This window comes from Micromonospora sp. NPDC049282 (assembly GCF_043197045.1).
In the GTDB taxonomy this organism is placed as follows: Bacteria; Actinomycetota; Actinomycetes; order Mycobacteriales; family Micromonosporaceae; genus Micromonospora.
Genome location: NZ_JBICSL010000024.1, coordinates 1 through 54684, shown reverse-complemented (window position 1 = coordinate 54684; position 54684 = coordinate 1). Strand labels below are relative to the sequence as shown.

The following is a 54684-nucleotide window of genomic DNA, read 5'->3' as shown; positions in this document are numbered from 1 at the left end:
ACCCCGGTGACCTGGTCGGCCGTGGCGGCGACGACACGCTGTTCGCGCTGTCCGCCGGTTCGGTGCAGTTCGGCACCAAGCGCGGTCGCAAGACCGTCAGCATCGTGCCGCAGCAGTAGTTCGAAGGCGAAGCGGGCCGCGGACCTCGGGTCCCGGCCCGCTTCGCCTTTCCACGTGCGGGGCGGAACCCCGCTGGAAGGATTGGCGTCGTGACGACGTTCGTTGACCGGGTCGTCCTGCACATGCAGGCCGGCGACGGCGGGCACGGCTGTGTCTCGATCCACCGGGAGAAGTTCAAGCCCTTCGGTGGCCCGGACGGCGGCAACGGCGGCCACGGCGGAAGCGTGTCGCTGGTGGTCGACGCACAGGTCACCACGCTGCTCGACTTCCACTTCCGGCCGCACCTGAAGGCCGAGAACGGCAAGGGCGGGGCCGGCTCGAACCGGGACGGCGGCAACGGCCGCGACCTGGTGATCAAGGTGCCGAACGGCACCGTGGTGCAGAGCCTCGACGGTGAGGTGCTGGCCGACCTGGTCGGGGTGGGCACCACGTTCGAGGCGGCCCGGGGCGGCCGGGGTGGGCGGGGCAACGCCTCGCTGGCCAACGCCCGCCGCAAGGCGCCGGGCTTCGCCGAGCTGGGTGAGCCGGGCGACAAGCTCGACGTGGTGCTGGAGCTGAAGAGCGTCGCCGACGTCGGCCTGGTCGGCTTCCCGTCCGCCGGCAAGTCCTCGCTGATCTCGGTGATCTCCGCGGCCAAGCCGAAGATCGCCGACTATCCGTTCACCACGCTGGTGCCGAACCTGGGCGTGGTCCGGATGGACAACCACACCTTCACCGTGGCCGACGTGCCGGGCCTGATCCCGGGCGCCGCCACCGGCAAGGGGCTGGGGCTGGAGTTCCTCCGCCACGTCGAGCGCTGCGCCGTGCTGGTGCACGTGGTCGACACCGCGACGCTGGAGCCGGGCCGCGACCCGCTGGCCGACATCGACGCCATCGAGTCGGAGCTGACCCAGTACGGCGGCCTGGCCGACCGGCCCCGGCTGGTCGCGCTCAACAAGGTCGACGTGCCGGACGGGAAGGACCTGGCCGACATCGTCCGCCCCGACCTGGAGGCCCGCGGCTTCCGCGTCTTCGACGTATCCAGCGCCACCCGGGAGGGCCTGCGCGAGCTGACGTTCGCGATGGCCCAGCTGGTCGACGAGGGCCGTCGCGCCGCACCGCCGGCCGAGCCGACCCGGATCGTGATCCGCCCGAAGGCGGTCGACGACGCCGGCTTCACCATCGAGGCCGAGGAGGACGGCTCCTACACGGTGCGCGGCAGCCGGCCGGAACGCTGGGTGAAGCAGACCAACTTCGACAACGACGAGGCGGTGGGCTACCTGGCCGACCGGCTGGCCCGCCTCGGCGTCGAGGAGAAGCTGGCGAAGGCCGGCGCGCAGGCCGGCGACCTGGTGCGGATCGGCGAGCGGGAGTTCGACTGGCAGCCCACGCTCTACGCGGGCGTCGACTTCGTCCCTGGCAACCGGGGCACGGACCTGCGGCTGGAGGACAAGTCGACGCGTCCCCGGGCCGTCGACCGGTTGGAGGCCCGCAAGGCCCGCCGGCGTCGCCCGGAGGACGAGGTCGAGGGCGCGCCGGAGACCCCGGCGGACGACCTGGACGACCTGGACGACGATTAGTTCGGCCCCGTCCGTGCGGGGGACGTCGGCCGGAAACCTCGGCGAAATCCGGCCGACCTAGCGTGGTCGGATGCTGATCGAATCCCGGCCCGCCACCGACCCGGAGATCGCCACGCTCGTCGTCGCCCAGCAGCGTGAGCTGCGGGACGCCGACGGCGGCCTGGACGGGCAGGTCACCGTCGTGCACGCCGACATCCACTACCTGGCGGCCGTGCTCGGCGGCCGGGCGGTCGGCTGTGGCGGCCTCCAGGCGCTCGACGCCGACACCGGCGAGCTGAAGCGGATGTACGTCCGGCCGGCGTTCCGGGGTCGGGGCGTGGCCCGGCAGTTGCTGGTCGCGCTGGAGGAGTTGGCCTTCCGGCGCGGGCACCGCACGGTGTGCCTGGAGACCGGCACCTACCTGTCGGCCGCGATCGGGCTCTACCGGTCCGCCGGCTACCAGCCCGTCCCGGTCTTCGGCGAGTACGTCGACAACCCGTACAGCGTCTGCTTCGCCAAGCGGCTGCCGGTCGCGGCCTGATCCCCTCCTTACACCTCAGGCGCTCGTCTGCGTGTGCGGGGCGGTCACCGGCTTCGACTCGGGACTGGCGTGCTGGCGCAGCACGATGCTGAGCAGGATCAGCACGCCCACCGCCAGGAACTCGCTCTGCCAGTTCTGCATCGACTGGAACCAGAAGTCGCTGGTGTCGAGGAACTGCCAGGCGGTGATCGGGGCGGCGCCGCTCTCCAACGCCTGCTCCTGGTTGTAGGCGTTCACGCCGCCGAGGAGGTGGCCCAGGAACGACCCGGCGAAGATCATCAGCAACGCGACGGAGAGGCTGTTCCGGTAGACGACCAGGGGCAGGCCGCCGACGCGTACCGGCCACGGGGCGTCCGGGCCCGCGTGGTCGCGGTTGTCGTCGGGCCGGTCCTTCTCGCCCTCCGGCTTCGACTCGGCCGAGCCCTTCTGCACGAGGTACGCGGTGAGCAGCACGTAGCCGCCCATCTGGAGGAACTCCGACTCCCAGTTCTCGAACACCGCCTCGGCGAAGTGCCCGGTGCCCAGGTAGGCCCACCAGCCCAGCGGCTCGACGCCGTACCGGCTCAGCTCCTCGTTGTGCACCTGCCAGCCGAAGACGCTCTGCAACAGCAGGAAGACCAGGAACGCGCCGAACATCGCGACCGAGAGCGTGTTGTTCCGCAACCACCGCGGCATCGCCGGACCTCCTCGTTGCGTCGGGTTGACCGCCCGTGCCCGGCCTCCTGCCCCCAGCCTCGGCCGGGCAAACGCCGGCTCGGCGTGTCGTCCCTGGTCAGGGGCGGTCGATCGGGGTGTCCGGGCGGCTGCCGGTGCCCACCTCGTTACTCAGCAGCAGGCCGGTGGCGAGCATGCCGAAGCCGAGGGCGAGGTGCAGCCAGTTGTCGGCGTCGTTGATCGGCACGAAGTTGGCCGCGCTCTCCTGGTCGATGGCGAAGCCGTAGAGCCAGAGCACCAGATAGAGCGCGCCGCCGCCGGCCAGGAACACCCGCGCGCCGGCCAGCCGGCGGGCCGCCACCAGCCCGACCAGCCCGAAGAGCAGGTGCACCAGGTTGTGCAGCACCGACACCTGGAACAGCCCGAGCAGCTTCGCCCCGGAGTGGTGCCCGGCGAACGTCATCTGGCCGTAGTGCGCGGTGACGCCGGGGATGAAGCCGAGCACGCCGACCAGGACGAAGAGGGCCGCCGCCGCGAGGGCGACCTTCTGCACGGCCGGCCGGGCCGGCGCGTCTGCCTGCGCGTGACGCGCCATCGCGGTCACCCCCCGTGAACTCACCGCCACCCGGACGGGCAGCACCCCATTCTGTGACCGGCCCGGGTCGGTTCCGCAGAGAATTGACGAATCAGGCATGGACCCGGCGACCGGGGGTAGGGCAGTTGTCACGCGGAAAGCACTCGCGTGACCCCCCGTAACGCAAACCGCTGGAACGCACGAGCGGAAGGGACATCATGACTCAGGATCTTTCCTCCACGTCCGCGACGTACGAGTCGACGAACGGCGGCGGCGTACGCGACCAGGCCCGCCAGGTCGGCTCCGACGCCGCAAGCGCCGGTGGCGCGGTGGCGCAGACCGCCAAGGAGCAGGGCCAGGAGGTGGTGGGCGAGGCCAAGCGGCAGGCCCGCGACCTCTACGGCGAGGCCCGCAACCAGGTCACCAGCCAGGCCGGTCAGCAGCAGCAGCGGGCCGCCGGCGGCCTGCGGTCGCTGGCCGACGAGATGCGGTCGATGGCGCAGCAGGGTGGCGGCTCCGGGCCGGTCACCGAGCTGGCCCACCAGGCGGCCGAGCGGGTGCACGGCGTGGCCGGCTGGCTGGAGCAGCGGGAGCCGGGTGACCTGCTCAACGAGGTGAAGGGCTACGCCCGCCGCAACCCCGGCACGTTCCTGGTCGGCGCCGCCCTGCTGGGCGTGGTCGCCGGCCGGCTCACCCGGAACATCGCCGCGGTGGGCAACGACGGCGGCGCCGGGCAGTCCTACGACCCGGATCGGACCGCCGTCATCCCGACCGCGCCGGTGGTGCCGGCCCAGACCCCGCCGGGCGGCTACCTCGACCCGACCCCGGGCAGCTACGCCGAGCCGGACCCGGGCTACTCCGCGCCGGGCGCGACCTACCCGGGCGGCGGCGCCCCGAACACCTGGGCCGACCCGGCGGGCGGCACCGGCCAGCCGCTGCCCCCGCCGAGCCAGACCGACCCGCTGCCGGGCGTCCCGTCGACCGGCGCTCCGCGTCCGTGAACCGCCCGACCGGCAGAAGGGAGACCACGGCATGACCGTGCCGACGCAGGACCCGGGCTACCACGCGGCGGGCGCCCCGCACCAGGCCGACGAGGTGCGGGCCAGCTCGATCGGTGAGCTGATGAGCCAGGTCACCGGCGACCTCTCCACGCTGATGCGCCAGGAGGTCGAGCTGGCCAAGGCCGAGATCCGCCAGGAGGGCAAGAAGGCGGGCAAGGCCGCCGGCTTCTACGGCGGCGCCGGCTTCGGCGGCTACATGGTGGCGCTCTTCGTCTCCATCGCGGTGTGGCAGTTCCTCGACAACGTCATGGACTCCGGGCTGGCCGCGCTCATCGTGGCCGTGGTGTGGGCCGTGATCGCCGCCGTCCTCTACTCGAAGGCGAAGAAGAACGCCGAGCAGATCCGTGGCCTGAAGCAGACCAACGACAGCGTGCAGCGCATTCCCGACGCGCTCAAGCCGCACCCGGAGGGAGTCACCCGATGAGCACCGATCCCGACCAGATCCGCCGGGAGATCGAAGCCACCCGCAACAACCTCAGCTCGGACGTGGACGCCCTGGCGTACAAGGTCAGCCCGGGCCGCATCGTCGACGACCGCAAGCAGCGCGTCCGTAGCGCGCTGACGAACGTGAAGGACAAGGTGATGGGAACCGCTTCCGACCTCGGCAACAGCACCGGCCACGCCGCCCACTCGGTGGGTGACCACGCCTCCTCGGCGGCCTCCACCGTGAGCGACAAGGCGCACTCCGCCGCCTCCACCGTGAGTGAGGCCGCCCAGCGGGCGCCGCAGGTGGTGCGGCAGAAGTCCGAGGGCAACCCGATCGCGGCGGGCGTGATCGCCTTCGGCGTCGGCATGCTGGTCTCCTCGCTGATCCCGGCCACCCGCCGCGAGCAGCAGCTCGCCGCGCAGGTCAAGGAGAAGGCGACCGAGCACAGCGGCGTGGTCAAGGAGAAGCTCGGCGAGGTCGCCGGCGAGCTGAAGGACGAGCTGCGCGAGCCGGCCCAGCACGCCGCCGAGTCGGTGCGGTCCACCGCGCAGGAGGCCGCGCACGCGGTCAAGGACGACAGCCGCAGCGCCGCGCAGGACGTCCGGGAGAGCGCGCAGCAGGCACGCCACTGACCGCGTTCCCCCCGTTAGGCGGGGCCCCTTCTTGACGCCAGGCGTCAAGAAGGGGCCCCGCCTTCGCACGTCTCCACCCAGCCGGCCGTCTCGTCGGGGCGCCGCCGCGCCAGTCGCCTGCGCAACGCGCGGGTGGAGTGCGCCGCCACCCGCAGCCGGCTGCCCGCGTAGGGCACCCCGCCGCGCAGCCGCCGGCCCACCGCCAGCCAGGCGCACACCCCGCGTTCCAGCAACCACACCGGCGCGGCGAGCGTGGTGTGCGCCGGGAAGACCGCCGCCCCACCGGCCCGCCGCCGGCCCAGCTCCGCCACCGCGACCGTGACCAGCCCGGCCCGCAGCAGCAGCCCCGGGCGGCGGGCGGCGAGCGCGACCGCCGTGGCCGGCAGCACCGCCAGCGCGGCCAGCAGCCCCGCCGGCCGGGCCGTCTCGTCGTACGCCTGGCGGACCCGCTGCCCGAGGAAGTGCCCGGCGGTGGGCGGGAGCCGCCGCACGTACAGCCAGGCCGGGGTCGCCGTGCAGCCGCCGTACGCGCGGACGGTCCGGTGCAGCTCCAGGTTCTCGAAGAGCACGTCCGGGTCGTAGCCGCCCATGGTCAGGAACGTGCCCCGGCGCACCGCCAGCGTGCCCGGCCAGTCCCCGCCGAACACCCGGGCGAGCAGCGTCCGGCCGGTGTCCCACCAGGCGTGCCAGGGCAGCGGGTCGAAGTGGTTCTGCGGCCGGACCAGGTCCACCCGGTCGAGCAGCTCGTGCACGGCGCGCAGCGCCGGCGGGTCGTACCGGACGTCGTCGTCGGCGATCACCACGTGCTCGTGCCGGGCCAGCGCCACCCCGGTGAGCACCCCGAGCACCTTGCCGTTGCGCCCGCGCAACGCGGGATCCGGTGGGACGTGCCGGACCAGCCCTCGCCAGGCGGCCGCGTGCCGGGCGTACCGCTCCGGCGGCGAGCCGTCGACCACCACCACGTCGACCCACCGGCACAGCTCGCGCAGATACCCGGTCAGCTCGTCGAGGTCGTGGTCGTCGGCGGCGCGTAGCGGTAGGACGTACGCCATCGGGAGCCGGACCGGCGCGGACCCGGCGGCGGTCCGGCCGGGACGCGGTCGGGCTGGAACGGTCGTGCGGGTCACGTCGCCTCCCGTCGGGTCGGATCCCGCGAGTTGCCCGGAATACGACCGCTGAAACCGTTTCGGGCTCCTCGCGCCGGGTAGCGCAGTCACCCGGACGGTCTGCGTCGTCCGGGCTGGAGGAGACGTGATGAGCAGCAACGGAACGAGGTGGGCGCTGGTCGGCGCCGCCGCGGCGACCGCGCTCGGCATCACCCGTACGGTGGCCCGGCGCCGGCGCCGGCACCAACCGGACCGGGAGGACGGCTGGTACGTGGTGCACCGGGGGATCACCGTCGACCGGCCGGTCGACGCGGTGGTCGGCTTCTGGACCGACCGGGAGCGGCTCGATCGGGGGCTGGCCGAGTGGGCCACCCTGGAGCAGCTCGACGAGAACCGGTGGCGCTGCGTGGCGGCCGACCCGGCCGGCGGCGGCACCCAGTGGCGAGCCGAGATCACCGTCGAGGGCCCGGGCCGGTTGAGCTGGCGGACCACCGACGGGCCGGTGGCGCAGCGGGGCCGGGTCGAGCTGGTCGCCGCGCCGCAGGACCGGGGCACCGAGATCCGCGCCGAGCTGCGCTGGCGTTGCGGCCCGCTGCGCCGGGCGGTGGGCCTGGCCGGTGGCGGCGACCCGGACCTGGCACTGCGCACCGCGTTGCGCCGGATCAAGTCGCTGATCGAGACCGGCCAGGTGCTGGACACCCGGCACGACCCGTCGGGACGCAGCCCGCGGCAGGAACGGGCCACCGACAAGGTACGCGAGAAGCTGATCGTGGGAGGACGGCCGTGAGGGCGCTGTGCTGGGAAGGCGTCGGCAAGCTCGCCGTGCGCGACGTGCCGGAGCCGGTCATCAGGTCGGCCGGCGACATCATCGTCAAGGTCCGGGCGAGCAGCGTCTGCGGCTCCGACCTGCACCTGATCAACGGCTACCTGCCGGCGATGCGGGAGGGGGACGTGCTCGGCCACGAGTTCATGGGCGAGGTGGTCGAGACCGGCCCGGACGTCACCCGGATCAAGGTGGGTGACCGGGTCGTGGTCGGCTCGGTGGTGGCCTGCGGGAGCTGCTGGTACTGCCGCACCGAGCAGTACTCGCTCTGCGACAACTCCAACCCGCAGCCGGTCTTCACCGAGAAGCTGTGGGGACACTCGCCGGCCGGCATCCTCGGCTACTCGCACGCCGCCGGCGGCTACTCCGGCAGCCACGCCGAGTACATCCGGGTGCCGTTCGGCGACGTCGGCGCGTTCACCGTGCCGGACGGGGTGCCGGACGACTCGGTGGTGTTCGCCTCCGACGCCATGCCGACCGGGTGGATGGCGGCCGACTTCTGCGGCCTGAAGGGCGGTGAGGTGGTCGCGGTCTGGGGCGCCGGCGGCGTCGGGCAGATGGCCGCCCGGTCCGCGCAGATCCTCGGCGCCGAGCGGGTCGTGGTCATCGACCGGCTGCCGGAGCGGCTCGACACCGCGTCCCGGCGCCTCGGCGTGGAGACGATCAACTACGCGGAGACCGACGTGCTGGAGGCGCTGCGCGAGCTGACCGCCGGGCGTGGGCCGGACGCCTGCATCGAGGCGGTCGGCATGGAGTCGCACGACGTCGGGCCGGCCTACGCGTACGACAAGGCGAAGCAGACGGTACGGCTGCAGAGCGACCGGCCCACCTCGGTCCGGCAGGCGATCATGGCGTGCCGCAAGGGCGGCACGGTCAGCATCGTCGGGGTGTACGGCGGCCTGGTGGACAAGTTCCCGCTCGGCGCGGCGATGAACAAGGCGCTGGTGCTGCGGATGGGACAGATGCACGCGCAGCGCTACATCCCGATGCTGCTGGACCGGGTCGTGGCCGGCGAGATCGACCCCGGCTACCTGGCGACCCACCCGATGTCGCTGGAGGAGGGCGCCCGCGGCTACGAGATCTTCGAGAAGAAGGAGGACGGCTGTCTGCGTACGGTGCTGCACCCGCAGGCGGCCTGACCAGGGCGGGTGCGGTCGCCGCTAGGCGGCCGGCCGCACGCCGTCGACGATCAGCCCGCTGGGCGGCAGCGCCGGCATCCGGCTGAGGTCGAGCGAGAGGTCCTGCGGCGGGACGCGGTAGCTCATCGCGCCGGTGAGCGCGGCCACCGCCCGCTTCATCAGCTCGATCGTGATCCACTCGCCGGCACAGCGGTGACCGGTGTCGTGGTCGCCGCCGCCCTGCGGGATCAGGCCGAACGGGTCGTCCCGCCGGCCGGCGAAGCGTTCCGGGCGGAATCGCTCCGGCTCCGGCCAGAGCCGCGGGTGGTGGTTCGTCCCGTACAGGTCGAGCAGCACGCGGCGGCCCTGCGGGAACGCGTGCCCCCGCCACTCGAACGAGCGGCGCACCCGGGCTGCGGCGACCGGGAAGAACGGGTAGTAGCGGCGTACCTCCTGTACGAACCGCTCGGTCGCGTCGTCGTCGCCGCGTACCCGGTCCCGCCAGTGCGGGTGGTCGTGCAGCGCCAGCGCGGCGAAGACCACGTACCGGTCCACCGCGACCGTGGGGCGGAGCACGTTGAGCAGCTCCACCGCGGCGATCCGGCGGGGCAGCGGCGTGCCCCGCTCGTCCCGGTGCTCGGCGATCACCCGCAACGCGCTGCCCTCGGGCGCGGGCAGCGCGTCGGCGCGTACCCGTTCGACGAGCGCGCCGGCCCAGCGTTCGGCCCGGCGGCGGCCGAGCAGGCCGCGCCAGTGCTTCGGGCCCAGCACGGCCGGAGCCTCGATCATGGCGTGCATCTCGGCGGTGCGGCGGCGCACGTCGGCCTCGGCCAGCGGCACCCCGGCCCAACCCCAGACCGCTCGGGTCAGCATCCGGCCCACCTCGTCGTAGAGCACCACCGGGCCGTTCTCCGCCCAGGTCGGGATCCGGGCCCGCCACTCGTCGTCGAAGAGTTGCCCGAGGCGCCGGACCGCGGCCGGCGTCATGATCGACATGAACATCGCCTTGCGGGCGCGGTGCGCCGCCCCGTCGAGGCCCTGGACCCCGCCGACCCCGGTCAGCGTGCGCTGCCCGCGCATCGACATGGCGCCGCGCCGGACGAACCGCTCCTCGTCGTAGAACAGTTCGGCGCCGTCCCGCCCGCGCAGGCAGATCGTCGGCTCCAGGAGCAGCCGGGTCTGCACGACGTCGCTGCCGAGCCGGTCGCAGCGGGCGCCCACGAAGCGGTAGCCCTCGCGGAGGAACGCCAGCGTGCTGTCCGGGCTCCGGTCGCTCGGCATGGTGCTCATCTCGACTGCTCCAGACGCGGGTCGGCCGCACTGCACGACGTTGCCCGCAACCTACCCGGGGCGACCCGACCGAATCCTCCATCTTCGCAGCTCAGCCCGGGTCGAGGGCGGGGCCGGATAACCGAACCCGCGCTGGCCCCTCCCCGGGGGCGGAAAAGCTGGTTGGCTCGACGCACGGATCGGCGGCGGCCGGTCCGGCCCCGCCGGCGCGAGGTCCGGCGGGTCACCGGAGACGGGGGAGGGCACGGATGCGCGACGACCGGGCGGCACGGCGGCGGCACCGCGACGCGGTGGCCGGGCTGCGGGGCGGCGGCCGGGAGGAACCGCTGATCGGCGGGCCCCGGCGTGCCGGGACCCGCCCACCGCGGTTCTTCACCGTGCACCTCGGCTTCGCGGCCGCCGACCCCGCCGTCGCGCGGGAGCTGGCGGTCGCGTACGCCGAAGCGCTCGGCCTGCTCCGCCCGGAGCTGGCGCTCGGCGCGGCGGCGTTGTCCCCGGCCGACGCCTGGCACCGCGCCGAGCGGCTGTTCTGCGGGGCGGTCGGGCCCGACGGCGAGCGGTGCGCCGACGTGACCGGCCATCCCGGTTTCCACCACGCGCCCGGCCCGGGTGGGCTCGGCTGGGGCGACGGTGACTGACCCGGTGGAGTCAGTCCAGGTCGAACTCGCCGTCCTGGGCGCCCGCGACGAAGGCGTCCCACTCGGCCTGGGTGAAGACCAGCACCGGGCCGTCCGGCTCGGCCGAGTTGCGCATTCCGATCAGGTCGTCGACGAAGGCCACCTCGACCGCGCCCTCGGACGTGTCGCCCTCCGCTCGCTGCCAGACCGCCCGAGAAAGGTCGAAATCGCCCTTGGGGTGCTGACCCATCGTTGTTCCTCCATCGCCACGCGTCACGGGGAGGCCCGTGCGGACCTCATCGGGCAGGATAAGCGGATGCCGAGCCTGACCCGTGCAGAGGCAACCGCGCGTGGCGCGTCGATCACTGTCGAGTCCTACCAGGTGGACCTCGACCTGACCGTTGACGCCGAGCGGTTCCGCTCCACCACCACCATCCGGTTCCGGGCCACCCCCGGCGCCGAGACCTTCGTCGACGTCAAGCCCCGCCGACTCCTGCGGGCCCGCCTCAACGACCGTGACCTCGACCCGGAGCTGCTGGCCGACGAGCGGCTGCCGCTCACCGGGCTGGCCGCGACCAACACGCTCACGGTCGAGGCCGAGATGGCCTACTCCAACACCGGCGAGGGGCTGCACCGCTTCGTCGACCCGGCCGACGGCGAGACCTACCTCTACGCGATGTCCTTCCTGGACGACGGTCCGCGCGTCTTCGCCGCGTTCGACCAGCCGGACCTGAAGGCCCCGGTGTCGCTGGCGGTCACCGCGCCGCCGGAGTGGACGGTGGCGGCCAACGGTCAGCTCGCCGATCGGCCGGCGCCCGGGCGCTGGGAGTTCGCCCCGACCGCGCCGCTGGCCACCTACTTCGTCTCGCTTGTCGCCGGGCCCTGGCACGTGCTGCGGTCCGAGCACGACGGCATCCCGCTCGGCCTCTACTGCCGGCGTTCGCTCGCCGCGCACCTCGACGCCGACGCGGACGAGATCTTCACCGTCACCCGGCAGTGTCTCGACCGGTTCCACCAGCTCTTCGCCGAGCGCTACCCGTTCGGCAAGTACGACCAGGCGTTCGTGCCCGAGTTCAACGCCGGCGCGATGGAGAATCCGGGCCTGGTGACGCTGCGCGACGACTACGTCTTCCGCTCCGCGGTCACCGACACCCAGCGCGAGCAGCGGGCCACCGTCATCGCCCACGAGATGGCGCACATGTGGTTCGGTGACCTGGTCACCATGCGCTGGTGGGACGACCTGTGGCTGAACGAGTCGTTCGCGGAGTACCTGGGCACCCGGGTCACCGCCGAGGCCACCCGGTTCGACCAGGCGTGGACCACGTTCGCGTTGCGCCGCAAGGCGTGGGGATACGCGGCCGACCAGCGCCCGTCCACCCACCCGGTGGCCCCGGAGGAGGTCGCCGACGCCGCGGCGGGCCTGCTCAACTTCGACGGCATCTCCTACGCCAAGGGCGCCGGCGTGCTGCGCCAGCTCGTCGCCTGGCTCGGCGACGACGCGTTCCTCGCCGGCCTGAACGCGCACTTCGCGAAGCACCGGTTCGGCAACGCCACCCTCGCCGACCTGCTCGACAGCCTGGCTTCGGCCGGCGGCCGCGACATGGCCGACTGGGCCGAACGGTGGCTGCGCCGGCCGCAGGTCAACACGCTGCGGATCCAGGCCGCGGTGGACGCCGACGGGCGCTGGTCCGAGGTGGGCGTGGTGCAGACCGCGCCGGAAAGCCACCCGGTGCTGCGGCCGCACCGCATCGGGGTGGCCCACCACACCACCGACGGCCCGGTGCGCCGGGTCGAGGTCGACCTCGACCCGGACGCCGACGGCGGCCGCACCCCGCTGCCCGAGCTGGTCGGTCAGCCCGCCACCGGCCTGCTGCTGCCCAACGCCGGCGACCTCACGTTCGCCAAGATCCGGCTCGACCCGGCCTCCGCCGACGCGGTGCCGATGCTGCTCCCCGGCCTCGACGACCCGCTGGCCCGGGCGCTGCTCTGGGGTGAGGCGCTGGACGCCGCCACCGACGGCGAGCGGCCGGTCGCCGAGCTGGTCACCCTGATCGCCGCCGCGTTGCCGGCCGAGACCGAGGTGATCATCGCCGAGGACGTGCTCACGCTCAGCCGCAACCTTGTCGACCGCTACCTGGAGCCGCTGGCCCGGGACGCGGCGCTGCTGCGGATCGCCGGGGCGTGCCAGAAGCTCCTGGCGGGCGCGCCGGCGGGCGGTTCGCTGCAACTCGCCGCGGCCCGTGGCCTGATCGGCGCCACCACGGACACCGCCCTGCTCACCGCCTGGCTGGCCGGCGAGGGCGTCCCGGAAGGGCTGGCGGTCGACGCCGACCTGCGCTGGGAGCTGCTGCACCGGCTGGTGGTGCTGGGCGGCGCCGGCGAGCCGGAGATCGCCGCCGAGTCGGCCGCCGACCGCAGCGCCACCGGCGCCGAGCGGGCGGCCGGCTGCCGGGCCGCGCTGCCCGACGCCGACGCCAAGCGGGCCGCCTGGGAGATCGTCACCAGCAACACCGAGTTGTCGAACCGGCTGGTGGAGGCCACCGCCGAGGGGTTCTGGCAGCCGGAGCAGGCGGAGCTGACCGCCGGCTACGTCGAGCGGTTCTTCGCCGACATGCCGGCGAGCGCGCGACTGCGTACCGCCTGGGTGGCGGACCGGGTCGCCGCGCTGGCCTTCCCGCGCTACGCCGTGGCGCAACCCACCCGGGAGCTGGCCGCGGCGCTGCTGGCGCGCGACGACCTCACGCCGGGGCTGCGCCGGCGGGTCGTCGATCTCGACGACGACCTGCGCCGGGCGCTGGTGGTCCGGACGGCGGTGGCCGCCGCGGGCGCCTGACCGGCGACGCGCCGGGCGGGTCGGGCACCCGTCCGGCGCGAGCCCGGTGGCCCGGGCCGGCCGGCGCCGGCGCGCGGCCTAGGATCGCGGGGTGGAGGAAGACATCCGGCGGATCGGCATCATGGGCGGCACGTTCGACCCGATCCACCACGGTCACCTGGTGGCGGCGAGCGAGGTGGCCGACCGGTTCGGTCTGGACGAGGTGGTCTTCGTGCCCACCGGTCAGCCGTGGCAGAAGGCGGACGAACCGGTCAGCCCGGCCGAGGACCGCTACCTCATGACGGTGATCGCCACCGCCTCCAACCCGCGCTTCCAGGTGAGCCGCGTCGACATCGACCGTGGTGGTCCCACCTACACCGTCGACACGCTGCGCGACCTGCACGCCGAGTACGGCCCGAAGGCGCAGCTGTTCTTCATCACCGGCGCGGACGCGTTGGAGCGGATCCTCTCCTGGAAGGATCTGGACGAGGTGCTCGAGTTGGCCCACTTCATCGGCGTGACCCGGCCCGGCTTCGAGCTGTCCGACCAGCACCTCCCGGCGGACTCGGTCAGCCTGGTGCAGGTGCCCGCCATGGCGATCTCCTCGACCGACTGCCGCGCCCGGGTGGGTCGAGGTGAGCCGGTCTGGTATCTGGTGCCGGACGGTGTGGTGCAGTACATCGCCAAACGGCGGCTCTACCAGCGCTGATCCTGCCCGTTACGCCCCCGTTCATGCCGGAAACCGACCAGAACTGGCAAGTCGCCGCACCGCCGGGTGTGAGAGGCTTGGAGCGGTCGCACGGTTGATCGAAGGAGAACGGTGACAATTCCCGAACGCGCTTACGAGCTGGCGATGGCCGCCGCCCAGGCCGCGGCGGACAAGAAGGCAGAGGACATCGTCGTCATCGACGTCGGTGACCAGCTCGCGATCACCGACGCGTTCCTGGTGGCCTCGGCACCGAACGAGCGTCAGGTGCACGCCATCGTCGACGCCATCGAGGAGCGCCTGCTGGAGCTGCCGGCGAAGGCCAAGCCGATCCGCCGCGAGGGCGAGCGGGGTGGCCGCTGGGTGCTGCTCGACTACGTCGACATCGTGGTGCACGTGCAGCACACCGAGGAGCGCGAGTTCTACGCGCTCGACCGGCTCTGGAAGGACTGCCCGCAGATCCCGTTCGTGGATCGCGACCTGGCCGACTCGGCCGCCGGCACCGCCACCGCCGAATGACCCGCCTGATCATCTGGCGGCACGGCAACACCGACTGGAACGCCGCGAGCCGGGTCCAGGGCCAGACCGACGTGCCGCTCAACGACCTCGGCCGGGAGCAGGCCCGCGCCGCCGCGCCCGTGCTGGCCGCGCTGCGACCCGACGCCATCGTCGCCAGCGACCTGCGCCGGGCCGCCGACACCGCCGCCGCGCTGGCGGCGCTGACCGGGCTGCCGGTCCGCACCGACGCCCGGCTGCGCGAGCGGTACTTCGGCCAGTGGCAGGGCCTGGCCCTCACCGAGGTCGCCGAGCGGTTCGAAGACGAGTACGCCCGCTGGCGGGCGGGCGACCCCGACCCCGGCGCCGGCATCGAGAACCTCGACGACCTCGGCAAGCGGCTCGGTGCCGCGTTCCGCGACGCGGCCGACCTGGCCGCCGGCGGCACCGTGGTGGTGACCACCCACGGCGGCGGTGCCCGGCAGGGCGTCGGTCACCTGCTCGGCTGGGACCACGCCGTGCTGCGCAGCGTCGGCTCGCTGGCCAACTGCCACTGGACCGAGCTGCGCCACGACGACGTCCGGGGTTGGCACCTGCGGGCGCACAATGTCGGTCTGATCACCCAGCCGGCGCTCACCGACGCGGTCTGATCCCCTCGGCCCCGGCGCGCCGCCGCGACATCGGCTAGCGTGCCGGTCATGCCCGTCGCGGTCGTCACCGACTCCACCGCCTACCTGCCCCCCGAACTGGTCCGCGCGCACCGGCTCACCGTCGTCCCGCTGACCGTCGTGCTCAACGGCGCCGAAGGGCTGGAGGGCATCGAGACCTCCCCGGCGGACGCCACCCGCGCGTTGAGTGCCCGCCGCGTCTCGGTGAGCACGTCCCGCCCCGCGCCGGAGCAGTTCGCGCAGGTCTACCGTGCGCTGCTCGCCGACGGCGCCGACGGCGTGGTCTCGGTCCATCTCTCCGCCGAACTGTCCGGCACCGTCGAGGCGGCCCGGCTGGCCGCCGCCGAGGTCGGCGACGACCGGGTCACCGTGGTGGACAGCCGATCCACCGGCATGGGCCTCGGCTTCCCGGCGCTCGCCGCCGCCGCGGCCGCCGCCGGGGGCGCCGATCTGGCCGGGGTACGCGCGGCGGCGCTGGACGCGGTCGAGCGGACCACCACCTTCTTCTACGTCGACACGCTGGAGTTCCTGCGTCGGGGCGGCCGGATCAACGCGGCCGAGGCGCTGCTCGGCACCGCCCTCTCGGTCAAGCCGATCATGCACATGCCGGACGGCGCGATCGTGGTGAAGGACAAGGTCCGCACCGCCAGCCGGGGCGTGGCGCGCCTGGTCGACCTGGCCGTCGAGGCGGCCGGCGACGCCGACGTCGACCTCGGGGTGCACCACCTCGCCGCCCCGCAACGCGCCGAGGCGTTGCGGGCCGCGCTGACCGAGCGGCTGGGTGACCGGCTGCACGACACGTACGTCACCGAGGCCGGCGCGGTGGTCGCCGCGCACGCCGGCCCCGGACTGGCCTGCGTGGTCGTCCACCGCCGCCGATGACCGCCCGGTCGGGCGGTGCGCGCGCGGCTCTCGCCAGTTCGGTGAAGTGGGGGTATCAAGGGCCGATGGATGTGACCATTTCCCCGAGCTGGTGTGGATCTTGCCGGGCCGCCCGGTGACCGGGCGGTCGTACGTCGTCACCGGCGGGGGGCGAGGGGTCGGGCGGGCGATCGTGGAGCGGCTGGCCGCCGACGGTGGGGTGGTGGTGGTCGTCGAGCGGGACGCGAGCGCGACGGACTGGCTGGCCGGGCATCCGGCCGCCGAACGGCTGCACGCCGTCACCGGGGACGCCGCCGACGAGGCGGTCACCGCCCGGGCCGCCGACCGCGCCGAGACGCTCGGCCCGTTGGCCGGCTGGGTGAACAACGCCGCCGTCTTCCGTGACGCCGCCCTGCACCGCGAGTCCGCGACCGAGGTGTTCGACCTGATCGCGGTCAACCTGCGCCCCGCCGTGGTCGGCGCCGGCACCGCCGTACGCCGGTTCCTGGCCGCCGGCACCGGCGGCGCGATCGTCAACGTCTCCTCCCACCAGGCCCGCCGGGCGGTGCCGGGCGCCCTGCCGTACGCGACCGCGAAGGCCGCCGTGGAGGGGCTGACCCGGGCGCTGGCGGTGGACTACGGCCCGCGCGGGATCCGCACCAACGCGGTCGCGCTCGGCTCGATCCACACCGAGCGGCACGCCGCCTTCCTCGCCGGGCTGGACCCGGCCGGGGTGGACCATGTCGAATCGGAGCTGGCCCGACTGCATCCGGTGGGACGGATGGGACGCGCCGAAGAGGTGGCCGACGCGGTCGCGTACCTGCTGTCGGCGGCGGCCTCGTTCGTCAACGGGGTGACGCTGCCGGTCGACGGGGGCCGGGCCGCGCTCGGGCTGGACCCGGAGGCGCGCTGACCGCCGCGCGGGACAGGACCTGCGCGGGCGCCGAAGCACCCGTACGGACGAGGCGTGACCGTGGATGGTCGGGAGCCTGTAGGTCGCAGCACTGCCTACAAACTTGATGACGTGAACGAGTCGCTCCCTGAGTCGTCCCCCCCCCCGACCTCAAGTTCGTAGCCTCCCGAGGTGGCCACTCGCGATCGGCATCGGCGCGCGGCATCACCTGGGACATCGCCGGCCAGCACATCGGCGGCATGATCGGGTGGTTGTCCACAACCGCCTGTTGTCCACAGGCGAGGGGTCCGTGGGCCGGCCCTGGGCCCGCCGTCGTCGCTAACGTCCCGAGCCGTGTCAGACGACGAGGAGACGACGGTTCGGCGGAGGCTCGCCCGGCTGTTCACGCCAGCAGCGGGTAGGACCGCCGTCCCGGCTGTCGCCGGCGGCGCGCCGCATGCCGTCCGAGCGGCGACGCCCGAGCTGTCACCGGCGTACCCGTTCGTCGAGCCGGACCGCCCCGGACCGCCACGCGGCCACCCGGAGCCCGATCACGGGCTCACGCGGCCGTTCGGGCCGGGTCCGACGTTCGTCGAGGACGATCCCGACGGACCGGAGGAGAGCCCACCCGGGGAGCCCGCGCGAGGGCTGGCGTCCCGGCTGCCCGGGCCGGGCGCGTTCGACCCGGGCCGGCGCGGTGTCCGGGCCCTCGCCGCCGTGGCCACGCTCGTCGTGCTGGTGGCCGCCGTCTGGGCGTGGCGCTCCCGCCCGACCGCCGAGCCGATCCGTCCGATGGCGCCGGCCGGCGAGGCCCCGGCCGGGGAGGCGACGCGGGCGGCGGCCGGCGCGGTGACCGGGGTGGCCGCGCCGGCCGGCTCGTCCGGGCAGGTGGTCGTCGCGGTGGCCGGCAAGGTCCGCCGGCCGGGGCTGGTGCGGCTGCCGGCCGGCGCCCGGTTGGCCGACGCCGTGGAGGCGGCCGGCGGCGCGCTGCCCGGCGTCGACGTGGCGCTGCTCAACCCGGCCCGCAAGGTCACCGACGGCGAGCTGATCCTGGTCGGCGTCACCGCCCCGCCGGGGCAGGCCGCCCCCGGGCCGGCGGCCGGTCCGGCGGCGGGCGGCGGGGCGGCGCCGGCCGGGCCGGTCAACCTGAACACCGCCACGCTCGCCCAGCTCGACACGCTGCCCGGCGTCGGCCCGGTGCTCGCCCAGCGGATCCTCGACCACCGGGAGCAGCACGGCGCCTTCCGGTCCGTCTCCGACCTGCGGCAGGTCGAGGGCATCGGCGACGCCCGCTACGAGCAGCTCAAGGAACTGGTGACGGTGTGAGCGCCGACGGTGGGGATGCCGGGCCGGACCTGCGGCTGGCCGGGTTCGCGGTGGCCGCCTGGCTCGCCGCGCTGGCCGGGCTTCACCTCTCCGTCCGGGCGACCGCCTGGCTGGCCGCCGCCGCTGCCGCGCTCGCCCTGGTCGCGGGCCTGCGCCTGCGCCGCGAGCGCCCCGCGCCGATCCGCCGCTACCGCTGGGTCGCCGTGGCCGTCCTGCTCGGCGTGCTGTGCGGGGCGGCGGCGACCGGGGCCCGGCTCGCGGCCCGCGACGCCGCCCCGATCCGCGCGCTCGTCACCGAGCACGCGCTGGTCACCGCCGATCTGGTGGTGCGGGACGACCCCCGCCGGGTACGCGGCTCACCCGGCCGCCCGGCGCCGCTGCTGATCCGGGTCGATCTGGTACGCCTCACCGGCCCCGACGGCGGTCAGGTCACCGGCCCGGTGCGCGGCCTGGTGCTCGCCACCGACCCGGGCTGGCAGGAGATGCTGCCGGGGCAGCGGGTCACCACCCGCGGCCGGCTCGCCGAGCCGCGCGGCGGCGACCTCACGGCGGCGGTGCTCTCGGCCACCGGGTCACCCACCCGGCACGGCGCCCCGTCCCGGGCGCAGCGAGCGGCCGGCGCGCTGCGGGCCGGGCTGCAACGGGCCTGCGCACCGCTGCCCGACGCCCCGGGCGGGTTGCTGCCCGGACTGGTGGTGGGGGACACGAGCCGGCTGCTGCCCGAGGTGGAGGAGGACTTCCGGGCCACCGGGATGACGCACCTCAACGCGGTGTCCGGGTCCAACGTGGCGATCATCGTGGGCGCGGTGCTGCTGCTGGCCCGCTGGGCGCGTGCCGGTCCGCGTACCGCGGTTGCGCTCTGCGGCCTCGCCCTGGTCGGCTTCGTCATCCTGGTGCGGCCCTCGCCGAGTGTGGTGCGGGCCGCGGCGATGGGCGCGATCGGGCTCGCCGCGCTGGCCGCCGGGCGGTCCCGGGCCGCGCTGCCCGCGCTGGCCGCCGCGGTCGCCGGGCTGGTGCTGCTGGACCCGGACCTGGCCGGGGACCCGGGCTTCGCGCTGTCGGTCTGCGCCACCGGCGGTCTGCTGCTGCTCGCGCCCGGGTGGCGGGACGCGTTGCGTCGTCGGGGCGTACCGCCGGGGTTGGCGGAGGCGCTGGCGGTGCCGGCCGCCGCGCAGCTCGCGTGCGGCCCGGTGATCGCCGGGCTGTCCGCGACGGTCAGCCTGGTGGCGGTGCCGGCGAACCTGTTGGTCGTGCCCGCCGTCGCGCCGGCCACGGTGCTGGGCGTGCTCGCCGCGGTGCTGTCTCCGGTGTGGCCGGCCGGCGCCGAGTTCCTCGCCTGGTTGGCGAGCTGGCCGGCGCGTTGGCTGGTGGCGGTGGCGTCGCACGGGGCGGGGCTGCCGGCCGGGAACGTGCCGTGGGTGGGTGGGGTGGCCGGCGCCCTGCTGCTGGCCGCCGTGAGCGTGGCGCTGCTGCTCGCCGCCCGGCGGCGTCGGGCCCGGCGGCTGGTCGCGGTCGTCGTGGTGGCCGTGATGCTGGGTGCGGTGCCGATCCGGTTGCTGGCCTCTGGTTGGCCGCCGCGCGGTTGGGTGGTGGTGGCGTGCGCGGTGGGGCAGGGCGACGCGGTGGTGCTGCCGGTCGCCGCCGGGCGGGCCGTGGTGGTCGACGCCGGTCCGGAGCCGTCCGGGGTGGACGGCTGCCTGCGGCGGCTCCGCGTACGCGAGGTGCCGTTGCTGGTGGTCAGCCACTTCCACGCCGACCACGTGGGCGGGGTCGCCGGGGTGTTCCGGGGGCGGCGGGTCGGTGCGGTGGTCGCTCCGCCCTGGTCCGAGCCGCCCTACGGGGTCGCCCAGGTGCGTGCGGCGGCCGGCCGCGGTGGCGCCCGTCTCGGCGCGGCGCAGGCGGGCTGGCGCTGGCGGGCCGGTGCGGTGGAGCTGGCCGCGGTCGGGCCGCCGTACCCGCTGCGCGGGAGCCGCTCCGACCCGAACAACAACTCGCTGGTGCTGACCGCCACCGTGGCCGGGGTGCGGATCCTGCTGGCCGGGGACGCCGAGACCGAGGAGCAGCGGGCGCTGGTGGAGACGGTGCCGACCGCCGCGATCCGGGCGGACGTGCTGAAGGTGGCGCACCACGGGTCGGCGTACCAGGCCCCGGAGTTCCTCGCCGCGGTCCGGCCGGCGGTCGCATTGGTCTGCGTCGGCGTCGACAACGACTACGGGCATCCCAACGCCGGCCTGCTGGGCCGGTTGAGCCGGGGCGGCGCGCGGGTGATGCGGACCGACACCGACGGGGACGTGGCCGCCGTCCGGGCCGGTGCCGGCCTGGCGGTGGTGGCGCGCGGCACCGAGCCGGGGCGGTCGCGCTGAAGCTCTGCCCGCCACACTGCCACTGTCGCTGGCAGACCCGGCCGGTAGACGTTCGACGCGATCCCCGCAACCTTGCTGACGACCAGGCGGCCAACGGCGACCAGGCGGGGCAAACGCCCTGGTCAGAGGATATCGCCGTGAGCAAAACCTGATGAATACCGATAGATTTGTCTTATCTGGAATTTAGCTGGTCATCTATGGATTCCATCCCGCGAGGTGGGCCAACCTGGGGCCACCGTACGGGTGACCATGTCTCGACAAGCGATGGGAATTCCAGCCATGAAGAACAAGAAGCTGATCCTCGCCGGCGCGGGGGCGGCACTGGCCGGCGGCCTCCTGCTGGCCGTACCCCTGACGGCCGCCGCCGACCCCGGCTCGACCACGGCCACCAAGTCGGGGGTGGCGATGGCTCCGCTGTCGCAGCGGACCGGCACCGCGGTGTCGGTGGCGCCGGGGGCCAACGGGGTCGCCACCGTCACCTGCCCGTCCGGCACGATCGTGACCGGTGGTGGCGGCCAGACATCCGCCTTCGACATCTTCATCACCGACTCCTTCGCCTCCGGCAACGGCTGGGTGGTGCGCGGCAGCAACCGGGGCACGACGGTCCAGACCATCAGGGCCGTCGCCATCTGCATCGGCTAGTCGTGGCGACCATCGGCCTCGTCGATGGCGTGACGGCCTGAGACCAGGCGGAACCTCCGGCGAGGCGTGCGGTGTCGACGCCCCACGACCGGACCGGAGGTCTCCTGGTCGCAGAGGGTCACGCGTGGCCGTCGGTCGCCACGATCGCCACGTACAGCGGCGTTTCCCCCGCACCGTCGCCCGCGTGATCCAGTCGTCGGTCATGGCCGGCTACCTCCGGTCCAAGCCCCGGTGTCAGCGTTGGCGCGCCGCCTGGGGCTGTTTTGTCGGTACCCGCCGCGCTCATGCGTCGGCGTACCAGGATCCGGAGTTCCTCGCCGCGGTCCGCCCGGCGGTCGCGCTGGTCTGCGTCGGCGTCGACAACGACTACGGGCATCCCAACCCGGGCCTGCTGGGCCGGTTGACCAGGGAAGGGGCGCGGGTGACGCGGACCGACACCGGCGGCGACGTGGCCACGGTCCGGGCCGGTGCCGGGCCGGCGGTGGTCGCGCGGGGCGTCGAACCGGGACGGTCGCGGTGACCGTGCCGAACCGAACCGGGGATCTTGTCGGCATAGCTGGTGAATCAAGGCAAATGTCTGGATTTGCGTTGAGTGCGGGCTGCGCCGTCACAGTCCCCGATGAGCAGGCACGAAGCGATCGGAGTGCGTGCGAGTATGGGCGACGTGACCCCCGCCAGCCTGCCTCCCATTCTGCTCGTCCTTGGCGACGAGGAGCTGCTCGCCACGCGCGCGGTCGCCGAAGCCGTTGCCCGGGCCCGCGCGGTGGACCCCGAGGTGGACGTGCGGGAATACCAGGCCGGCTCGGTGGCGGTCGGCGAGATCGACGAGATGCTGAGCCCGTCGCTGTTCGGCGGTCGCCGGGTGCTGGTGCTCCGCTCCGGGCAGGACACCCGCAAGGACCTGTCCGCCGCGCTGCTGGCGTACGCGAAGAATCCCGACCCGGACGTGCAGCTCGTGGTGCTGCACCTGGGTGGTGGGAAGGGCAAGGCGTTCGCCGACGGGCTGCGGTCGGCGGGCGCGACCGTGGTGCCGGCGGCGAAGCTGAAGGGGCATCGCGAGCGGGTCGCCTTCGTCCGGGACGAGATCCGCCGCAACGGCGGAAAGTGCACCGACGACGCGGCCGAGGCCCTGATCGCGGCGGTCGGCAACGACCTGCGCGAGCTGGCCGCCGCCTGCTCCCAGCTCGTCGCCGACACCGACGGGCGGATCGCCGCCGAGACGGTCTCCCGCTACTACCGGGGCCGGGTGGAGGTCACCGGCTTCACGGTGGCCGACGCGACGATGGTCGGCGACGTGCCCGGCGCCCTGGAGGCGTTGCGCTGGGCGCTGCACGTCGGGGTGGACCCGGTGCCCATCGCCGACGCGCTCGCCGACGGCGTGCGGACCGTGGCCCGCGTCGCCTCGGCCGGGCGGGGCAACGCCTACCAGCTCGCCAGCAGCCTGGGCATGCCCGCGTGGAAGATCGAGCGGGCCCAGCGTCAGGGCCGCGGCTGGACGCCGGAGGGCCTGGTCGAGGCGATGCGGGCGGCAGCCGAGTGCAACGCGGCGGTCAAGGGCGGCGCCGACGACCGGGCCTACGCCCTGGAGCGGGCCGTCTTCTCGGTGGCGGCGGCCCGGCAGGGCGGCGCCCGGTGACCCGAGCGTGGTCGACCGTGCCGACGGACGAGGAGCGGTACCGCCCCCTCTACGCCCGGGTGCTCGGACTGCGCTTCGTCAACCCGGGCGGAGTGCTCTGCTTCCTCTTCTTCGAGGGCGCCGCGGCGCTGGCCGTGCTGCTCGCGCTCGCCGAGCTGGTCAACTGGTGGGCGGTGCTGGTGTTGCCGACCGCCGTGGCCGCGATGGTCAAGCTGAACGACGTGGTGGCCGAGATGGTGATCCGCACCGCGGCGCAGGTGCCCGAGCAGGAGCGGGACCGCTTCCGCCGGCAGGTGGAGCCGGTCGTCGGGCGGGCGCGGGTGCCGACCGGGGCCCGGGCGCTGCCCGGTGGCCTGAGCCTGGCCGCCGACCCGAGGGCGACCGGCCCGGCCGTTCCCTACCACCAGCCGGGCCGCTCCGTGCTGCCGTTCGACCGGGCCGGCGAGGGCGAGCGCCGGACCGGGTCCGGGGTCGCCTGGCCCGATTCCCTCCGCTGACCGGAAGCTTGATTGGATAGGAATCTGTCAATAGATTGAGGGTGGGCACCGCCGAGGTCCGGACGACCGGGCCGCCGGCGGCGTACAGGTCCACCCCGAGCCGGGCATTTCGGTCGTACGCGCCGACCAGTCGCTGTGGCGCATCGTCGCGCCGTACCCAGGGCACGTTGTCGCGCCGCGTCCGTCCAGGACACGCGTCGCCGCGTCGCCTCCGCCCAGCTCGATGCCGAAGGACCCTTCATGACGATTCTCCGCGCCCGCACCGCCCCCACCCTGGCGGTCGTCGCCGCGCTGGCCGCCACCGTGGCCGCGACCGGAACGGCCCTGCTCGCCGGCCCGGCCGCAGCCGCCCAGGGCTGCCGGGTCGACTACACGCCCAACCAGTGGCCCGGCGGGTTCACCGCCGCCGTCAAGGTCTCACCCGGTGACACCGCCGTCTCCAGTTGGACCGTCACCTGGACGTACGCCGGCGACCAGCGCGTCACGAACGGCTGGAACGCCACGGTCAGCCAGTCCGGAACGACGGTGACCGCCCGCAACGTGTCGTACAACGGCAGCATTCCGGCCGGCGGCGCCACCGAGTTCGGCGTGCAGGGCACGTTCGCCACCGGCGGCGGCGCGCCCACCGGGTTCACCCTGAACGGGGTGCCGTGCAACGGCGCCGGGCCGACCCCGACCGGCGGGCCCACCACGATGAACCCGACCACCGCGCCGCCGACCACGGCCCCGCCCACCAGCGCCCCGCCCACCACGCTCCCGCCGACCACGGCCCCGCCGACCAGTCCGCCGCCGACCACCAACCCGCCGGCCGGGTGTGCCGGGGCCGTGCTCTGCGACGGCTTCGAGAACCAGACCGGCTCGACGCCGTCCGGCGACTGGACCGTGGTGAATCCGGACTGTGCGGGCGCCGGCACGGCCATCATCGACACGGCCACCACCCACAGCGGTAGCCGGGCGGTCCGGATCAACGGCGCGGCCGGATACTGTAACCACGTCTTCATCAGGTCGACGAAGAACCTCGGCAGCGTGGGCAGTGTCCGGTACGGCCGGATCTGGGTGCGGCACACCACCGCCCAGCCCACCGACCACACCACGATGATCGCGATGGCCGACGCCGCCGACGGCAACAAGGACCTGCGGATGGGCGGTCAGAACGGCGCCATGCAGTGGAACCGTGCCTCCGACGACGCGACGCTGCCCGAGCAGAGCCCGGCCGGGGTGGCGCAGAGCGTGCCGCTGCCCACCAACCGGTGGGCCTGCCTGGAGTTCATGGTCGACGGCTCGGCCGGGCAGCTCCGCACCTGGCTGGACGGGGCCGCCGTCGCCGGACTCACCGCCGACGGCGTGCCGACGCACGACATCGACGGCCAGTGGTACAACCGCACCTGGCGTCCGCAGCTCACCGACCTGAAGCTGGGCTGGGAGAGCTACGGCGGCGGCGCCGACACCCTCTGGTACGACGACATCGCGGTGGGGTCCAGCCGGATCGGCTGCTGACCCGCACGGTCCCGCCACGGCGGGCCCGGGTCCGGAAAGCGGACAGCCGGAAGCCCCGGGACGGTGTCCCGGGGCTTCCGGTCGGGTCTACGGTCTTGTCAGGCCGAGAACGAGGCGACGCGCTTGGCGATCGCCGACTTCCGGTTGGCCGCCTGGTTGGCGTGGATGACACCCTTGCTGGCGGCCTTGTCCAGCTTGCGGGTGGCCTCCTGCATGAGGACGGTCGCCTTCTCGGCGTCGCCGGCCTCAGCAGCCTCGTGGAACTTGCGGATGGCGGTCTTCAGCGACGACTTGACCGACTTGTTCCGCAGCCGGCGCTTCTCGTTCTGCCGGTTGCGCTTGATCTGGGACTTGATGTTCGCCACGCGACAGCCTCGTCTTGATAGCTCGGGTTGGTCAGCTTCCGCGCACGACGAGCAGCCGTCATCGCCGCGCGAGTAGCCAGGCTACCAGTCCCTCCCCGGCGAGCCAAAACCAGGGTAAGGAGGGGCCCCTCTTTAACACCTCTGGTCAAGAGGGCCCCTCCTCTACCGGAAGCGTTGAGAGGGGGCCCCTCCTTGCTGGGAGGTAGGCGGCGGGTCAGGTCCAGCCCTGGCGGGTGGCCAGCCAGGCGAGCGCCTGCTCCCCGCTCCACCGCTGGTGGGACCGCAGGTGCGGGGAGGCGGTCGACGGCCCGGCGGCGGCGCCGGTGAGGAAGTAGCCGGCCAGTGCGGCGAGGCTCACGTCCAGCGAGTCGGCGGGTGCCCCGGCGGTCGCCGGGTGGGCGGCGAAGGCGGCGTCCGCGTCGAGGCCGGTGGCGTACCCGGTGATCAGCAGGCCGGCCAGGTCGAACCAGGCCGGCCCGTGGCAGAGCCAGGTCCAGTCGCAGAGCCAGGCGCGGCCTCCGGCGTCCAGCAGGACGTTGTCCACCCGCAGGTCGCCGTGGGCCAGCCCGGGGGCGGCGTCGGCGTACCGGGGGAGGCGGGACTCCAGCGCCACCAGCTCCGCCAGCGGCGCCCGGGTCGCCGGCTCGGGCAGCGGCTCGCGGCCGGCGGCCACCTCGCCCCACCACAGGATGTCGTCCCGGGCCAGGTCGGCGAGGCGGGGCAGGCCGAGCGCGGCGAGCTGCGCGGGCGGGTCGGCGAGCGCGGCGGCCACCTCGGCGTACGTGGTGAGGGTCGCCGCCAGCTCGGCCGGGTCCCAGGGCAGCCGGGGGGTGTGCCCGTCGATGGCGTCCAGCGCGAGGGCGTACCAGCCGGAGTGGGTCAGCGCCCAGCGTGGCCGGGGCACCGGCAGGCCGGCGGGGAGCCGGGCCAGGATCGTGGCCTCGTGGGCGTACCAGTCGACCAGGTGCCGCTGTCCGTCAAGCGCGGCCGCCTTGACGAACACCCGCCCGCCGCTCGGGCCGGTCAGCACGGCGGCGAAGCCGCGGGTGAAGCCGCCGCCGGCCACCTCGACCGCCGCCGGCGGGCCGCCGAGCCGGGCCGCCAGCGCGTCGCGCAGCCCGGCCGGCAAGTCGGTCCAGCCGGGCCGGACGGCCGTCGCCCCGTACGGAACGGGCGGTAGCGAGATCGCGCGCACCGCACCATGCTGCCGCACCGGCGCCTGGTCGGGTGCGGGCGGCGCGTCGGTGGGCTCTGCCAGACTGCCGACCATGAGGACCGAGGAGTTCTGGCAGTTGATCGACCAGGCCCGGGCCGGTGCCGGGGGAGAGGCCGACGCGGTCGCCGCCCGGGCGGTCGCGCTGCTGGCCGAGCGCGACCCCGAGGAGATCGTCGGATACGCACACCACCAGCGGCGGGTGGTGGCCGCCTCCTACCGGGTCGACCTGTGGGGCGCGGCCTACCTGATCAACGGCGGCGCCTCGGACGACGGCTTCGAATACTTCCGGGGCTGGCTCATGACGCAGGGCCGGGCCGTCTTCGCGCGGGCGGTCGGCGAGCCGGACTCGCTGGCCGAGCTGCCCCGGGTGCGGGCCGCCGCGCTCAGCGGCGAGGAGTTCGAGTGCGAGCGGATGCTGTCGGTGCCCTGGGAGGCGTACCGGAAGGCCACGGCGGCCGAGCTGCCCGCCGAGCGTGATCCGGTGCCGGTGCCCGACCTGAACGACTTCTGGGACTTCGACGACGAGGAGGAGGCCCGCCGCCGACTGCCGAGGCTCGCCGCGCTCTTCGTCGAGCCGCCGGCGGAGTGACGGGGGAGCCCGGGCGCGCCTCGGACGACGTGGGAGCATAGAGGCAGCCGGCGCCACGCCGGCCCGCTCCCGTCAGCCGATCAGAACGGACCGCTGTGCCACCGACGCTCGATCCCGGCGTGAACGCTCCCGGTGCCACCGACCCGGCGCGCATCCGGAACTTCTGCATCATCGCCCACATCGACCACGGGAAGTCGACCCTGGCCGACCGGATGCTGCAGCTCACCGGCGTGGTCGACCCCCGGCAGATGCGCGCGCAATACCTGGACCGGATGGACATCGAGCGCGAGCGCGGCATCACCATCAAGAGCCAGGCCGTCCGGATGCCGTGGACCATCCGGGAGGGTGACCGGACCGGCGAGACCGCCGTGCTCAACATGATCGACACCCCGGGCCACGTCGACTTCACCTACGAGGTGTCCCGCTCGCTGGCCGCCTGTGAGGGCGCGATCCTGCTGGTTGACGCCGCGCAGGGCATCGAGGCGCAGACGCTTGCCAACCTCTACCTGGCGCTCGAGAACGACCTGCACATCATCCCGGTGCTCAACAAGATCGACCTGCCGGCGGCCCAGCCGGAGAAGTACGCCGAGGAGCTGGCCCACCTGATCGGTGGCGACCCGGCGGACTGCATCCGGGTCTCCGGCAAGACCGGTGCGGGTGTGCCGTACCTGCTCGACGAGATCGTCCGGCAGTTCGTGCCGCCGGTCGGCGCGGCCGACGACCCGGCCCGCGCGATGATCTTCGACTCGGTGTACGACGTCTACCGCGGCGTGGTGACCTACGTCCGGGTGATCGACGGCCGGATCTCGGCCCGGGACCGGATCAAGATGATGTCCACCGGCGCGGTCCACGAGCTGCTGGAGATCGGTGTCATCTCGCCGGAGATGGTGAAGGCCGACGCGCTCGGCGTCGGCGAGGTGGGCTACCTGATCACCGGCGTGAAGGACGTGCGCCAGTCCCGGGTCGGCGACACGGTCACCATCAACGGCAACCAGGCCAAGGAGGCGCTCGGGGGCTACAAGGACCCGAAGCCGATGGTCTACTCGGGCCTCTATCCGATCGACGGCTCGGACTACCCCAACCTGCGTGAGGCGCTCGACAAGCTCAAACTCAACGACGCCGCGTTGGTCTACGAGCCGGAGACCTCCGGCGCGCTGGGCTTCGGTTTCCGCTGCGGCTTCCTCGGCCTGCTGCACCTGGAGATCATCCGGGAGCGGCTGGAGCGGGAGTTCAACCTCGATCTCATCTCCACCGCGCCCAACGTGGTCTACCGCGCCATCACGGAGGACGGCGAGGAGATCGTGGTCACCAACCCGAGCGAGTACCCGACCGGCAAGATCGCCGAGGTGTACGAGCCGACGGTGCGGGCCACCGTGCTCACCCCGAACGACTACGTGGGCGCCGTGATGGAGCTGTGCCAGGGTCGCCGGGGCACCCTGCTCGGCATGGACTACCTCTCCGCCGACCGGGTGGAGCTGCGCTACACGCTGCCGCTGGCCGAGATCATCTTCGACTTCTTCGACCAGCTCAAGAGCCGTACCAAGGGTTACGCCTCGCTGGACTACGAGACCTCCGGCGAACAGGCGTCCGACCTGGTGAAGGTCGACATCCTGCTGCACGGCGAGCCGGTGGACGCGTTCAGCGCCATCGTGCACAAGGACAAGGCCTACAACTACGGCACGACGATCGCGGCGAAGCTGCGCTCGCTGATCCCGCGCCAGCAGTTCGAGGTGCCGATCCAGGCGGCCATCGGCAACCGGGTGATCGCCCGCGAGACGATCCGCGCGATCCGCAAGGACGTGCTCGCCAAGTGCTACGGCGGTGACATCAGCCGTAAGCGCAAGCTGCTGGAGAAGCAGAAGGAGGGCAAGAAGCGGATGAAGATGGTGGGCCGGGTGGAGGTCCCGCAGGAGGCCTTCATCGCCGCGCTCTCCTCCGACTCCGGCGACGGCAAGACCGCCGGCAAGAAGTAGCCCACCAGGCCTCAGGAACCGGCCGGCGCCCCCTCCCGGGGTGCCGGCCGGTTCGCGTACTCAGGAAATTTTCAGCTAACGGCAGCGCTCCCACCTGCGGATTCGCGCCGTCAGGCCGGTTGGGGGCGACTCACCGAGGTCCCGGCCGGTTTGGATTTTTTGCCGGTCGGGCACTTAGCGGTCACGACAGCAACCGCACAGAACGTGCGAAACCGCTTATTTGGAGGACCGATCGTGGAGTTCACCGTCTGGGGCATCATCACCGCGCTGATCGTCGGCCTGATCGTCGGCGCGCTGGCCCGGCTGGTCGTGCCGGGCCGTCAGAACATGCCGATCTGGCTGCACATGCTGATCGGCGTCGGCGCCGCGCTGCTGGGCACGATCGTCGCCCGGGCCTCCGGCTTCGCCGACACCGCCGGGATCGACTGGCGTGAGCTGCTGCTGCAGGTCCTCTTCGCCGCCATCGCCGTGGCCCTGGTGGCCGGCGTCGGCCGTCGGCGCGGCGTCACCCACCACTGATCGCGCATCACGCGCCTCGACGGGCGCCCGGCCGACCGGCCGGGCGCCCGTCGGCGTTTTCCGCATTGACCCCCGTCGGTCCGACTTGCGCAGGCGGGCCACGGTGGCCGAGCGTGGGACTTGAGCAAGAAATCCCAGCTCAGGGCCGGTTTGAACAATTCGTGATCGGAGCCGGTTTGGGATTTCGACCGGTCGGGAACTTAACGGTCACGACAGAAACCACACGGAATCGTGTGAACGGATCTGAAGGAGGAGGGCGACCATGGAGCTCACCGTCTGGGGAATCATCACGGCGCTGGTCGTTGGTCTGATCGTCGGCGCGCTGGGCCGGCTGGTCGTGCCGGGCCGGCAGAACATGCCGATGTGGCTGCACATGCTGATCGGCGTCGGCGCCGCGCTGCTGGGTACGATCGTCGCCCGGGCCTCCGGCTTCGCCGAGACCGCCGGGATCGACTGGCGTGAGCTGCTGCTGCAGGTGCTCTTCGCCGCCATCGCGGTGGCCCTGGTGGCCGGCGTCGGCCGTCGGCGCAGCGTCTCGCGCTACTGACCCCCGCACCTCGAGCCTCGACGGGCGCCCGGCCACCGGCCGGGCGCCCGTCCGCGTACCCCCGCTCTGACCTGCCCGGACGGCACCCCTGCCGGCCGGGCCTTCGGCTGCGATACCGTCGCCTCGGCCGCCCGCCGCGAACTCCCCCTGTTGTAAAGGAAATTTTCCTACTAAGGTGCGGCGGGGAAGGTTAGTGCCAAACGGCCCTGAGGGAGATATGGCGTGAACAGGTGGAAGCGGCTCGCTCCGGTCACCGCCATCGTGGCGTCGGCCGCGCTGGTGCTGACCGGATGCGGTGGCTCCGGCGACGACGACAAGGCCGCCGACAACAGCAAGCTGACGGTCTGGATGATGGGCGAGGGCGGCGACGCCCAGACCGCGTTCCTCGACACGGTCGAGGCGGAGTTCAAGAAGAAGCACCCCGAGACCGACGTCGTGGTGCAGTACATTCCCTGGCTCGAGGCGCCGAAGAAGTTCCAGGCCGCACTGGCCGGCGGGGAAGGCCCGGACGTCACCGAGCTGGGCAACACCGAGACCCAGGGCTGGGCGGCGCAGGAGGCCCTCGCCGACGTCACGGACAAGTTCAACGGCTGGTCCGAGGGCAAGGACATCCTGCCCGACCTGGTCAAGAACGCCCAGCTCGACGGCAAGCAGTACGGCGTGCCGTGGTACGCCGGCGTGCGCGCCGTCTACTACCGCACCGACTGGTTCGCCGAGGCCGGCGTGAAGCCGCCGACGAACTGGGACGAGATGGTCGCCGCCGCCAAGGCCGTCCAGGCCAAGAAACCCGGCACCTACGGCATCGCCCTGCCCGGCAACTCCGAGCTGCCGTTCTACTCCTTCCTCTGGGGCGCCGGCGGCGAGATCGCCACCAAGGACGGCGACAGCTGGAAGTCCGGCTACAACACGCCCGAGGCGCAGAAGGCGGTCAAGTTCTGGACCGACCTGGTGACCGTGCACAAGGTCGCCCCGCCCGCCGCGGCCGGCTGGAACGAGGTCGACGCCCGCACCCAGTTCGCCACCGGCAAGGCCGCCATGGCGTTCGCCGGCAGCTGGCAGGGCGGTGCGATGAAGAAGGACAACCCCGACATCGAGAAGGTCTGGGGCACGTTCCCGATCCCCGGTCCGGACGGCAAGCCCGCCCCGGCGTTCGCCGGTGGCTCCGACATCGCGGTCTGGAAGGACAGCGAGCGGCAGTCCCTGGCCTGGGACTACACGACCGTGCTGCTGAGCAAGCAGAAGGACCAGGAGTTCGCCTCCAGCCTCGGCTTCTTCCCGGTCTACAAGGACCTGGTCAGCAGCGGCAACTACGCCGACGACAAGGTGATGGCCGCGTTCGCCACCGCCATCCAGAACACCAAGCTGACCCCGCTCACCCCCAAGTGGGTCGAGGTCAGCCGCACCAAGACGGTGACCCAGGCGATGAACAGCTCGGTCATCAAGGGCCAGAAGACGGTCGAGAAGGCAACCGCCGACGCGGCCACCGAGATGGAAAGCATCCTCAACGCCACGTGAGCGTGCTGACGAAGAGCCCTGACGAGGCCGCCGCGCGGGAAACCCCCGCGCGGCGGCGCCGCAAGGTGGACCGCCTCCCGTACCTGCTGCTCCTGCCCTGCCTGGCGATAATCGCCGTGCTGCTGCTCTGGCCGCTCGGCCAGGTCGTGATGATGTCCTTCTACAAGCTGGACAGCGTCCGGCAGCTGCGCGGGGACCGCGAGTGGCCGTGGGTTGGCCTGGCCAACTACGCGCAGATCCTCGGCGACCCGTTCTTCCGTACGGTGCTGCGCAACACCGTGCTGTTCGCGGTCGCCAACGTGGCGCTCACCATGGTGCTCGGCACGCTTGTCGGTCTGCTGCTCAACCGGCTCGGCAAGAAGATGGCCACGTTCGTGGCGAGCTGCGTGATGCTGGCCTGGGCCACCCCGGCGCTCACCGGCACCATCGTCTGGAAGTGGATCTTCGACGATACGAGCGGCCTGGTCACCTGGCTGTTCAACAAGCTCCCCGACGGCCTCTCCACCGCCCTGTTCGGGCGTAGCGACTGGACCGGCTACGGCTGGTTCAACGACCCGCTGCTGTTCTTCGCCATCCTGACGCTTGTGGTGGTCTGGCACTCGTTCCCGTTCATCGCGGTGAGCGTGCTGGCCGGGCTCAAGAGCGTGCCGACCGAGTTGCAGGAGGCGGCCCGGGTCGACGGCGCCGGGCCGTGGCGGGTCTTCTGGTCGGTCACGTTCCCGATCCTGCGGCCGGTCTTCGGCATCCTCGTGGTGCTCTCCACGATCTGGGACTTCAAGGTCTTCACCCAGCAGTTCGTGCTGGCCGGCGGCACCCAGGACCGGTCGACGTTCATGCTGTCGATCTACTCGTACGCGGAGGCGTTCTCGCCGCCGCCCAAGTACGGCCTCGGTTCCGCGATCGCCGTCATCCTCACCGTCATCCTGCTCGTGGTGACCGCCCTGTACGTCCGCATGGTGCTCCGGCAGGAGGACGAGTCGTGAAGAAGCTCGCGCTCAACGGGGCCGGCCTGCTGGTCGCCCTCTTCGCCGCGTTCCCCGTCTACTGGATGATCGCGACGTCGCTGAAGCCCAACCGGGAGATCTTCTCCACCACGCCACGTCCGGTGCCGGCCGAGCCCACCCTGGAGCACTACCGGGAGATCCTCACCGGCAACCTGATCCCCGGCGTGACGTTCCTCGACTTCTTCCTCAACAGCGTGCTGGTCGCGGTGGCCACCGTGCTGCTGAGCGGGCTGGTCGCGCTGCTCGCCGCGACCGCGGTGGCCCGGTTCCGGTTCAAGCTGCGCACCAGCTTCCTGATCCTGCTCCTGGTGGTGCAGATGATCCCGCTGGAGGCGCTGGTCATCCCGCTGTTCCTGATGATCCAGCGGCTCGGCCTCTACAACACGCTGCCCAGCCTAATCCTCACCTACCTGGGCTTCTCGCTGCCGTTCGCGGTCTGGATGCTGCGCGGCTTCGTGGCGGCGGTGCCGAAGGAGTTGGAGGAGGCGGCCGCGATCGACGGGGCCAGCCGGGCCCAGACCTTCCGCAAGGTGCTCTTCCCGCTGGTCGCGCCCGGCCTGGTGGCCACCAGCATCTTCTCCTTCATCACCGCCTGGAACGAGCTGATCTTCGCGCTGACCTTCATCAACGACCAGCAGAAGTACACGCTGCCGGTGGCGATGACGTTCTTCTTCGGCCGGGACGACACCGCCTGGGGCTCGGTGATGGCCGCGTCCACCCTGTTCACCCTGCCGGTGATCGTGTTCTTCCTGCTGGTCCAGCGCCGGATGGTCTCCGGGCTGGTCGCGGGCGCGGTGAAGGGCTGAGAGCCACCTGGGCGGACGCTACTGCCGACGATCAGGTGTCGGCGAAGACCTCGGCCAGCACCTGCGTCGCCGGGTCGCCCTTCACCCGGGCCCAGGTGCCCTGCTCGGCCGTCCACTCCAGGCTGCCGAAGCGGACCCGCTTCACGCCGTGGTCGTCGGCGTGCGAGACCAGCCAGTGCGCGTACCGCCAGCCGTTGCGGTCGTCGCTGGCCGGCACCGTCAGCCCGGTCAGGTTCGACGCCGCGGTCAACCGGGGCAGCCCCCAGTCCAACGTCAGGCCCTCCAGCACCGCGCTGGCCGCGGCCGGCCCGCGCATGGTCGGCGTCGAACCGACCGTGCAGGCCACCGCGCCGGTCGCCTGGCCGAGCAGCGCGCGGCTGAGGACCTCCGACTCGTCCGCCCACTTCTCGTAGGCCTCGGGGTAGGCCGACCGCTGCACCCGCTGGGCGGCCTCGGTCACCCGCATCTCTTCCCAGCCCCGGACCTTCTTCAGCGCGGCGTAGAACTTCCTCGCCGCGTAGCGCGGGTCGCGGATCTCCTCCGGTGTGCCCCAGCCCTGGCTCGGGCGCTGCTGGAACAGGCCGAGCGAGTCCCGGTCGCCGTGGGCGATGTTGCGCAGGTGCGACTCCTGGTAGGCGGTGGCCAGCGCCACCACCACGGCCCGTTCGGGCATCCGGCGCTGCATGCCGATGGCCGCGATGGTGGCCGCGTTGGCCATCTGGTCGGCGCCGAGCACCACCTCGCCGTCGGCCTGCACGGTGCAGGTCCGGCTGGCCAGCGGCAGCCGCAGGTGGTGACCGAACTGCTTGGTCACGAACCAGACCGCGAGCAGAGCCAGTACGCACACCACCACACCAGATGCCACGATCGCCGCTCGCGTCCGCACCAGCACCCCCAGTCCCGACAGTCCGACCAGCGTACGTCGCCGGCGCCGCTTCCCGACTCGGCCGACCGGCCTGCTCGCCGCCGCGTCACCGCCCCGTGACGGGTCGCTGTCAAGAGGGGGCCCCGCCTGTGCCGGATGCGTTGACAGAGAGCCCCTCCTTCTATTCTCCGGCGGGCACCCAGGCGGCCGGGCGCTTCTCGCGGAACGCGAGCACCCCCTCCCGTCCCTCGTCGGAGAGGAAGTACCCGGTGGAGAGCGCCGCCAACTCGGCGATCTCCGCCCGCAGGTCGGCCGCGGACGGTCGCCGCAGCAGCTCCTTCGCCCCGGCCAGCGCCGTTGGCGCGCCCTTCACCAGCGAGGCGCAGTAGCGCCGCACGGCGGCGTCCAGCCCGTCCGCCGGCACCGCGGCGGTGACCAGGCCGATCTCGGCGGCCCGCCGCCCGTCGAACGTGTCGCCGGTCAGGTAGAGCTCGGCGGCGGCCCGAGGGCTCAGCCGGGGCAGCACGGTCGCCGAGATGACCGCCGGGATCACGCCGATCCGCACCTCGGTGAACGCGAACGTGGCCTCCTCGGCGCAGACCGCCAGGTCGGCGGCGGCGATCAGGCCCAGCCCGCCGGCCCGGGCCGGCCCGGCCACCTTCGCCAGCACCGGCTTCGGGCACTCCCGCACGGCGACCAGCACGTCGCCGAGCATCCCGGCCGGCACGGAACCGCTGGCGTACGCGGCGGCGGTCTCCTTCAGGTCGGCGCCGGAGCAGAACACCGGGCCGGTGTGGTCCAGCACGATCGCCCGGACCGTGTCGTCGGCGACCGCCGCGGCCAGCCCGACCAGCAGCTGGGTCATCAGCGGGGTGGAGAGCGCGTTGCGGTTGTGCGGGCTGTCCAGGGTGAGGGTGGTCACCCCACGGGCCGTGGCGACCCGCACGAGAGCGTCCGGAGAGGTCATGCCGGGCACACTAGTGGCCATGCCCGGCGTCCTTCCAGAAGGCGAACCCGTCCCGCGCGACGGGTCGCTGCCCGCTGCCGCCCGCCGCGCCGTCGGCGCCCGCGGCTTCGGGGTGTACGTGCACGTCCCGTTCTGCGCCAGCCGGTGCGGTTACTGCGACTTCAACACGTACACCGCCGCCGAGCTGGGCGGCGGGGCGAGCCGGGAGACGTACGCCGACAGCGTGCTGGCCGAGCTGGCGCTCGCCGCCCGGGTGCTGGGGGAGTCCCCACCGCCACGGGTGGACACCGTCTTCGTCGGCGGCGGGACCCCCACCCTGCTGCCCGCCGACGACCTGGCCCGGATCCTCGACGGCATCGACCGCACCTGGGGGCTGGCCGCCGACGCCGAGGTGACCACCGAGGCCAACCCCGAGACGGTCAGCCCGGAGTCGCTCAAGACCCTGCGGGCCGCCGGCTACACCCGGATCTCGCTGGGCATGCAGTCCGCGGCGCCCGGGGTGCTGGCGATCCTCGACCGGCAGCACAGCGCCGGCCGGGCCACCGCCGCCGCCCTGGAGGCCCGGGACGCCGGGTTCGACCACGTGAACCTGGACCTGATCTACGGCACCCCCGGGGAGACCGCCGGCGACTTCGCCGCCTCGCTGGCCCAGGTGGTCGAGGCGGGGGTGGACCACGTCAGCGCGTACGCCCTGATCGTGGAGGACGGCACCCGGCTGGCCGCGCGGATGCGCCGGGGCGAGCTGCCGTACCCCTCCGACGACGTGGCGGCGGACCGCTACCTGGCCGCGGAGGCGGCGCTGCACGCGGCCGGTTTCTCCTGGTACGAGGTGTCCAACTGGGCCCGCTCCGAGGCGGCGGCGTGCCGGCACAACCTGCTCTACTGGACCGGCGCCGACTGGTGGGGCCTGGGCCCGGGGGCGCACAGCCACGTCGGCGGGGTGCGCTGGTGGAACGTGAAGCACCCGGCGGCGTACGCGGAGCGGCTGGCCGCCGGCGCGTCGCCCGCGCTGGCCCGGGAGCGGCTCACCGGCGACGAGCAGCACATGGAGGACGTGATGCTGCGGCTGCGGCTCGCCTCCGGGCTGCCGCTCGACGTGCTGGACGAGACCGGCCGGGCCGGCGCCGAACGGGCCCGCGCGGGCGGGCTGCTCGACGCCGGGGCGTACGCCGAGGGTCGGGCCGTGCTCACGTTGCGCGGCCGGCTGCTGGCCGACGCGGTCGTGCGCGACCTGCTGCCCTGACCGGGTCCGGTCGGCCGAATGCCTCGGCCGACCGACCGGGTCACTTGGTGAAGCTGTAGCTCATCGGGTAGCGGTAGAGCACGCCGTCGTTGGCCTTGACCCCACCGATGATCCCGAAGATCAGCGGCACGAGCCAGACGAGCATCGGGACGAAGAACAGGACTCCGCAGGTGACGAAGGTGAGCACCCAGCTCAGCACACCGGCGACGGCCCAGGTGATCTGGAAGTTCAGCGCCGCCACGGCGTGGGCGCGGACGGTGGGCGACTGCTGCCCCCGGGTCATCAGCGCGATGAGCGGGGCGACCCAGCCGAGGAGGCCACCGCCGATGATCACGCCGGCGGCGCCGCCGAAGTGCGCGACCAGGGCCCAGGTCTTGTCGTCGTTGTTGGCGTAGGCGGCCGGGCCGTACGCGCCACCGGCGGGGTAGCCGGCACCGTAGCCCGGCACGCCGCCACCCGGCGGGGGATAGCCACCCGGCGGAGGGTAGCCACCCGGCGGGGGATAGCCACCCGGCGGAGGCTGGCCGCCCGGGGGCGGATAGCCACCGGGCGGGGGATAGCCGCCTCCGCCCGGCGCCCCGGACAGTGGTGCGGTGGGCGGTTCGTCGGTGGGCGACGAGCCGTAGGGGGCCGACGGTGGGGTCGGGTCGGGCTGGGGGTTGGGGTCCCCCGCTCCGGGCGGGCGAGGAGGTTCAGTCATGCACGTCACGGTAGGTCCCGGGGGCAAGCGACACCAGGGCTGTTCGGCCCCGGCACGGCGGACCGTCGCGTCGGGGCGGACCGGGGCCCGCCACTGATCATCGCGTCGGTGGGCGTGCCGACGTAGACTGGCACTCGCTACAGTCGAGTGCCAGCCGCCCGGCGGATGCCGCGCGTCGCCCGGCCGAGGTGCGTCAGGAGGTGGGGGAGATGGGTCTCGACGACCGCAAGCTCGCCGTGCTGCGCGCCATCGTCGAGGACTACGTCGCCACGCAGGAGCCGGTGGGCAGCAAGGCCCTGGTCGAACGGCACCAGCTCGGCGTCTCGCCGGCGACCGTGCGCAACGACATGGCGGTGCTGGAGGAGGAGGGCTACATCCGGCAGCCGCACACCAGCGCCGGCCGGGTGCCCACCGACCGCGGCTACCGCCTCTTCGTCGACCGGCTCTCCCGGGTCAAGCCGCTCAGCCCGGCCGAGCGCCGGGCGATCGAGCGTTTCCTGGTCGGCGCGGTCGACCTCGACGACGTGGTGCACCGCACGGTCCGGCTGCTGGCCCAGCTCACCCGGCAGGTCGCGGTGGTGCAATATCCCAGCCTGGCCCGGTCCAAGGTGCGCCACCTGGAGCTGGTGCCGATCTCCACCACCCGGCTGATGGTGGTCATGATCGCCGACACCGGGCGGGTCGAGCAGCGGCTGGTCGAGCTGCCCGCCCCGGTCCCCGCCGAGGACGTGACCGACCTGCGCCGGCTGGTCAACGAGAAGCTCGTCGGCAGCCAGCTCGTCGAGACGCCGCCGTTGGTGCAGGCGCTGGTCGAGGAGTCCGCGCCGCACCTGCGCCCGGCCATGACCACGCTCTCCACGGTGCTGCTGGAGACGCTCGTCGAACGACACGAGGAGCGGATCGCGCTGGCCGGCACGGCCAACCTCACCCGGGGCGGCCTGCTCGACTTCCAGGGCTCGCTGCGACCCATCCTCGAGGCGCTCGAGGAGGAGGTCGTGCTGCTCAAACTGATCGGCGAGACGGAACCGAGCAACACCACCCGGGTCCTCATCGGCGACGAGAACGAGATCGACAACCTGCGGGCCGCCTCGGTGGTCAGCACCGGCTACGGCCCGGGCGCCACCATCGTCGGTGGGCTCGGCGTGCTCGGGCCGACCCGGATGGACTACCCCGGCAATATCGCCATGGTGAGGGCCGTGGCACGCTACGTGGGCGAGCTGCTGGCCCAGAACTGACCAGTCAGGGCCGACGGCCGGCTGCGGCCGACGACCGGCGAGACGCGAGACGAACATGAGGACACCGAACCCAGTGGCCAGGGACTACTACGGCATTCTCGGCGTGAGCCGGGACGCCTCCGACGACGACATCAAGCGTGCCTACCGCAAGCTGGCGCGGCAGTACCACCCGGACGTCAATCCGGACCCGGAGGCACAGGAGAAGTTCAAGGACATCAACGCCGCGTACGAGGTCCTCTCGGATGATCGGAAGCGGCAGATCGTCGACCTGGGTGGCGACCCGCTCGCCCCGGGCGGCGGTGGCGCGGGCCCCGGTGGCCCGGGCGGGGCCGGCCCGTTCGTCGGCTTCCAGGACATCATGGACGCGTTCTTCGGCGGCGCGGCGGGCGGCAGCCGGGGTCCCCGGCCGCGCACCCGGCCGGGCGCCGACGCGATCCTGCGGCTGGAGTTGGACCTCAACGAGACCGCGTTCGGCGTCGAGGCGCCGATCACCGTCGACACCGCGGTGCTCTGCACCACCTGCTCCGGCGCCGGCACCGCCGCCGGCACCCACCTGGCCACCTGCGAGGCGTGCGGCGGCCGTGGCGAGGTGCAGTCGGTGCAGCGGACGTTCCTCGGCCAGGTCGTCTCCGCCCGGCCGTGCACCGTCTGCCAGGGCTACGGCACCACGATCCCGCACCCCTGCCCGACCTGCGCCGGCGACGGCCGGGTGCGGACCCGCCGCTCGCTGACCGTCAAGATCCCGGCCGGCGTCGAGGACGGCATGCGGATCCGGCTGGCCCAGCAGGGCGAGGTCGGCCCGGGCGGCGGCACCGCCGGCGACCTCTACGTCGAGATCCACGAGCGGACCCACGACGTCTACTCCCGCAAGGGCGACGACCTGCACTGCCGGGTGACCGTGCCGATGACCGCCGCGGCGCTCGGCACCCGGCTGACCATCAAGACGCTCGACAGCGAGGAGACCGTCGACGTCAAGGCCGGCACCCAGCCCGGCAGCACGCTGCGGCTGCGCGCCCGCGGCGTGCCGCACCTGCGCGGCACCGGCCGGGGCGACCTCTACGTCCACCTGGACGTGCGCACCCCGACCAAGCTCGACGCCGACCAGGAGCGGATGCTGCGCGACTTCGCCAAGACCCGGGGCGAGGAGGTCGCCGAGCTGACCAAACAGGGCGGCTTCTTCTCACGGATGCGCGACGCCTTCAACGGGCACGCCTGAGGTGTCGGCCCCGCTGTTCCTGGTCGAGGCGCTGCCCACCGGTGACACGGTGACGCTGGACGGCCCGGAGGGCCACCACGCGGCCACCGTGCAGCGGCTGCGCGTCGGCCAGGAGCTGCTGCTCGCCGACGGCCGGGGCGGCACCGCCGCCGCGCAGGTCACCGCCGTCGGCCGGGGCACCCTCGAGGCGCGGATCACCGCCCGGGGGTACGCCGACGCGTGCGTCCCCCGGCTGGTCGTGGTGCAGGGGATCGCCAAGGGCGACCGGGGTGAGCTGGCCGTGCAGGCGATGACCGAGGTCGGGGTGGACGAGATCGTGCCCTGGGCGGCGTCCCGCTCGGTGACCCAGTGGCGCGGCGACCGGGGCGTACGGGCCCGGGAGAAGTGGGCGACCACCGCCCGGGAGGCCGCCAAGCAGGCCCGCCGCCCGTGGCTGCCGGTGGTGGCCGGTTCCCCGGACGAGTCCACCGCCACGGTCACCCGGCGGATCGCCGGCGCCGCCGCCGGCTTCGTGCTGCACGAGGAGGCCGACGAGCGGCTGACCACGGCCGAGCTGCCGTCGACCGGCGAGATCGTCCTGGTGGTCGGCCCCGAGGGCGGCATCGCCGACCCGGAGCTGGCCGCGTTCGTCGACGCCGGGGCCCGTGCCGTCCGCCTGGGTCCGTCCGTGCTGCGCACCTCCACCGCCGGCGTCGCCGCCCTGGCGGTCCTCGCCACCCGCCTCGCCCGTTGGTAACCCCAACCCCCTGTTTCACGGAAGGAGCGGCCATCCCGCCGGGAATGGCCACTCCTTCCGTGAATCAGCGCACGGTGGGGGTGGGGGTCAGGTGCGCAGGTAGGAGGCGCCGTTCAGGTCGACGATGGTGCCGGCGGCCCACTCGGCCTCGGGGCTGGCCAGCCAGTGCACCGCCGCCGCGATCTCCTCCGGGCGGGCCACCCGACCGAACGGCGACTGCGCCCGTACCGCCTCGCCGCGCTCGTTCTTGAGGTGCTCGTTGGTCATGTCGGTCTCGACGAAGCCCGGGGCCACGCAGGCCACCCCGATGCCGTACGGCGCCAGGGCCACCGCGAGCGACTGCGCCATCGCGTTCATCCCCGCCTTGCTGGCCCCGTACGCCGGGTTGGCCGGCTCACCCCGGAACGCGCCCCGGGAGGAGACGTTGACGATCCGTCCGCCCCGTTCCCGCATGTGCTGGGCGGCGCACCAGGACGCGTTCGCGGCGCCGACCAGATTGGTGTCGAGCACCTCCCGCCAGCGTGCCCGCCACTGCTCGTAGCTGCTCCCGAAGACCGGGTGCGGCGGATCGGCCGGCCCGAACACGCCGGCGTTGTTGACCAGCACGTCGAGCCCGCCGAGCAGCCCGGCCGCGGAGTCCACCATGACCCGGACCGCGTCCGGGTCGGCGAGGTCGGCCCGGATCACCACGTGCCCGTCGCCGGGCAGCTCGGCGCGGAGCGCCTCGGCCAGCTCAGCGGAGTCCCGGTGATGGACCGCGACCCGGTCCCCGCCGGCCGCGAACGCCCGCGCCACCGCCCGCCCGATGCCCCGCGAGGCCCCCGTCACCAGCACCGCCCGTCCCGCCATGCCGGCCATCCTGCCGTACGTTCCCTACACTGCTGCGATGGGAGTCGACTGCCTGTTCTGCCGGATCGTCGCCGGGGAGATCCCGGCCACCATCGTCCGCGAGACCGCCACCACCCTCGCCTTCCGGGACATCGACCCGAAGGCGCCCACCCACGTGCTGGTGATCCCGAAGGAGCACTACGTGGACGTGGCCACCCTGGCGCAGGGCGACCAGGCGCTCGCCGGCGAGCTGCTCAACACCGCCGCGCTGGTGGCCGAGGAGGAGGGCCTGACGGTGGACGGGTTCCGGCTCATGTTCAACACCGGCCCGTACGGCGGCCAGGAGGTCTTCCACGTGCACGCCCACCTGCTCGGCGGGGCGCCGCTGGGCCCGATGCTCTGCCGCTGACCGGTGACCACGATCTCCGACCGGCTCGACCGGATGGTGCGGCGGGCCCAGGCGAAGGGGCGGATCCCCGCCGTCTCGGCGGCCCTGCACCGGGCCGACCGGCCGCTCTGGACCAGCGCGGTCGGCGGCACCGGCAACGACACGGCGCTCGGCCCGGAGACGGTCCTCCGGATCGGCTCGGTCACCAAGACCTTCACCGCGGTGCTTGTCATGCAGTGCCGCGACGACGGCCTGCTCGACCTGGACGACTCGGTCGGGCGGCACCTCGACCTGCCCGCGCACGGCGAGCTGACCGTGCGCCGGCTGCTCTCGCACACCGCCGGCCTGCAACGCGAGCCGCACGGCGACGTGTGGGACAGCCTGCGCGCCCCGGCCGTCGACGACCTGCTGGCCGACCTGGCCCGGGCGGAGCGGGTGCTGCCCACCGGCCGCCGCTTCCACTACTCCAACCTCGGCATGGCACTCCTCGGCGAGCTGGTCGCCCGGCGGCGCGGTGGCACCTGGGCCGAGGTGCTCGCCGACCGGGTGCTCGCGCCGCTCGGGCTGACCGCCACCGCCACCGGGCCGGGGGAGCGGGCGGCCACCGGGCACCTGGTCGACGCCTACTCCGACGAGGCGCACCCGGAGCCGCCCACCGACTTCGGCGCGGTGGGGCCGGCCGCCCAGCTCTGGAGCACCGCGCCGGACATGGCCCGCTGGGCGGCCTTCCTGGCCGACCCGGCCGCGCTCGACCCGGCCGGCACGGTGCTCGCCCCGGCCACCGTCGACGAGATGCGCTGGCCGCTCACCACGACCGACGAGTCGCTCTGGGCGGCGAGCTTCGGCCTCGGGCTGATCCTGGTGCCGCAGCCGGACCGGGTGATCCACGTGGGGCACGACGGCGCGATGCCCGGCTTCCTGGCGGCCGTCTACGGCCGGCGTGGCGGGGAGGGCACGGCCGGCGCCATGGGATGCGCGGTGCTCGGCTCGTCCGGCACCGGGGTGGAGGTGTTCGACCTGGCGCACGGGCTGCTGGCCGCCGCCGCCGAGCACGACCCGGCCGAGATCGAGCCGTGGCGTCCCGGCCGGCCCGCGCCCGCGCACCTGCGCGGCATGCTGGGCCGCTGGTGGGGCGAGGGTTTCGAGTACGTCTTCGGCTGGCACGACGGGGCGCTGCGGGCCCGGGGCGCGGACGACCCGGCCGGGAAGCCGCCGGCGGTGTTCGCGCCGCTGCCGGAGCGCCCGGACGTGTTCCGCACGGTCTCCGGCCGGGAGGCGGGCGAGTTGCTCCGGCTCACCCGGGACGAGCGCGGCGTGGTGGTCCGGATGCACTGGGCGACCTACCGCTTCACCCGGCGGCAGGAGACGTTCGACGGCTACGACTTCCGGGCCGGCGGCTGACCGCCGAGCACCGGAAATGGGCACGGTGCGCGCGGTGTCGACCCGATACGATGGGAGCTACGTCCGCCGCGCCAGCAGGGCCCGGCGCCGAGATCGGAGAGCAGGTGGCGCAGGGCCCTACGGCCCGACCTATGACCGGCACCCCACCTCCCGGCCCGCCCCGGGCGCAGACCAGGATCACGGTCTCCGACCCGAAGATCATGGTGAACCTGCTCGGCGCGGGCGACGAGATCCTGCGTCTCGTCGAACGTTCGGTCACCAGCGACGTCCACGTGCGCGGCAACGAGATCACCATCACCGGTGCGCCCGCCGACAACGCGCTCGCCGAGCGTCTCTTCAGTGAGCTCCTCGAGTTGATCGAGAAAGGCGAGACCCTGACCACAGACGCCGTCCGGCGTACCGTCGGCATGCTCGAGCAGGGCAGCGCAGAGCGGCCCGCCGAGGTCCTGACGCTCAACATCCTCTCCCGGCGCGGGCGCACCATCCGTCCCAAGACGCTCGGCCAGAAGCGCTACGTCGACGCGATCGACTCGCACACCATCGTCTTCGGCATCGGCCCGGCCGGCACCGGCAAGACCTACCTGGCCATGGCGAAGGCGGTCCAGGCGCTCCAGGCCAAGCAGGTCAACCGGATCATCCTGACCCGGCCGGCGGTCGAGGCGGGCGAGCGGTTGGGCTTCCTGCCCGGCACCCTGAACGAGAAGATCGACCCCTACCTGCGTCCGCTCTACGACGCGCTGCACGACATGCTCGACCCGGAGTCCATCCCGAAGCTGATGGCCGCCGGCACCATCGAGGTCGCGCCGCTGGCATATATGCGCGGAAGGACCCTTAATGACGCTTTCATCATTCTCGACGAGGCGCAGAACACCACGCCCGAGCAGATGAAGATGTTCCTCACCCGGCTCGGCTTCAACTCGAAGATCGTGGTCACCGGCGACATCACCCAGGTGGACCTTCCCGGCGGGACGAGCAGCGGCCTGCGGGTGGTCCGGGAGATCCTGGACAGCGTCGAGGACGTGCACTTCGCCCAGCTCTCCAGCTCCGACGTGGTCCGCCACAAGCTGGTGGGCGAGATCGTCGACGCGTACGCCCGCTGGGACGCCGAGCGGGAGAACCAGCAGGCGCAGAGCGTGCACGCCGTGCCGGGGCGGACCGCCCAGGGCGGCCGCGCCGGCCGGCGCCGCTAACCCATCAGAGGAAGACAGTTGTCCATCGAGATCGCCAACGAGTCGGGTGTCGAGGTCGACACCGACGCCGTGCTCGCCGTCGCCCGGCACGCGCTCGACGAGATGGGGGTCAACCCCCTCGCCGAGCTGTCCGTGCTGCTTGTCGACATCGAATACATGTCGGAGCTGAACCACCGCTGGATGGGCGGGGAGGGCCCGACCGACGTGCTCGCCTTCCCCATGGACGAGGGCAGCGTCGACCACGGGCCGGGGGAGAGCGCCCCGGCCGGCGGCGAGCCGGCCCTGCTCGGCGACATCGTGCTCTGCCCGGAGGTGGCGGCCAAGCAGGCGACCACCGCCGGGCACTCCGCCGCCGACGAGCTGCACCTGCTCACCGTGCACGGCGTGCTGCACCTGCTCGGTTACGACCACGCCGAGCCCGAGGAGGAGCGGGAGATGTTCGGTCTCCAGGCCCGGCTGCTGGCCAGCTGGCGGTCGACCCGGTCGCGGTGATGGTTCCGCTTGCGGTAGCCGGCGCCCCGGCCGGTCTGCCCGATCTCCAGCTCCTGTTCTTCGGGGCCGGGCTGGTGGTGCTCGCCGGCCTGATCGCGATGACCGAGGCGGCGCTGGCCGCGGTCTCCCCGGCGCGTGCCGCCGAGTCGGCCCGTGACGGGGCGCGCGGCGCGCGCGCCCTCCAGGCGGTCGCCGGTGACGTGGTCCGCCACCTCAATTTGCTGCTCCTGCTCCGGCTGCTGGCCGAGCTGACCGCGACCACGCTTGTCGCGCTGGTGGCGGTCGACACGTTCGGCGCCGGCTGGCGGGCGGCGCTGGTGACCGCCGGGGCGATGACGGTGGTGAGCTTCGTGGTGGTCGGTGTCGCGCCGCGCACCCTGGGCCGGCAGCACGCGTACGCGGTCGGCCGGGCGGTCGCGCCGCTGGTGCGTTGGCTGGGCCGGGCGCTCAACCCGCTGGCCTCGCTGCTGATCCTGATCGGCAATGCGGTCACGCCGGGCAAGGGTTTCCGCGAGGGGCCGTTCGCCACCCAGGTGGAGCTGCGTGAGCTGGTCGACCTGGCCGAGCAGCGGGGCGTGGTGGAGCACGGCGAACGCCAGATGATCCACTCGGTCTTCGCGCTCGGCGACACCATCGCCCGGGAGGTGATGGTGCCGCGGACGGAGATGGTGTGGATAGAGGAGCGCAAGACGCTGGCCCAGGCGCTGGCGCTCTTCCTGCGCTCCGGGTTCTCCCGCATCCCGGTGATCGGCGAGAACGTCGACGACGTGCTCGGGGTGCTCTACCTCAAGGACCTGATCCGGCGCACCCAGGGCGACCGGGGGGCGCGGGAGATGCCGGTGGCGGAGCTGATGCGCCAGGCGACGTTCGTGCCGGAGTCCAAGCCGGTGGACGATCTGCTCTCCGAGATGCAGGCGGCCCGCAACCACCTGGTCATCGTGGTCGACGAGTACGGCGGCACGGGCGGGCTGGTCACCATCGAGGACATCCTGGAGGAGATCGTCGGTGAGATCACCGACGAGTACGATGTCGAACGCCCACCGGTGGAGCACCTGCCGGACGGGGCCGTGCGGGTGACCGCCCGGCTGCCGGTGGAGAATCTGGGCGAGCTGTTCGACACCGAGCTGCCCACCGACGAGGTGGAGACGGTCGGTGGCCTGCTCGCCCAGGCGCTCGGCCGGGTGCCCATCCCGGGCTCCGGGGCCGAGGTGGCCGGCCTGAGTCTGGTCGCCGAGGGCACCACCGGCCGCCGCAACCGGATCGACACCGTCCTGGTGAGCCGGGCCGGGCCGGGTTCCGCGCCGGAGGGCGTGGGGCCGGCCGAGTCCCGTGGCAACCCCAACCGTTCCGAGGAGAGGCAACCCGCCGATGCCTGAGTCAGCCGCCGTGCCGGCCGCACTGCCCACCCCCGCCGATCCGGCCGAGCTGAGCGCCGAGGACGGCAAGCTGGTCGTGCTGGCCCGTGGGGCGCGGGGTCGGGTGGGGGCCGTGGAGGGCGCGGCGGTCCGCGACCAGGACGGCCGGACGTACGCGGCGGCCAGCGTCGCGCTGCCGTCGCTGACCCTCACCGCGCTCCAGTTGGCGGTCGCCTCGGCGGTGGCCGCCGGCGCGAGCCGGTTGGAGGCCGCGGTGGTGGTGACGGAGGCGTCGACGCTGGACGGCGCCGGGCACGCCGCGGTGCGCGACCTGTCCGCCGACGCGCCGATCCACGTGGCCGCGCCGGACGGCGCCGTCCTCGGCACGGTGGTCGAGTGACCCCGCCCGAGCCGCGTCCCTACCGGGCCGGTTTCGCCTGTTTCGTCGGCCGGCCGAACGCCGGCAAGTCGACGCTGACCAACACCATCGTCGGCACCAAGATCGCGATCACGTCGAGCAAGCCGCAGACCACCCGGCACATCATCCGGGCGGTGCTGCACCGGCCGGAGTCGCAGCTCGTGCTGGTCGACACGCCCGGCCTGCACCGTCCCCGCACCCTGCTCGGCGAGCGCCTCAACGACCTGGTCCGGGAGACCTGGAGCGAGGTCGACGTGATCGGGCTCTGCGTCCCGGCGAACGAGCCGATCGGCCGGGGTGACCGGTTCATCAGCGGCGAGCTGTCCAGCCTGAAGGCCACCGTGCTGGCCGTGGTCACCAAGACCGACCTGGTGGACAAGAAGCGACTGGCCGAGCAGTTGCTCGCGGTGAGCGAGCTGGCCGAGTTCGCGGCCGTGGTGCCGGTGAGCGCCGTCTCCGGTCACCAGGTCGACACGCTCGTCGACGTGATGACCGGCTACCTGCCGGAGTCGCCGCAGCTCTACCCGGACGACATGCTCACCGACGACCCGGAGCAGGTGCTGGTCGCGGAGCTGGTCCGGGAGGCGGCGCTGGAGGGGGTCCGGGACGAACTGCCCCATTCCATCGCGGTGGTGGTGGAGGAGATGATCGCGGAGGGCAACCTCACGAAGATCTACGCGGATCTCTACGTGGAGCGGTCGAGCCAGAAGGCGATCGTGATCGGTCACCGCGGCAGTCGGCTCAAGCACGTGGGGAGCACCGCGCGCCGGCAGATCGAGGAGCTGCTGGGCACCCGGGTCTACCTGGACCTGCACGTCCGGGTGGCGAAGGACTGGCAACGCGATCCGAAGCAGCTGCGCAAGCTCGGCTTCTGAGGCCACGCCGGCCTCGCGCCGGCGCCGGTGGTCGGGTTCAGCCAGGCCTATGGGACATCTCACGTTGACCGGACGTCCTTACACGTTTCACAGCTCGCCGGAGCAGGGTAGGAGCCAGTGTCTCTGCCCCCGGACCCTGCTGCGAGCTGATGCGGAACCGCTACCTCGACCTGCTTCGCTTCCTGGCCATCCTGCGCGTCGTCACCTACCACGTCACCGGCTACGCCTCGCTCACGTTGGTGTTCCCGGCGATGGCGGTGATGTTCGCGTTGGCCGGGTCGCTGATGGCCGCGTCGCTGGATCGCACCGGAATGCCCGCGATCGGGCGCCGGCTGCGGCGCCTGCTGCCCTCGCTCTGGGTGCTCGCCGCGGTCTTCGTGCCGGCGATGCTGCTCACCGGGCTGCCGTTCAGCCCGAAGGTGCTGCTCTGGCTCCTCCCGATCGGTGACCCGCCGGCCAACTACTGGGGCGGGCTGGCGCTCAGCCCGATCTGGTACCTGCGGGACTACCTGTGGTTCGTGCTCGCCTCGCCGCTGGCGCTCTGGCTGTTCCGCCGGGCGCCGCTGCCCACGCTGGCCGCCCCGTACGCGCTGCTCGCCGCGATCGAGTTCGGCATCCTGCTGGACCCGCCGACCGTGCTGCGCGAGTTCGGTCTCTATTTCGGCGCCTGGCTGCTCGGTTTCGCCCACCACGACGGCCTGCTGCGGAGGATGCGCACCCGGGTGCTCCTGCCGCTCGCCGCCGCGGTGGGCACGGCCGGACTCGCCTGGATCGTCACCCACCCCGGCCCGCGGGGCTACGACATCAACGACATCCCGCTCGGCAACGCGCTCTGGGCGACGGCGTTCATCCTGGTGGCGATCGGTCGGGCGCCGACCGGCGCGGCCTGGGTCGACCGCGTACCGGTGCTCGGCCGGGCGGTGACCGTGGTGAACCGGCGGGCGCTGACCATCTACCTGTGGCACATGCCGTTCGTGGTGGCGCTCACCCCGCTGGTGGGCCTGGTGGGCTGGTCGCCCACCGACCCGGTCGGCCTGTGGCTGCGGGTGGGTCTGGTCTTCGCGCTGGTCGGGGTGGTGACGTTGCTGGTCGGCTGGGTCGAGGACGTGGCCGCTCGGCGTACCCCGGAACTGGTGCCGGGCAAGCCTCGGCGGTCCGTGGCCGACCGGGCGGCCGACGCCCCGGCCAGCCCGGCCCCGGCGGGCGCGGCGGGCGGGCTGGTCGGCGCCGGGGCCCGGGTGCCGGCGCCGCGCCGGCGCCCCGAGCCGTCCGCCGACCGTGCCGCCCAGCCGGACCGCGCCCCCGAGTGAGCCGGCGGCCCGCTCAGCGGCCGGTGACGGTGACGTTGCCGCTGGTGGCGGAGACGTCGAGCAGCAGGGACGCGCCCGGGTCGTTCGTCACCTGCACGTCGGTGTCGCCGGACCGGGCGTCGGCCCGCACCCGGTAGCGGCCCGCCGGTACGGCCAGATCGACGTTCCCGCTGGTGGCGTGCAGTCGGGCCGGGGCCGGCTGGTCAAGCTCGACGTTCAGGTTGCCCGAGGTGGCCTCCGCGTCGACCGCGGAGGCGAGCCGCCGCGCCTCGATGTCGCCGGACTTGGCCCGCAGCCGGACCGGCCCGCTCGCCTCGACCAGCCGGATGTTGCCCGACGTGGTGGCGGCGCGCACCTCGCCGCTCGCCCCGCTGATGGTGAGGTCGCCGGAGCTGAGCGTGAACTCCACGGCACCGACGTCGGTGAGGTCGACGTTGCCGGAGCCGGTGCCGCCGCGGACCGCGACGCCCTTCGGCGCGGTCACCTCCCAGGAGATGCTGCACCGGTGGCCGCAGTCGGTGGGCAGCACCAACTCGTCGCCCTTGAGTTCGTAGCGGCTGTCCGGCTCGCCGCCCTGGTAACGAACCACCCGCTTGATCTTCACCTGGTCGGCGGGACCGTTGGCCCGGACCACCACGTCGCCCGATCCGCCGCCGTCCACGGTGATCCTGGCGACCTTCGCGCGTTCGGTCTGGTCGTAGTCGAGTCGGCGGAACGACAGGGTGTCACACCCGGCGAGCACCATGAGCGTGACGGCGGCGGTCGCGGCCACCACGCTGCGCGCCCGGTGAGCGAGGTGCGGCCGGCGACCCGTTCGGAGCGAAGCCATGGTCAGAACCCTAGGGCCGGCCGGTGGCCGGCACATCCGGGATCGGCCGCCGGCGCACCCCGAGCCGACCCTGAGATCGCACCCCGAGAGAGAATGGACCGATGGCCGGGTACCGCCGACAGCTCTACCGCGACGACGCGGTGGTGCTGCGCGTGCAGAAGCTGGGCGAGTCCGACCGGATCATCACCCTGTTCACCCGCCGGCACGGCCGGCTGCGGGCGGTGGCCCGGGGCGTGCGGCGCACCACCAGCAGGTTCGGCGCCCGGCTGGAGCCGTTCGGGCACGTCGACCTCCAGCTCGCCGGTGACCCCAAGGGCAACCAGGGCAGCTCCCTGCACACCGTCAGCCAGGTCGAGGCGATCGAGCTGTACGGCAAGCGGTTCCTCGGCGACTACCCCCGCTACACGGCGGCCAGCGCGATCGCCGAGACCGCCGAGCGGCTGACCCCGGTCGAGCGGGAGCCGTCGCTGCGGCTGTTCCAGCTCACCCTCGGCGCGATGAGGTCGCTGGCCCGCGGCGATCACGCCACCACGCTGGTGCTCGACGCCTACCTGCTGCGCGGCATGTCGTTCGCCGGCTGGGCGCCGGCGCTGACCGCCTGCGCGGTCTGCGGCGAGCCGGGTGGGCACCGCGCGTTCTCGGTGCCGGCCGGCGGCGCCGTCTGCCCGGACTGCCGGCCCCCCGGCGCGGCCCACCCGGCACCGGCCACGCTCACGCTGATGTCCGCGCTGACCACCGGCGACTGGGCGTACGCCGACGCCGCCGAGGCCGCCGTACGCCGGGAGTGCAGCGGCCTGGTCGCGGCGCACCTCCAGTGGCATCTGGAGCGCGCGCTACGCTCGCTGCCGCTGGTCGACCGGGGTGTCCCGGCGCCCGGCGCGGTCCCGCCGCCCGGCGGCGCGGGACCGGGTGTGGTCCCGCCGCGCGCCGGCGGGCCGGCCGCCGCTGGTGTCAACAGGGAGATGACCGAGTGATCCGATCGACGAGGACGACCCGCCGCGAGCCGTCGCCGCCGACCCCGCACCCGTCCGGCGCCCGGCCGCCGGCGCTTCCGGCCGCCGCGCTGCCCCGGCACATCGCGATCGTGATGGACGGCAACGGCCGTTGGGCCAAGGAGCGCGGGCTGCCCCGCACCAAGGGGCACGAGCAGGGCGAGCACAGCCTGTTCGACGCCGTCGAGGGCGCGATCGAGCTGGGCGTGCCCTACCTGTCGGCGTACGCCTTCTCCACCGAGAACTGGCGACGCTCGCCGGACGAGGTCCGTTTCCTGATGGGCTTCAACCGCGACGTCATCCGCCGCCGCCGCGACCAGCTCGTCGACCTGGGCGTACGGGTGGTCTGGTCTGGTCGGGCCGGGCGGCTGTGGAAGAGCGTCATCGCCGAGCTGCAGACCGCCGAGGAGATGTCCCGTGACAACTCGACGTTGACGCTGCAGTTCTGCGTCAACTACGGCGGCCAGGCGGAGATCGCCGACGCCGCCGCGGCGATCGCCCGTGACGTCGCCGCCGGCAGGCTGCATCCGGACAAGGTCACCGAGAAGACGGTGGCGCGCTACCTCTACCACCCCGAGGTGCCCGAGGTCGACCTGTTCCTGCGCCCCTCCGGCGAGCAGCGCATCTCCAACTTCCTGCTCTGGCAGTCCGCGTACGCGGAACTGGTCTACCTGGACACGCTCTGGCCCGACTTCGACCGCCGCCACCTCTGGTACGCCTGCGAGCTGTACGCCCAGCGGGACCGCCGCTTCGGCGGCGCGCTGCCCAACCCGGTGGCCCCGGGAGTCTGAGGTCACGCTTACCGACGCGGCACGCTGGGTATCGGTAGGGACAACAGCAAACGCGGAGGTGAACCACATGATTCAGAAGCGGATCGGGCAGTGGGCGGTCATGGCGGTCGCCGTGCCGCTGGCGGCGGCCGGCGCGCGCCGGCTCAGCCACTCGCTGGAGGCCCGTCGCGGGCCGACCGGGGTGAGCCGCCTGCTGACCAAGGGTGCCGACCTCATCCGGCCGCAGAAGGCCAAGCGGCGTCGGTTCTTCTGACCTGCGGACGGCAGCGGCCGTCCACCGAACGCCCCGCCATCCGGCTTTCCGGCCGGATCGCGGGGCGTTCCGCTCTACCATCGGCGCAGGCGCGCCGCCGGGACGCGCCGCCACGGGGGTGGAAGATGCGCGATCTCCGGTACGAGATGACGGCCGCCCTGGCCGCCGCCGACCTGGTGGAGCCGACCCGCCGGGAGGCGGTCGCCGAGCTGTGCGCCGGGGTGGCCGAGCGGCACTGCGCCGACCTCGGGCACACCCCGACGGTCCGCTCCGGCGAGATCGGCGAGCTGGCCGCCGGCGAACCGGCCGCCGGCTGGGCCCCCGACCCGCCCGAGCGGGCGTGGTGAGGCTCAGCCCTCCACTTCGGAGCGGTCGCCCGCCCACAGGGTGTGGAACGAGCCGTCCCGGTCCACCCGGTGGTAGGTGTGCGCGCCGAAGTTGTCCCGCAGCCCCTGGATCAGCGCGGCCGGCAGCCGCTCGGCGCGCAGCGCGTCGAAGTAGGCCAGCGACGACGCGAAGGCCGGGGTCGGCACGCCCGCCCGGGCCGCGTCGGCCACCACCCGCCGCCAGGCCGGGACGCCGGCGCTGACCCGGTCGGCGAACCATGGCGCGACCAGCAGCGTCGCCAGCTCCGGCTCGGCGTCGTACGCCTCCCGGATCCGGTCCAGGAAGCGGGCCCGGATGATGCAGCCACCCCGCCAGATGGTGGCCGTGCCGCCCAGGTCGATGTTCCAGTCGTACTCCCGGCTGCCGGCGCGGATGTGGTCGAAGCCCTGCGCGTACGCAACGATCTTGCTGGCCAGCAGCGCGCGGCGCACGTCCTCGACGAACGTGTCCCGGTCCTCCACCTGCCACTTCTCGCCGGCGTCGGGGAACACCCGGCGGGCGGCCTCGCGCTGGTCGGCGTGGCCGGACAGCGACCGGGCGAAGGTGGCCTCGGCGATGCCGGTGATCGGGATGCCCAGGTCCAGCGCGCTCTGCACGGTCCAGCGGCCGGTGCCCTTCTGCTCGGCCTGGTCGAGGACCACGTCCACGAACGCCCGGCCGGTCGCCGCGTCGGTGTGGCCGAGCACGTCGGCGGTGATCTCGATGAGGAACGACTCCAGCTCGCCGCCGTTCCACTCCCGGAAGATCTCCGCGATCTCCGCCGGGCTCGCGGACAGGCCGGCCCGCAGCAGGTCGTACGCCTCGGCGATGAGCTGCATGTCGGCGTACTCGATGCCGTTGTGCACCATCTTCACGAAGTGGCCCGCGCCGTCCGGCCCGACGTGCCGGCAGCACGGCTGGCCCTCGACCCGCGCGGCGATCTTCTCGAAGATCGGCCCGAGCTTCTGGTAGGACTCCGCCGAGCCGCCCGGCATGATGCTCGGGCCGCGAAGCGCGCCCTCCTCGCCGCCGGAGACGCCGGTGCCGACGAAGTGCAGCCCGTGCGAACGCAGCGCCTCCTCCCGGCGGCGGGTGTCGGCGAAGTGCGCGTTGCCGCAGTCGACGACGATGTCCCCCTCCTCCAGCAGCGGGATCAGCTCGTCGATCACGGCGTCGGTGGGCGCGCCGGCCTTGACCATCACGATCACCGCGCGCGGCCGCTCCAGCGAGCCGACGAAGTCGGCCAGCGACTCGGACGGCACGAAGGTGCCCTCGTCGCCGTGCTCGGCGACCAGGCTGCGGGTACGGGCAGGCGTTCGGTTGTGCACCGCCACGGAGAAGCCGTTGCGGGCCAGGTTCCGGGCCAGGTTGCGACCCATCACCGCCAGACCGGTGACCCCGATCTGCGCCGTCGCCTGTTCTGCCATGCGAACCGCCACCTCTCGTCCTCGCTGCGTCCTGTGACCGTATCGCGATCGCCTGGGGAGGTGGACCGGGGGTGGACGGTCGGTGAAGGGTCGGTAGCGGTCGGTCCTGGTCCGGCGTGGCTTTTTCTCGGCTCGCCCGATCCGACTCTTGTCGAGATTCGAGAATATGACTACATTGACAGAAACCTTCTTTGCAAGAGTTCGGTCAAAATGGCTGGGCGGGGAGGGTGAAAATCGGGGGTGATCGCCATCCGTGCTCATCTGAAAAAATTCGTGCGCACCGCTCTGGTGTTAGGACTCGCCGTCGGCGGGCTGGCGTTGACGCCGGGATCGCCGGCCTCGGCCGCCTCGGCCGACTGCGTCGCCAGAAAAGACGTGAAAGCCGTCGACTGGGCGCCGGACCCGGTCCGGGTCATCGCCAGGTGCTCCCATATCGCGGGCGGCACGGAGGCCCGGGGCTTCCTCGACATGCTGGCTTGCTGCGACAAGGAGACATCCTGGTTCACCACAAAGAACAAGGACTATTACAGCGATTATGCGACCGGCAACTTCGAGCGGGTAGGAATCAATCTTCGCGATATCTGATCCCGCATAAATGAACGCGATAAGGGGTGGCGCTGGTCGCCACCCCTTATCGCGTTCACGGCATCGCCGGCGAGGTCACTCAAAGATGGGGGTGATGGCGGTGCGATCGGATATCTCCCGGACGATGCGCGGATCCACGGACGCGGGATCACACACGAGCAGATCCTCCGGTGCGTGCACGGCCGCGCTGCTCTCGGGATGCCAAACGAGCACGCCGCCGACCGGTAGGAAATCGACGACCTGGCCGTAGGGGTGCCGAGTCGCCTCGCGGGGGTCGGTCGGGGCGGGCAGCCGAACGATCATTCCCGGTCGCAGCCACGGTGGCCGGTCCACCAGAAGCGAGACGTCCACCGGGTCGGCGCCGAAGAGGTGAGCGGCGGCGTCCCGCGCCATCCGGCCGAGATCCGCCGTGTGCCGGGTGGATCCTGCTTCGACCGGGCCGCTCGGCCCGGCGAGCACCAGGCGCATCGAGCGGTCCGGGTTGAAATGAACGTGCCCGGTGATGCTGCGCGACACCGCTCGCCCCCTCGTTCGTGGATGCGGGCGTGGGGGGGGGGGGGGGGGGGGGGGGGGGGGGGGGGGCCGGCGGGGGGGGGGGGGGGGGGGGGGGGGGGGGGGGGGGGGGGGGGGGGGGGGGGGGGCGCGGGGGGCGGGGCCCCGCCCCCCCCCCCGCGGCCCCCGGGGGGGCCCCGGCCCCCGGGCGGGGCCCCCGTCCGCGTACCCCCGCTCTGACCTGCCCGGACGGCACCCCTGCCGGCCGGGCCTTCGGCTGCGATACCGTCGCCTCGGCCG

General features: G+C 73.3%; 60 protein-coding genes (1 of these 60 only partly in view). 46 read left to right on the top strand and 14 right to left on the bottom strand.

What is annotated here, in order from left to right:
• The 3 genes from rpmA to ACGFI2_RS27885 all read left to right on the top strand — a co-directional run.
• A protein-coding gene (rpmA, locus tag ACGFI2_RS27895) for a 50S ribosomal protein L27 (protein ID WP_091072397.1) crosses the window boundary here: on the top strand, positions 1-119 show its final stretch. It extends 136 nt beyond the left edge of the window; 119 of the gene's 255 nt are visible here — the last part of the coding sequence; its start codon lies off the left edge, out of view; it ends in the stop codon at positions 117-119.
• A gap of 90 nt (positions 120-209) precedes the next feature.
• The gene (gene obgE / locus ACGFI2_RS27890) at positions 210-1679 is read left to right on the top strand and encodes a GTPase ObgE (protein WP_393522354.1); all 1470 of its coding nucleotides are present in this window, start codon (positions 210-212) and stop codon (positions 1677-1679) included.
• A gap of 70 nt (positions 1680-1749) precedes the next feature.
• Positions 1750-2199 carry a GNAT family N-acetyltransferase gene (locus tag ACGFI2_RS27885; protein WP_393522351.1) on the top strand — a complete coding sequence of 150 codons (450 nt, stop codon included), beginning with the start codon at positions 1750-1752 and terminating at the stop codon, positions 2197-2199.
• A gap of 15 nt (positions 2200-2214) precedes the next feature.
• Here ACGFI2_RS27885 and ACGFI2_RS27880 read toward each other — a convergent pair whose 3' ends face one another.
• Together ACGFI2_RS27880 and ACGFI2_RS27875 are read right to left on the bottom strand one after the other, a co-directional pair.
• The gene (locus ACGFI2_RS27880) at positions 2215-2874 is read right to left on the bottom strand and encodes a DUF6766 family protein (protein ID WP_393522349.1); all 660 of its coding nucleotides are present in this window, start codon (positions 2872-2874) and stop codon (positions 2215-2217) included.
• Positions 2875-2971: 97 nt separating this feature from the next.
• Positions 2972-3448, bottom strand: a complete 477-nt coding sequence (locus ACGFI2_RS27875; RefSeq protein WP_393522346.1) for a DUF4383 domain-containing protein — start codon at positions 3446-3448, stop codon at positions 2972-2974.
• 197 nt (positions 3449-3645) lie between these two features.
• On the opposite strand from ACGFI2_RS27875, the gene ACGFI2_RS27870 reads away from it, so the two are divergent.
• Genes ACGFI2_RS27870 through ACGFI2_RS27860 form a run of 3 tightly spaced genes read left to right on the top strand, consistent with a single transcriptional unit; the run spans position 3646 to position 5547 of the window.
• The gene (locus ACGFI2_RS27870) at positions 3646-4428 is read left to right on the top strand and encodes a hypothetical protein (RefSeq protein ID WP_393522343.1); all 783 of its coding nucleotides are present in this window, start codon (positions 3646-3648) and stop codon (positions 4426-4428) included.
• A gap of 31 nt (positions 4429-4459) precedes the next feature.
• A complete protein-coding gene (locus ACGFI2_RS27865; protein ID WP_393522341.1) occupies positions 4460-4912 on the top strand; it encodes a phage holin family protein in 453 nt (150 codons plus the stop codon).
• Positions 4909-5547, top strand: coding sequence for a DUF3618 domain-containing protein (locus ACGFI2_RS27860; RefSeq protein WP_393522338.1), 639 nt, complete (start codon positions 4909-4911; stop codon positions 5545-5547). The genes ACGFI2_RS27865 and ACGFI2_RS27860 overlap by 4 nt, the downstream gene beginning before the upstream one ends.
• Positions 5548-5591: 44 nt before the next feature.
• Here ACGFI2_RS27860 and ACGFI2_RS27855 read toward each other — a convergent pair whose 3' ends face one another.
• On the bottom strand, positions 5592-6674 hold the full coding sequence (locus ACGFI2_RS27855; protein WP_393522335.1) for a glycosyltransferase: 1083 nt from the start codon (positions 6672-6674) through the stop codon (positions 5592-5594).
• A 127-nt stretch (positions 6675-6801) separates the two neighbouring features.
• Here ACGFI2_RS27855 and ACGFI2_RS27850 point away from each other — a divergent pair, with 127 nt between their 5' ends.
• Together ACGFI2_RS27850 and ACGFI2_RS27845 are read left to right on the top strand one after the other, a co-directional pair.
• Positions 6802-7440, top strand: coding sequence for a cyclase (locus ACGFI2_RS27850; RefSeq protein ID WP_393522332.1), 639 nt, complete (start codon positions 6802-6804; stop codon positions 7438-7440).
• On the top strand, positions 7437-8615 hold the full coding sequence (locus ACGFI2_RS27845) for a zinc-dependent alcohol dehydrogenase (RefSeq protein ID WP_393522329.1): 1179 nt from the start codon (positions 7437-7439) through the stop codon (positions 8613-8615). Before ACGFI2_RS27850 ends, ACGFI2_RS27845 begins: the two co-directional genes overlap by 4 nt.
• Positions 8616-8636: 21 nt before the next feature.
• On the opposite strand, the gene ACGFI2_RS27840 is transcribed toward ACGFI2_RS27845, so the two are convergent.
• Entirely contained in the window at positions 8637-9884 is a 1248-nt protein-coding gene (locus tag ACGFI2_RS27840; RefSeq protein WP_393522326.1) for a cytochrome P450, read from the bottom strand.
• Between the two features lie 248 nt (positions 9885-10132).
• Between ACGFI2_RS27840 and ACGFI2_RS27835 the strand changes: the two genes are divergently transcribed.
• Positions 10133-10522 carry a hypothetical protein gene (locus ACGFI2_RS27835; protein ID WP_393522323.1) on the top strand — a complete coding sequence of 130 codons (390 nt, stop codon included), beginning with the start codon at positions 10133-10135 and terminating at the stop codon, positions 10520-10522.
• A 10-nt stretch (positions 10523-10532) separates the two neighbouring features.
• Here ACGFI2_RS27835 and ACGFI2_RS27830 read toward each other — a convergent pair whose 3' ends face one another.
• Positions 10533-10751, bottom strand: a complete 219-nt coding sequence (locus ACGFI2_RS27830; RefSeq protein ID WP_013287999.1) for a DUF397 domain-containing protein — start codon at positions 10749-10751, stop codon at positions 10533-10535.
• A gap of 66 nt (positions 10752-10817) precedes the next feature.
• Here ACGFI2_RS27830 and pepN point away from each other — a divergent pair, with 66 nt between their 5' ends.
• From pepN to ACGFI2_RS27765, 13 genes are all read left to right on the top strand, one after another.
• Positions 10818-13334 (top strand): aminopeptidase N, encoded by a 2517-nt coding sequence (pepN, locus tag ACGFI2_RS27825; protein WP_393522321.1) that lies wholly within the window; start codon positions 10818-10820, stop codon positions 13332-13334.
• Positions 13335-13425: 91 nt separating this feature from the next.
• Positions 13426-14022, top strand: coding sequence for a nicotinate-nucleotide adenylyltransferase (gene nadD, locus ACGFI2_RS27820; RefSeq protein ID WP_181569848.1), 597 nt, complete (start codon positions 13426-13428; stop codon positions 14020-14022).
• 111 nt (positions 14023-14133) lie between these two features.
• On the top strand, positions 14134-14538 hold the full coding sequence (gene rsfS / locus ACGFI2_RS27815) for a ribosome silencing factor (RefSeq protein ID WP_393522318.1): 405 nt from the start codon (positions 14134-14136) through the stop codon (positions 14536-14538).
• Complete coding sequence (locus ACGFI2_RS27810) at positions 14535-15164, top strand: histidine phosphatase family protein (protein WP_393522316.1); 630 nt, start codon at positions 14535-14537, stop codon at positions 15162-15164. The genes rsfS and ACGFI2_RS27810 overlap by 4 nt, the downstream gene beginning before the upstream one ends.
• A gap of 48 nt (positions 15165-15212) precedes the next feature.
• Positions 15213-16064: a DegV family protein gene (locus ACGFI2_RS27805; RefSeq protein WP_393522313.1), complete on the top strand. Its 852-nt coding sequence runs from the start codon at positions 15213-15215 to the stop codon at positions 16062-16064.
• Positions 16065-16179: 115 nt separating this feature from the next.
• Complete coding sequence (locus tag ACGFI2_RS27800) at positions 16180-16956, top strand: SDR family NAD(P)-dependent oxidoreductase (protein WP_393522408.1); 777 nt, start codon at positions 16180-16182, stop codon at positions 16954-16956.
• A 333-nt stretch (positions 16957-17289) separates the two neighbouring features.
• Positions 17290-18261, top strand: a complete 972-nt coding sequence (locus ACGFI2_RS27795; protein WP_393522310.1) for a helix-hairpin-helix domain-containing protein — start codon at positions 17290-17292, stop codon at positions 18259-18261.
• Positions 18258-20624, top strand: a complete 2367-nt coding sequence (locus ACGFI2_RS27790; protein ID WP_393522307.1) for a ComEC/Rec2 family competence protein — start codon at positions 18258-18260, stop codon at positions 20622-20624. The genes ACGFI2_RS27795 and ACGFI2_RS27790 overlap by 4 nt, the downstream gene beginning before the upstream one ends.
• Positions 20625-20888: 264 nt before the next feature.
• The gene (locus tag ACGFI2_RS27785; RefSeq protein ID WP_393522305.1) at positions 20889-21266 is read left to right on the top strand and encodes a hypothetical protein; all 378 of its coding nucleotides are present in this window, start codon (positions 20889-20891) and stop codon (positions 21264-21266) included.
• A 184-nt stretch (positions 21267-21450) separates the two neighbouring features.
• Positions 21451-21786, top strand: a complete 336-nt coding sequence (locus ACGFI2_RS27780; RefSeq protein WP_393522302.1) for a hypothetical protein — start codon at positions 21451-21453, stop codon at positions 21784-21786.
• Between the two features lie 135 nt (positions 21787-21921).
• Positions 21922-22902: a DNA polymerase III subunit delta gene (gene holA, locus ACGFI2_RS27775; protein WP_393522299.1), complete on the top strand. Its 981-nt coding sequence runs from the start codon at positions 21922-21924 to the stop codon at positions 22900-22902.
• On the top strand, positions 22899-23399 hold the full coding sequence (locus tag ACGFI2_RS27770) for a hypothetical protein (RefSeq protein WP_393522297.1): 501 nt from the start codon (positions 22899-22901) through the stop codon (positions 23397-23399). Before holA ends, ACGFI2_RS27770 begins: the two co-directional genes overlap by 4 nt.
• Positions 23400-23639: 240 nt before the next feature.
• Positions 23640-24896, top strand: a complete 1257-nt coding sequence (locus tag ACGFI2_RS27765; protein WP_393522294.1) for a cellulose-binding domain-containing protein — start codon at positions 23640-23642, stop codon at positions 24894-24896.
• A 98-nt stretch (positions 24897-24994) separates the two neighbouring features.
• Here the strand turns inward: ACGFI2_RS27765 and rpsT are convergent, their stop codons facing one another.
• Both rpsT and ACGFI2_RS27755 read right to left on the bottom strand, forming a co-directional pair.
• A complete protein-coding gene (rpsT, locus tag ACGFI2_RS27760) occupies positions 24995-25261 on the bottom strand; it encodes a 30S ribosomal protein S20 (protein WP_091071372.1) in 267 nt (88 codons plus the stop codon).
• Positions 25262-25475: 214 nt separating this feature from the next.
• Entirely contained in the window at positions 25476-26531 is a 1056-nt protein-coding gene (locus tag ACGFI2_RS27755; protein WP_393522291.1) for a phosphotransferase family protein, read from the bottom strand.
• Between ACGFI2_RS27755 and ACGFI2_RS27750 the strand changes: the two genes are divergently transcribed.
• From ACGFI2_RS27750 to ACGFI2_RS27720, 7 genes are all read left to right on the top strand, one after another.
• Positions 26530-27066 carry a DUF4240 domain-containing protein gene (locus tag ACGFI2_RS27750; protein WP_393522289.1) on the top strand — a complete coding sequence of 179 codons (537 nt, stop codon included), beginning with the start codon at positions 26530-26532 and terminating at the stop codon, positions 27064-27066. The genes ACGFI2_RS27755 and ACGFI2_RS27750 overlap by 2 nt on opposite strands.
• A gap of 95 nt (positions 27067-27161) precedes the next feature.
• Positions 27162-29039, top strand: coding sequence for a translation elongation factor 4 (gene lepA, locus ACGFI2_RS27745; protein ID WP_393522287.1), 1878 nt, complete (start codon positions 27162-27164; stop codon positions 29037-29039).
• Between the two features lie 234 nt (positions 29040-29273).
• The gene (locus ACGFI2_RS27740) at positions 29274-29558 is read left to right on the top strand and encodes a GlsB/YeaQ/YmgE family stress response membrane protein (RefSeq protein ID WP_393522284.1); all 285 of its coding nucleotides are present in this window, start codon (positions 29274-29276) and stop codon (positions 29556-29558) included.
• A 262-nt stretch (positions 29559-29820) separates the two neighbouring features.
• Positions 29821-30105, top strand: a complete 285-nt coding sequence (locus tag ACGFI2_RS27735; RefSeq protein WP_393522281.1) for a GlsB/YeaQ/YmgE family stress response membrane protein — start codon at positions 29821-29823, stop codon at positions 30103-30105.
• Positions 30106-30327: 222 nt separating this feature from the next.
• On the top strand, positions 30328-31620 hold the full coding sequence (locus tag ACGFI2_RS27730) for a sugar ABC transporter substrate-binding protein (RefSeq protein ID WP_393522278.1): 1293 nt from the start codon (positions 30328-30330) through the stop codon (positions 31618-31620).
• Entirely contained in the window at positions 31617-32603 is a 987-nt protein-coding gene (locus ACGFI2_RS27725) for a carbohydrate ABC transporter permease (protein ID WP_393522275.1), read from the top strand. The genes ACGFI2_RS27730 and ACGFI2_RS27725 overlap by 4 nt, the downstream gene beginning before the upstream one ends.
• Complete coding sequence (locus tag ACGFI2_RS27720; RefSeq protein ID WP_393522271.1) at positions 32600-33430, top strand: carbohydrate ABC transporter permease; 831 nt, start codon at positions 32600-32602, stop codon at positions 33428-33430. The genes ACGFI2_RS27725 and ACGFI2_RS27720 overlap by 4 nt, the downstream gene beginning before the upstream one ends.
• Before the next feature lie 31 nt (positions 33431-33461).
• Here the strand turns inward: ACGFI2_RS27720 and ACGFI2_RS27715 are convergent, their stop codons facing one another.
• Both ACGFI2_RS27715 and ACGFI2_RS27710 read right to left on the bottom strand, forming a co-directional pair.
• Positions 33462-34316 carry a hypothetical protein gene (locus tag ACGFI2_RS27715; protein WP_393522269.1) on the bottom strand — a complete coding sequence of 285 codons (855 nt, stop codon included), beginning with the start codon at positions 34314-34316 and terminating at the stop codon, positions 33462-33464.
• 160 nt (positions 34317-34476) lie between these two features.
• Positions 34477-35262: an enoyl-CoA hydratase-related protein gene (locus ACGFI2_RS27710; RefSeq protein WP_393522266.1), complete on the bottom strand. Its 786-nt coding sequence runs from the start codon at positions 35260-35262 to the stop codon at positions 34477-34479.
• A gap of 19 nt (positions 35263-35281) precedes the next feature.
• On the opposite strand from ACGFI2_RS27710, the gene hemW reads away from it, so the two are divergent.
• The gene (hemW, locus tag ACGFI2_RS27705; RefSeq protein ID WP_393522263.1) at positions 35282-36505 is read left to right on the top strand and encodes a radical SAM family heme chaperone HemW; all 1224 of its coding nucleotides are present in this window, start codon (positions 35282-35284) and stop codon (positions 36503-36505) included.
• Positions 36506-36545: 40 nt separating this feature from the next.
• Here hemW and ACGFI2_RS27700 read toward each other — a convergent pair whose 3' ends face one another.
• Positions 36546-36953: a DUF4870 domain-containing protein gene (locus ACGFI2_RS27700; RefSeq protein ID WP_393522260.1), complete on the bottom strand. Its 408-nt coding sequence runs from the start codon at positions 36951-36953 to the stop codon at positions 36546-36548.
• A gap of 461 nt (positions 36954-37414) precedes the next feature.
• Here ACGFI2_RS27700 and hrcA point away from each other — a divergent pair, with 461 nt between their 5' ends.
• The 3 genes from hrcA (at position 37415) to ACGFI2_RS27685 (ending at position 40392) form a co-directional block, all read left to right on the top strand.
• Positions 37415-38440, top strand: coding sequence for a heat-inducible transcriptional repressor HrcA (hrcA, locus tag ACGFI2_RS27695; protein WP_393522259.1), 1026 nt, complete (start codon positions 37415-37417; stop codon positions 38438-38440).
• A gap of 73 nt (positions 38441-38513) precedes the next feature.
• Positions 38514-39656 carry a molecular chaperone DnaJ gene (gene dnaJ / locus ACGFI2_RS27690; RefSeq protein ID WP_358038249.1) on the top strand — a complete coding sequence of 381 codons (1143 nt, stop codon included), beginning with the start codon at positions 38514-38516 and terminating at the stop codon, positions 39654-39656.
• Between the two features lies 1 nt (position 39657).
• Complete coding sequence (locus ACGFI2_RS27685; RefSeq protein ID WP_393522255.1) at positions 39658-40392, top strand: 16S rRNA (uracil(1498)-N(3))-methyltransferase; 735 nt, start codon at positions 39658-39660, stop codon at positions 40390-40392.
• A gap of 87 nt (positions 40393-40479) precedes the next feature.
• Here the strand turns inward: ACGFI2_RS27685 and ACGFI2_RS27680 are convergent, their stop codons facing one another.
• Positions 40480-41241: an SDR family NAD(P)-dependent oxidoreductase gene (locus tag ACGFI2_RS27680; RefSeq protein ID WP_393522252.1), complete on the bottom strand. Its 762-nt coding sequence runs from the start codon at positions 41239-41241 to the stop codon at positions 40480-40482.
• A gap of 37 nt (positions 41242-41278) precedes the next feature.
• Between ACGFI2_RS27680 and ACGFI2_RS27675 the strand changes: the two genes are divergently transcribed.
• From ACGFI2_RS27675 to ACGFI2_RS27640, 8 genes are all read left to right on the top strand, one after another.
• Entirely contained in the window at positions 41279-41629 is a 351-nt protein-coding gene (locus ACGFI2_RS27675) for a histidine triad nucleotide-binding protein (RefSeq protein ID WP_393522249.1), read from the top strand.
• 3 nt (positions 41630-41632) lie between these two features.
• Complete coding sequence (locus tag ACGFI2_RS27670) at positions 41633-43009, top strand: serine hydrolase domain-containing protein (RefSeq protein WP_393522246.1); 1377 nt, start codon at positions 41633-41635, stop codon at positions 43007-43009.
• Positions 43010-43140: 131 nt separating this feature from the next.
• Entirely contained in the window at positions 43141-44199 is a 1059-nt protein-coding gene (locus ACGFI2_RS27665) for a PhoH family protein (RefSeq protein ID WP_393522244.1), read from the top strand.
• A gap of 18 nt (positions 44200-44217) precedes the next feature.
• Positions 44218-44691, top strand: a complete 474-nt coding sequence (ybeY, locus tag ACGFI2_RS27660) for an rRNA maturation RNase YbeY (protein WP_393522242.1) — start codon at positions 44218-44220, stop codon at positions 44689-44691.
• Positions 44667-46067 (top strand): hemolysin family protein, encoded by a 1401-nt coding sequence (locus ACGFI2_RS27655; protein WP_393522406.1) that lies wholly within the window; start codon positions 44667-44669, stop codon positions 46065-46067. Before ybeY ends, ACGFI2_RS27655 begins: the two co-directional genes overlap by 25 nt.
• A complete protein-coding gene (locus ACGFI2_RS27650) occupies positions 46060-46446 on the top strand; it encodes a cytidine deaminase (RefSeq protein WP_091071324.1) in 387 nt (128 codons plus the stop codon). Before ACGFI2_RS27655 ends, ACGFI2_RS27650 begins: the two co-directional genes overlap by 8 nt.
• A complete protein-coding gene (era, locus tag ACGFI2_RS27645) occupies positions 46443-47339 on the top strand; it encodes a GTPase Era (protein WP_393522239.1) in 897 nt (298 codons plus the stop codon). Before ACGFI2_RS27650 ends, era begins: the two co-directional genes overlap by 4 nt.
• Before the next feature lie 149 nt (positions 47340-47488).
• Positions 47489-48649, top strand: coding sequence for an acyltransferase (locus ACGFI2_RS27640; RefSeq protein ID WP_393522236.1), 1161 nt, complete (start codon positions 47489-47491; stop codon positions 48647-48649).
• Between the two features lie 13 nt (positions 48650-48662).
• On the opposite strand, the gene ACGFI2_RS27635 is transcribed toward ACGFI2_RS27640, so the two are convergent.
• A complete protein-coding gene (locus tag ACGFI2_RS27635; protein ID WP_393522233.1) occupies positions 48663-49478 on the bottom strand; it encodes a DUF4097 domain-containing protein in 816 nt (271 codons plus the stop codon).
• A 101-nt stretch (positions 49479-49579) separates the two neighbouring features.
• Between ACGFI2_RS27635 and recO the strand changes: the two genes are divergently transcribed.
• The 4 genes from recO to ACGFI2_RS27615 all read left to right on the top strand — a co-directional run bounded on the left by recO (position 49580) and on the right by ACGFI2_RS27615 (position 51861).
• The gene (gene recO, locus ACGFI2_RS27630; protein ID WP_393522231.1) at positions 49580-50452 is read left to right on the top strand and encodes a DNA repair protein RecO; all 873 of its coding nucleotides are present in this window, start codon (positions 49580-49582) and stop codon (positions 50450-50452) included.
• Positions 50449-51261: an isoprenyl transferase gene (locus ACGFI2_RS27625; protein ID WP_393522228.1), complete on the top strand. Its 813-nt coding sequence runs from the start codon at positions 50449-50451 to the stop codon at positions 51259-51261. The genes recO and ACGFI2_RS27625 overlap by 4 nt, the downstream gene beginning before the upstream one ends.
• A 67-nt stretch (positions 51262-51328) precedes the next feature.
• Positions 51329-51514, top strand: coding sequence for a hypothetical protein (locus ACGFI2_RS27620; protein ID WP_393522225.1), 186 nt, complete (start codon positions 51329-51331; stop codon positions 51512-51514).
• Between the two features lie 125 nt (positions 51515-51639).
• Entirely contained in the window at positions 51640-51861 is a 222-nt protein-coding gene (locus ACGFI2_RS27615) for a thioredoxin reductase (protein WP_393522223.1), read from the top strand.
• 3 nt (positions 51862-51864) lie between these two features.
• Here the strand turns inward: ACGFI2_RS27615 and gndA are convergent, their stop codons facing one another.
• Positions 51865-53307: an NADP-dependent phosphogluconate dehydrogenase gene (gndA, locus tag ACGFI2_RS27610; RefSeq protein ID WP_393522220.1), complete on the bottom strand. Its 1443-nt coding sequence runs from the start codon at positions 53305-53307 to the stop codon at positions 51865-51867.
• A gap of 240 nt (positions 53308-53547) precedes the next feature.
• Between gndA and ACGFI2_RS27605 the strand changes: the two genes are divergently transcribed.
• Complete coding sequence (locus ACGFI2_RS27605; protein ID WP_393522218.1) at positions 53548-53892, top strand: hypothetical protein; 345 nt, start codon at positions 53548-53550, stop codon at positions 53890-53892.
• 75 nt (positions 53893-53967) lie between these two features.
• Here ACGFI2_RS27605 and ACGFI2_RS27600 read toward each other — a convergent pair whose 3' ends face one another.
• Positions 53968-54408 carry a hypothetical protein gene (locus ACGFI2_RS27600; protein ID WP_393522215.1) on the bottom strand — a complete coding sequence of 147 codons (441 nt, stop codon included), beginning with the start codon at positions 54406-54408 and terminating at the stop codon, positions 53968-53970.
• Positions 54409-54684: the final 276 nt, after the last annotated feature.

Coding starts and splice junctions, on each gene's coding strand:
- ACGFI2_RS27885 (WP_393522351.1), top strand. CDS start 1,750: ATGCTGATCGAATCCCGGCCCGCCACCGACCCGGAGATCGCCACGCTC.
- ACGFI2_RS27880 (WP_393522349.1), bottom strand. CDS start 2,874: ATGCCGCGGTGGTTGCGGAACAACACGCTCTCGGTCGCGATGTTCGGC.
- ACGFI2_RS27875 (WP_393522346.1), bottom strand. CDS start 3,448: ATGGCGCGTCACGCGCAGGCAGACGCGCCGGCCCGGCCGGCCGTGCAG.
- ACGFI2_RS27870 (WP_393522343.1), top strand. CDS start 3,646: ATGACTCAGGATCTTTCCTCCACGTCCGCGACGTACGAGTCGACGAAC.
- ACGFI2_RS27865 (WP_393522341.1), top strand. CDS start 4,460: ATGACCGTGCCGACGCAGGACCCGGGCTACCACGCGGCGGGCGCCCCG.
- ACGFI2_RS27860 (WP_393522338.1), top strand. CDS start 4,909: ATGAGCACCGATCCCGACCAGATCCGCCGGGAGATCGAAGCCACCCGC.
- ACGFI2_RS27850 (WP_393522332.1), top strand. CDS start 6,802: ATGAGCAGCAACGGAACGAGGTGGGCGCTGGTCGGCGCCGCCGCGGCG.
- ACGFI2_RS27840 (WP_393522326.1), bottom strand. CDS start 9,884: ATGAGCACCATGCCGAGCGACCGGAGCCCGGACAGCACGCTGGCGTTC.
- ACGFI2_RS27835 (WP_393522323.1), top strand. CDS start 10,133: ATGCGCGACGACCGGGCGGCACGGCGGCGGCACCGCGACGCGGTGGCC.
- ACGFI2_RS27830 (WP_013287999.1), bottom strand. CDS start 10,751: ATGGGTCAGCACCCCAAGGGCGATTTCGACCTTTCTCGGGCGGTCTGG.
- pepN (WP_393522321.1), top strand. CDS start 10,818: ATGCCGAGCCTGACCCGTGCAGAGGCAACCGCGCGTGGCGCGTCGATC.
- ACGFI2_RS27810 (WP_393522316.1), top strand. CDS start 14,535: ATGACCCGCCTGATCATCTGGCGGCACGGCAACACCGACTGGAACGCC.
- ACGFI2_RS27805 (WP_393522313.1), top strand. CDS start 15,213: ATGCCCGTCGCGGTCGTCACCGACTCCACCGCCTACCTGCCCCCCGAA.
- ACGFI2_RS27785 (WP_393522305.1), top strand. CDS start 20,889: ATGGGAATTCCAGCCATGAAGAACAAGAAGCTGATCCTCGCCGGCGCG.
- holA (WP_393522299.1), top strand. CDS start 21,922: ATGGGCGACGTGACCCCCGCCAGCCTGCCTCCCATTCTGCTCGTCCTT.
- ACGFI2_RS27765 (WP_393522294.1), top strand. CDS start 23,640: ATGACGATTCTCCGCGCCCGCACCGCCCCCACCCTGGCGGTCGTCGCC.
- ACGFI2_RS27750 (WP_393522289.1), top strand. CDS start 26,530: ATGAGGACCGAGGAGTTCTGGCAGTTGATCGACCAGGCCCGGGCCGGT.
- ACGFI2_RS27755 (WP_393522291.1), bottom strand. CDS start 26,531: ATGGTCGGCAGTCTGGCAGAGCCCACCGACGCGCCGCCCGCACCCGAC.
- ACGFI2_RS27735 (WP_393522281.1), top strand. CDS start 29,821: ATGGAGCTCACCGTCTGGGGAATCATCACGGCGCTGGTCGTTGGTCTG.
- ACGFI2_RS27710 (WP_393522266.1), bottom strand. CDS start 35,262: ATGACCTCTCCGGACGCTCTCGTGCGGGTCGCCACGGCCCGTGGGGTG.
- hemW (WP_393522263.1), top strand. CDS start 35,282: ATGCCCGGCGTCCTTCCAGAAGGCGAACCCGTCCCGCGCGACGGGTCG.
- hrcA (WP_393522259.1), top strand. CDS start 37,415: ATGGGTCTCGACGACCGCAAGCTCGCCGTGCTGCGCGCCATCGTCGAG.
- ACGFI2_RS27680 (WP_393522252.1), bottom strand. CDS start 41,241: ATGGCGGGACGGGCGGTGCTGGTGACGGGGGCCTCGCGGGGCATCGGG.
- ACGFI2_RS27675 (WP_393522249.1), top strand. CDS start 41,279: ATGGGAGTCGACTGCCTGTTCTGCCGGATCGTCGCCGGGGAGATCCCG.
- ACGFI2_RS27665 (WP_393522244.1), top strand. CDS start 43,141: ATGACCGGCACCCCACCTCCCGGCCCGCCCCGGGCGCAGACCAGGATC.
- ACGFI2_RS27650 (WP_091071324.1), top strand. CDS start 46,060: ATGCCTGAGTCAGCCGCCGTGCCGGCCGCACTGCCCACCCCCGCCGAT.
- ACGFI2_RS27640 (WP_393522236.1), top strand. CDS start 47,489: ATGCGGAACCGCTACCTCGACCTGCTTCGCTTCCTGGCCATCCTGCGC.
- ACGFI2_RS27635 (WP_393522233.1), bottom strand. CDS start 49,478: ATGGCTTCGCTCCGAACGGGTCGCCGGCCGCACCTCGCTCACCGGGCG.
- recO (WP_393522231.1), top strand. CDS start 49,580: ATGGCCGGGTACCGCCGACAGCTCTACCGCGACGACGCGGTGGTGCTG.
- ACGFI2_RS27620 (WP_393522225.1), top strand. CDS start 51,329: ATGATTCAGAAGCGGATCGGGCAGTGGGCGGTCATGGCGGTCGCCGTG.
- ACGFI2_RS27615 (WP_393522223.1), top strand. CDS start 51,640: ATGCGCGATCTCCGGTACGAGATGACGGCCGCCCTGGCCGCCGCCGAC.
- gndA (WP_393522220.1), bottom strand. CDS start 53,307: ATGGCAGAACAGGCGACGGCGCAGATCGGGGTCACCGGTCTGGCGGTG.